The organism is Vicinamibacterales bacterium (assembly GCA_036504215.1).
In the GTDB taxonomy this organism is placed as follows: Bacteria; Acidobacteriota; Vicinamibacteria; order Vicinamibacterales; family Fen-181; genus FEN-299.
Genome location: DASXVO010000076.1, coordinates 57,672 through 115,342 on the forward strand (window position 1 = coordinate 57,672; position 57,671 = coordinate 115,342).

The window sequence follows — 57,671 nt, forward strand, 5'->3', positions numbered from 1 at the left end:
TCCTGCCGGACGGTCGTGTAGGTGACGTTGGTCTGAGTCAACGGCCGCGGCGGCAGAAAGACCGGGACCTGAAACGTGACCGTTTTGGTCAACGTGGCTCGCCCGCCGCCGACGAGCGCCCGAGCGCCCACCCGAACCGCGCTGCCGACGGGAGCCGTCCAAGCGGCGACGAAACCGCCGTAGGCCAGTCCCGGATCGTTCCAGCCCCAACCCGAGCGATCCCAATCGCGGCCATCCCGGTCGTGGTGCCTCGTATCGGCTTCGAAGTAGCCGCCGCCTCCCAGAAGCAGCCCGTTGTTCATCAGCCAGCCGCCGAACGCACCAATCAGCACGCCGTCCCTGCCGTCGATTCGCGTGACCTCGACGTCGGGCGTGACGACGAACCCCTCGTTGATCGGCTCCAGGACCAGCGTCCCCTGGGACTTTGCCGCCTGCTTCGTCCCGGCCACCGGCTGCTGCGCCGTCGCCGCCGTCGCCAGCGCCGCCACCAGGCCGATCGAGAATCCAACGGTCCTTGCCCTCGCCAGTCTGCTCATGTCGTATCCCTCGCCTCGGAACGTCTCCGCACGATACGGAACGGAGCGCCGTCGCCTCCGTTCGCCGCTCGAACGCCGGTGGAGACAGGGCAGAAGCGCAGGGACGCTCAGGCCGTCTCTGCGCTCCTGTCGTAGTCGGTGTTGAAGGTCGGCCTACGCCCCGTGCGGGGAGAGGCTCACGTTCAGTGGCGCGGTCTCGCCACTGCGCACCGTGATCTCCGTGGTGAACGGGGTGAACCCGTCCTTGCGGATCTCAACCTTGTGCGGGCCTTCGGAGACCTGAATGACCAGCCGTTCCGCACCGTCCGGACCCTGCCAGCGGTTGCCGTCCACATAGACCTCGGCGGCAGCCGGCTGCACGCGGATCAAGAGGGTTCCGAAGCCGCGGGCCTCTGCCGCACCAGCCTCCCCGGGTTCCCTGATCTCCCGGGGTTGACGGGGCCTCAGCCCACGCCGCGGCGTCGGCGCACTCGGCGCGTCGGTGTCCGGCTGCTCCGAAGCCACCTTGGCCGGTGGTTGGGGTGGCGGTTCATTGGCGTCGCCCGCGGCCAGCGGCTCGAGTGTGTACCGTATCCTCGAGTCGTCTCCCGCCCGCAGACGGACGGTCTGCCGCACGGTGTGGTAGCCCTTCAGATAGAACACCAGTTCGTGTTCACCGGGCCGCACGCGCAGGCGCTTGAATACTCCGTCGAAATCGTCCACCGTGCCCGTGAAGTAGCCGTCCACGTAAACCTGGGCTTCGCTCGGCTTGACCTGCAAACGAAGCCGCGCGGTGTCCTCGTACCCGTCGTCGTAGTAGCCGACGCCCGGATAGCGATTCCAGTAGTACGGGCCGTAGAAGTACGGATCCCAATACGGGTTCCAGTAGGAGCCCCAGCCCCAGTAGCCCCCGATCACCACGCGGGCCCCGCCGCCACCGTGTCCGTGGCCGCCGCCGTGCCGTTGAGCTTCGGCCGTGGCTGGCAGGAACGCGAGCACCGCAAGGACGAGGGGCGCGAGAAGGGCAATTTGAATGTTCCGTCGCATCGGAAGTTCCTCCCGGCCTAGGTGGAGCAACTCTCGCGCCAGCGCGAAGGACGCAGAAATGGACCCAAAAAGGCCGGCAAAGCCCCACCTCCGCCCGCGAGTGCCATCTGGACAGCCCACCGGCGTCTGCTACAGGGGGCACAAGGGAAAGGATGAAGGATGAAGGATGAAGGAGCAAGGATGAAGGATGAAGGCGGAGGGAGGAAGGCGGACGGGTCATTCCGGCAGCAGGTGGATCGAACTGCGATGGATGGAGAACTCCCAGTGTCGATCCCGCTCGATGCCGAGCAGTTGGAAGACGAACCGCGGCACCTCGATCTCCAGGTCGTACCCTCCCTGGGCGGGTTCGCCTGGCTCGTCCAGCCGAATCAACAGCCTCCGGGTCGCGCCGAAGTCCTCGTCATCGACGACCACACCCGACAAAACGTTGTGGTGATGCTCGGTGGAAGGCGGGGGGCCATCTTTCCTGAGCAATCGCGGGTCTTCGGGCCGGATGAAGAAGGTCACCGGCGTGCCGGCGGCCGGAATCGACGATGCTTCGTCCGAGCGTTGGAGTTCGAGCGTTCGGCCACGCCACTGCACGTGGATGCGCTGCGGCGTGACATCGACGACGACGCCGCGGAGGATGTTGCGGAAGCCGAGGATCCGCGCGACCGGCTCGGACGCCGGCCGCCAGAGGAGGTCGCCGCGCGGTGCCGCCTGCAGCACGCGGCCCCGCTCGTACACGATGATCTGGTCCGCGAGTTGATACGCTTCGGACAACTCGTGCGTCACGATGACACACGGAACGTTCCATCCCTCGAGCAGCGTTCGCAGGTCGTCGCGCAGCGCACGTCGCAGGGGAAGGTCGAGCGCGGACAACGGTTCGTCCAGGAGGAGAAGCGCCGGTTCGGTGGCCAGGGCCCGCCCCAACGCCACGCGCTGCCGCTGGCCGCCCGACAGTTCGTGCGGCAGGCGCCGCTCGAGACCCTGGAGTTCGAGGCGTTCGACGACCTCACCCGTCCGCCGCACGCGCTCGGTGCGCGACCGCTCCCGGAGGCCAAAGGCCACGTTGTCCTCGACCGTGAGGTGCGGGAAGAGCGCATACCCCTGGAAGACGTAGCCAACGCGCCGCGCCCGGGGCGGGACGTGGAGGCCGGCCGCCGCGTCGAACAGCACACGGCCGTCGAGCACGATTCGACCGGCGTCGGGGTGGACGAGTCCGGCAAGACATTGCAACGTCAGTGTCTTGCCGGAACCCGATGGTCCGAACAGGACGTTGACGCCGTCGCCGCCGCTCCAGGCGACGTCGATCGAGAAGCTCCCGATGCGCGTCCGAATTGCGACGTCGAGCCGGACGGTCACGATGTGCGACTCCCGAGTCGTCCGGCGAGATAGATGACCAGGCAGGACACGGTCGTCAGCGCGGAGACGAGGATCAGCACCTCGGACGTCTCGCCCGTCTGGACCGCGGTGTAGATCGCAAGCGGCACCGTGGTGGTGCGGCCCGGGATGTTCCCGGCGAGCATCAGCGTCGCGCCGAACTCGCCGAGCGACCTGGCGAAGGCCAGCACCAGGCCGGCGAGGATGCCGTTGCGCGCGAGCGGCAGCGTCACCTCGATCGCCGTCTGCCATTCGGAGCGTCCCAGCGTCATGGCCGCTCGCTCGAGATCTCGGTCCACCGATTCGATGGCCGCGCGCGCGGTCCGCACGAGCAGCGGCAGCGCCATGATCGCCGACGCGATGACCGCGGCCTGCCAGGTGAACGCGACGGTCCAACCGGTGAGCGCGTACAACGGTCCGCCGAGGAGGCCGCGGCGGCCGAGTACCACGATCAGGTAGTAGCCGGTCACGGTGGGCGGCAGGATCAGTGGCAGCGTCACCGCCAGGTCAACCAGCCATCGTCCGCGAAACGGCTTGCGCGCGAGCAGGTAGGCGAGCGGCACGCCGACCAGCGCGTTGACGACGGTCGCGACGCCGGCAACCTTGAGCGACAGCCACAGGGCCGCCACCGATTCCGCGCTCATCGGACGATGCTCGCGGCTGGCTCGAAGCCGAAACGCGCCAGGACGGCCTGCCCCTCGCGCCCGGCCAGCATCTCGACGAAGGCGGTCGCTTCAGCCAGGTGTGGGGACCCGCCAACGACCGCCGCGGGATAGGTGATGGGCGCGTAGGTTGCCTGCGGCGGACGGAATGCCGCCTTGGCCACGCCGCCTCGGACCGCCACGTCGGTCGCGTAGACGAAGCCGGCGTCCACTTCTCCACGCGCCAGGTAGTCCAGGACCTGCCGGACGTTGCCACCGAACACCAGCCGGGATTGCAGGCGGTCCCACTCGCCGGTCGCGCGGAGGCACTGCTCGGCGTACGCGCCCGCCGGCACCGTCTTGGGACTGCCGATCGCAATCCGCCGAACCTGCGGCTTCTGGAGATCGGAGACCGACGCCAGCCGGATCGGCGAATCGGAGGGAACGGCGACCACGAGGACGTTGCGGGCAATCGTGCGCCGCGTGGCTGCGACGATCAGGCGCTTGGCGTGCAGGGCATCCATGTTCGTCTCGGACGCGGACACGAACAGATCGATCGGCGCACCCGCCTCGATTTGCTGCTGCAGTTCGCCCGACGCGCCGAAGTTGTACTGCACCCTGACGCCGGGCCGGCCGGCCTCGAACCGGCGCCCGACCTCCTCGATGGCCTCCTTCAGGCTCACGGCGGCCGAGACAGTCAGCGTGACGTCCGCCGCCCGGGGGTGGGCGAAGCCGCAGACGGCAAGGGCGCCCGCAAGGGCGACGCGACGGAGAGGGTGGTGATGAGCCGGCATGCGCTACCACAGTCTACCTTCATCGGGCGGGGAAGATCCCGCACGGGCTCGGCGGCGAGGCGGTCGTGCGGCGACGCGTCTCGACCCGGTCTGAGGTAACATCTCTGCTCGATCCGGTTGAAGAGCGCAGCGACGCGGCCACTGATGACCATCGAACTCGCTTACAACCTCTCGATCCTCGTTGCCATCACGGTGGTCTCGGGCTTCATCGACGACCGCTGGCGACGGACCACCCGCGCGGGGATGCTGGCCCAGGGGCTCCTTTTTGGGACCGCCGCCGTGGTCGGGATGCTGCGGCCGTTCGTGCTCACGAGTGGCATCTTCTTCGACGGCCGGTCGATGATGCTGAGCCTGAGCGCGTTGTTCTTCGGTCCGCTCGCGGCCGCCGTCGCCGTGCCCATGACCCTCGCCTGCCGGATGTACCAGGGCGGCAGCGGTACGCTCATGGGCGTCTCGGTGATTCTGACCTCGACAGCCGTCGGTCTCGCCGTTCGCTGGCGGCGGCGCGGCGACATCGCATCGCTGGGGTTGCTCCACCTGCTCCTGTTCGGCCTGATCGTCCACGTCGTGATGGTCGCGTTGATGGCCACGCTGCCGAGCGGCATCGTCCTCGTTGCGATCGTCCGGCTCGGGCCGATCGTGCTCGGCGTCTACCCGTTGGCCACCGTGCTGGCAGGGCGGGTCTTGGCCGATCAGGAGGCTCGCGCGAACCTGGTCGAAGGCCTGCGGCGAAGCGAGGAGCAGTGGCGCGCCCTCGCGGCCAACATTCCGGGCGTCGTCTACCGATGCGAGGCACAGCCTCCGTACCGCCTCCAGTACATCAGCGAAGGCGTTCAGAACCTGATCGGCCGACCGGCCTCGGCCTTCACCTCGGGCCGTTCGAACTGGGACGCGATTACGATCCCGGACGATCGGGACATCGTGAATCGCACCTTGGAAACGGCCGCCTCTGCCGGAACGCCGTTCGAACTCGAGTACCGGGTGCTGCATGCGGACGGGAGCCTCAGGTGGATCCATGAGAAGGGCCAGGCCGGCCGCGGTCCACAGGGGGAGGTGACCTGGCTGGACGGCGTGGTCATCGACGTGACGGGCCGCAAGCGAGCTGAGGAGGCGTGGCGCCAGAGCGAGACCCGCTGGCAGTTTGCGTTGGAGGAAGCTGGCGACGGTGTGTGGGACTGGGACCTCGCCACGAACCGGGTCTTCTACTCGCGCAGCTGGAAAGCGACCCTCGGCTTCGAGGAGCACGAGATCGGCAACGAATTCGCGGAGTGGGACCGGCGGGTCCACCCGGACGATCGCGGCCGGTGCATCGAGGACTTCCAGCGACACCTCCGGGGTGAGACGGCGATCTACCAGAACGAGCACCGGCTCCAATGTCGCGACGGGTCGTACAAGTGGATCCTCGATCGCGGCAAGGTGGTCGAGCGCCAGCCCGACGGCACACCGCTGCGGATGATCGGGACCCACACCGACGTCACCGACCGCCGGCAGGCGGACACCGACCGGCTGGAGATGGAACGGCGCCTCCTCCACGCGCAGAAACTCGAGAGCCTCGGCGTCCTGGCCGGCGGCATCGCCCACGACTTCAACAATCTGTTGACTGCGATCCTGGGGAACCTCGAACTGGGCCTCGACGAGCTGGCGCCGGCCTCACCGGCTCGCGACGCGTTCGCGCAGGCGGTGCAGGCCTCGCGGAGGGCGGCCGACCTGACGCGTCAGATGCTGGCGTACTCCGGTCGGGGCCAGTTCGTGTTCTCGCCCCTGGACCTGAGCGAACTGGTGCGCGAGAACGCCGGCCTGTTCCGAGCGTCGGTCGGCAGGCACGTGACGCTCGATCTCGATCTGGCCGACCGGTTGCCCTTCATCGAGGCCGATCCCGGCCAGGTGCAGCAGGTGGTCATGAACCTGATCACCAATGCCTACGAGGCGATCGGCACCAAGGCCGGTACGGTGACGCTGACCACCTCCGAGCGGACGTGCGACGCCGAATACCTCGCGGCCAGCCGCGTCAGCGAGAAGCCCCCGCCGGGACGCTTCGTCTGCCTGGAGGTCCGGGACACCGGCTGCGGGATGGACGAGGAGACCAGGCAGCGGCTCTTCGACCCGTTCTTCACGACCAAGTTCACCGGGCGGGGCCTGGGCCTCTCGGCGCTGCTCGGAATCATTCGAGGGCACGAGGGAGCGGTCCTCGTGGATAGCGAGGTGGGACGCGGCAGCGTCATACGGGCGCTGTTCCCCGTGGCGTCGCGGACCCTGCGGGTCGTGGGCGGCCAGGACAGCCGCGATCGGGCCGCGATGCCGCGTTCGACGGGTGGGTCGGCGCGGACGATCCTCGTCGTGGACGACGAGGCCGCCGTGCGCCAACTGGCGGAGCGGATGGTGATCAGTTTCGGTTTCCAGGCGGCCGTGGCCGAAGACGGTCACGCGGCGCTCAAGGAGTTGGCCGCACGTCCCGAGGCGTTTTCGTGCGTGCTGCTGGACCTGACCATGCCCGGCCTGGACGGTGTCGCCACGTTCGGGGAGATCAAGCGCATTCGGCCGAATCTGCCGGTGATCCTGTGCAGCGGCTTCTCCGAAGCCGACGCCACGCATCGATTCATCGGGGCCGGGCTGGCGGGGTTCCTCCAGAAGCCCTACGGCCTGAGCGACCTCCGCGCCAAGCTGGAGGCCCTCCTCGGACCGGGTCGGTGAGCCCTCAGGTGGGGAGCGACAGGCTGAATACCGTTCCGCCCGGAGCCGAAGTGGTGAACGACACCCGGCCGCCGAGCACCTTCTCGCCGAACAGCTTCATGGCGTAGGTGCCAAGGCCACGCCCGGACTCACCCTTCGTACTGAAGTGCCGTTCGAAGATCCGCGCGGCGACGGGCGCTGGAATCACCTGCCTGTTCCACACGTGGATGCCGATCGACTCGCTCGACTGGTCCGTCCAGACGCGGATCTCGTCGCCCGGTTCGGAGGCCTCGAGCGCATTCACCACCATGTTCGAGAGGATGCGGAGACTGAGCGACGAGTCGGTCGCGAACGTCGAGTCGGTGGCGGGCGGCGCAATTGTCACAACGCGGCCCCGGGCGGCCGGATGCGATGCGACGGCCATCTCGAGGTCTCGCATCACCGACGACAGCTTCAGCCGTTCGGGACGGATGGTCACCGTCCCGCTGCCCTCGCGCGCCAGCAGCTTCTGAATCTCGACTTCACGCGACAGCCGCTCGACGAGTTGACGGAACTTGCCGGTGCCTTCGAGCACCGTGCTCGCGTCGGCGTTTGCCAGCAGTTCCACCCGCGCCGCCAACGCCATCAGCAGGTTGCTCACGTCGTGAAAGAAGACCCGCTCGATCTCCTCCCAACGCTGCGCCGCGGTGATGTCCTGGAGCAACAACAGGACGAAGCGATATCCGTGCGACTGGAGCAGCGACGATCGCACCCGGAGGCACCAGTCGGTCGTGCCTTCCGGGCCGTGAATGGTCATGAAGCACTTGCGATCGACGACCTTCCCGGTCTCCAGCGTGGCAGCCATGGCGATTGCCGCGCCGCACGTCGCGCAGGCAGCCGTCGTCCCGCATCCGCCGGCCGCCTCGGGCGGGTGCACGCAGCGCAGAGCTTCGCCGGGCCGCAGACCGAGAACGCCCTCCGCGCCGTCGACGCCGAGCGACCGCAGGAACGTGTCGTTGACCGCCACGACCTCGCGGTTCTCGTTGACGACGATCAGGAGACCGCTGGCGGCCGACATCAAGGTCGTGATCACAGGGTCACGACCAATCAACGCCACCTGTGCCTGGATCACATCGAGCGAAGATCGTTCGGCGGAAGCGTTGGGTGCGCTGTCCATCGGCGTCTCCAGACCGTGTGCGATGCTCGAGACAGGATGTCGTGGGGGCTGGCGAGAGAGAGCGTAGCGCGGCGAGAGGTGGCCGTCAACGCCGGCACGGCCGCCTGTCACGGCCCGCGCCTTGGGGCGCCACGCTGCAGCGCGGCGGTCCGGAGGGTCGCGATACGGCCGACCTTGGCGAGGTCCATCCGCTGGCGCTCGCGCGTCACGACGGCCCGTGGCCGAGCGCGTTCCAGTTGAGCAGCGCGTTCCAGAGGAACCGGTAGTCCGAGCGGTTCAGGTCGCGGTGGATCGGGTTGAAGTTGAACGCGATGACGCGGCCGCGGCCGGCGGGCAGGTCGAGGATCGCCGGCCGTCCCTCGAGTTCGTCCTCGCCCTTGGCCGCTCCACTGACGAGCATCTTGACCTCGTCCTTCTTCGGTTGGTCCTTGGCGGATTTCGCCTTCGCGGGTTCCTGCCCCTCTTCGTCCCTGTCTTCCGTTCGCAGCTTCGTGCCCCACTGCAAGACGACGCCGCCGCGGCCCGACATGGCGATGTCGTAGACCGGCAGCCCCGTCCGAAACGCCGATGTGACTTCGCGAAGACCGTAGGCCAACGGGTGCTCCGTCCTGACGAACTTCACCGTCAGCTCCGAACCCGGCGTGAAGAAGGTGCCCGGTTTCCTGTAGACATTCCGAACGAGCCCGCCCTCGAACGGAAGCGTCGATCCGTTGCCCAGCGTGATCAGCAGTCCGCCAGCGTCGAGGTACTTCTCGATGTTGGCCATGCCGGACCAGCCGATGCCGCCGGTGATGTCGTCCGATGCGTCGGGCACGCCGAGGCTGGGGAACTCCTTGGTCCTGGTGTACGCCATCGGACCGAACTTCTTCTCGATACCCTGGATCTGGCCCTGGAGATCGAGATAGTTGTGAGCGAAGAGGATGACGTCGTACCGTTCGCGCAGGCCTCCGGCCCGGACGTCGTCGTCGCGAAGATAGGTGTAGGCGATCTTCTCGCGATCGAGGACATAGCGGACCCAGCCGACGGCCTCGGTGTCGGCCCACGTGTGCCACACGGCCAGGCGCGGCACCTTCGATTCATGGCGCGGCACGTCGGGCAGCGTGGCCACGCTCTCGAAATCGACGGACAGCTCGGTCGACACCCGCTTCAGCGCGTCCGCGAGCCCGCTCTGATCGGACAGCACCCACGACCCGGCCGGATAGGTTGTGTCACCGGACTTGAATGGCTTCTCGGCAATCTCGACGCGGAACGAGGACAGGCGATGGCGGAGCGCGAGCAACGCCTCCTGTCCCGTGTCCTTGAGCAGATAAATGGGGCCCGCTCCCTTCACCGTGCCGGGAACCTGGGCGCCCGGCTGCACGGGCGTCAGGGCCACGTCCATGACCTTGGCGTCGTCGATGCGCTTGGCCTCGAGGCCGTAGTGCACTGGCAGAGACCATGACACGTCGTCGTACGGCTCGTACGCGGCGTCAGTCGGGAAGGTCTGCGGCACCATCAAATCCACGGCGTAGTTCCGATAGGGCTGGTCGAGCCGGACGATGTAGGTGCCGGCAGCGAACTCCCCCTCCTCGACCTTGAAGGGCGCGGAGGCCCGCGACACCTCGATGCGGTGGGTGAGCAGCAATTCGACCAACTCCGCGACGCGGCGCCGGTCGCCCTGATCAGCCGGGATGGCGAACGCGTAGGGGCCGCCCTTGACCCCCTTCTGCCAGGAGTTGTAGCCCTTGCGGTAGAAATCGCGAAGCATCTCCTTCGAGTGCTTGGCCGTGTAGTCGAGGATCGCCAGGCAGCCGCTCTCCATGTAGTTCGTGTTGTCGCGGAGCGACCAGCGGAGCTTGCGCGGCGGCGGCATCGGCCGGTACCACTCTCTGCTCGTCACGGGCTTGCCAACGTAGCGCTCTTCGTTCGGCCGGAGCACACGCTCGACCGTCTCCGCCGTGCCGTTTCCGTACGTTTCGTAGCCGCGGCCCATGCTGTTGTGATTGACGGCGATCGAGTCGAGATAGTGATGTCCCCAGCCCTCGCCGAAGCCCCAGGTCCAGACGCCCGGCATGCCTGCGGAGGTCAGCGCGCTGATCTCCGCGAACGCCATCGCGAAGAACTCGTTGACGATGATCGGGTCGAGGTTGACATTCCACGGGCCCGTGCCGTTCCAGGTATGCAGGAGTGGGATGGACTCGTGAAGATCGTGAATGACGGTCGGATGGTAGTCGAAGAACATCCTGCTCACGGCCTTCGACAACTGGAGCGCCTCCTGGTGCGTGTCGCGGTTGTTGTCGTGGAACACGTACTTCCCCCAGTACGGCGGGGACACGGGCGGGAGGTTGTCGAAGTCCGTCTTGCCCTTGAGATAGCGGTAGAACCAGTCAACCTGTTTGTCACGGCCGTCGGGCTCGGACGCAGGGTTGATGAGGACCACGAGCTCGCTTCGGATCTTCCGGATCATCGGCTGGTCGGACACCGCCAGACGGTAGGCCAGCTCCATGACCATCTCCGGGCTGCCCAGTTCGGTCGAATGGAGGCCGGCGTTGAAGTAGTAGATGGGTCGTGCCGACGCGATCACCGTCTCGGCGGCGTCCGGGGATGTCTTGCGCGGATCGGCCAGGGCGGCGGTTGCCTCCTTGAGCTTCGCGAGATTGCGGATGCCGTCTTCGTCCGCGATGGCCACGAGGAGAATGTCCCTGCCCTCTTCGCTGCGGCCGATGACCTCGACGCGGACGCGCGGTGATGTCTCGGCGAGCTTGCGGAAGTAGCCGTAGATCTTGGCCGTGGACGACAGTTCGCCCGCGGCCCCGACGACGTGGCCGAGGTAGGTGGTTGGTGACGGGACGGTGCTCGAGGCCGGCACGTAGGCCACCCACGGATTCCCGAAGCGGGCTTCGGTGGTGAACTTCGCGATCGCCTCGACCGAGCCCGGCTCGGCGGTATCTGGAGCGTAGGTGTTCCTGGCCGGGTTCTGCTGTGCCCGAAGCCGGACGGCGCCGGCGAAGACGAGCGCCGCGCAGAGCAGCGGCAGAAGTGACAAGGCGGGACGAAGCGGTTTCTTCATGGCTTCACGCAAGTGAGTTGCGGTGAACGGGACGGCCCACTCGATCGAGGGTCGGCCTCGGGACACCGAGGGCCGGTGTCTCCGGGGCGACACGATAGCACAAGGCGGCTGCAGGCTCGTACAGTCTGTCGTGGCCGTTGTCCCCCTCGGGCATAATGCACGCGTACGGTTGCTCGAGGAGGACACGTCATGACGAAGCATGCAGGGTTCGTACTGCTCGTGCTCGGGGCGCTGGCGGCAATCGGGCTGCGGGGGCAAGAGCAGGTGCCGGTGCCGCCGATCGCCACGACGCTCGGCGCACTGCCTGGCGTGAACGACCTTCCGGCGAGCGGCGAGATGCCCGACGTCATGGTGATGAACAACGGGCAGAGGGTCGGCACCGCAGCGCAGTGGGCGACGCGTCGCGAGGAGATGAAACGTCTCCTCTCGTACTACGCGGTCGGCCTGATGCCGCCCGCCCCAGGAAACGTCGCAGCCAAGGTGCTGAAGACACAGGCGCTCGCCAGCGGCGCGGTCACCTATCAACTCGTGCACCTGTCGTTTGGTCCCGGGATGACGCTCGGGTTCGACGTGGCCGTATTCGTGCCAACCGGCCCGAAGGGCCCATTCCCGACGGTGATCTTCCCGTCGTTCGGCCTCACACCCGGTGGCACGCCGCTGCCGACGATGCTCCGTCTGCCCGAGCAGGGCAAAGGCCTCGACGCGCTGACGCTTCCGCTCGGTGATCCCTCCACGAGACTTGCCGCCGCCGCCGCAGCAGGGGCGCCGACCCAGGCTTCCCCGGTGATGCTCGGACAGGCAGGAGATCCGGAACAGGCAGCCAGGACCTACGCCGACCTGTTCCGGCGCGGCTACGCGCTGGTGACCTACCACTACCAGGACGCCGGCGAGGATACGATTCGGCGGAACGACGATGGCAGCTGGGCGTTCCGGAATACGCGCTTCTTTCCTGCATATCCGGCCCACGACTGGGGTCTGCTCGGGGCCTGGGCCTGGGGAATCTCGCGCGTGGCGGACTACCTCGAGGCGCAGCCGTTCGCCGACCGGGCGATGCTCGTCGCCGTCGGCCACTCGCGCGTCGGCAAGGCGGTCCTCGTCGCCGGAGCGTTCGACGAGCGCCTGGCGGTGGTGGCGCCCGCCGGCAGCGGAGCGGGCGGCACGGGCGCGTACCGCTTCAATGGTGCCGCCTATGGCGCGCGCGAAGGCCTCGACGACATGATGCGGAAGTACCCGAACTGGTTCTCGCCGAACCTCCATCAGTTTGCCGGTCACGTCTACCGCCTTCCGTTCGACCAGCACTGGCTGATGGCGCTCTCCGCGCCTCGCGGCTTCATCTCGCTCGAGGGGGCCGAGGATCAGAACTGCCTGCCGAGCGCCGTCGAACAGGCACGTGACGCCGCCATGCCCCCGTACGCCCTCCTGAAATCGTCGGGCCGGTTGGGCGTGCACTACGCATCCCATCGCCACGCGCTCACCCCGGAGGACTGGACGGCCCTTCTGGACTTCGCCGATCAGCAGCTTCGCGGCCTGAAGGTGAACCGCCGGTTCGACCAGTTTCCGCCAGCGCCCGCGCCGGGGTCGGACGTGGCCGGTTCCTCTGCGCCACCCGGACACCGCCTCACGCTGGACGTGCGCGAGGCGGGTGCGAAGGGTGACGGTGCGACCAAGGACACCAAGGCGATTCAGTACGCGCTCGACCGGGTGGCCGCCGCCGGCGGCGGCGAGGTGGTGGTGCCGGCCGGCGCGTACATCACCGGCAGCGTCGTGTTGCAGTCGAACACCACGCTGCGGCTCGAGAAGGGCGCCACGCTACGCGGCAGTCCGGACCTCGAGGACTACCCGCCGGCAACGGTGCGGTGGGAAGGTCGGTGGGTCGATGGCCGGCGCGCGCTCATCTCCGCGCAGAACGCCGCGCACATCGCCATCGTCGGGCCGGGCAACATCAAGGGTCACCCCGTGGTTGGCACGCGGCGCATGCCGAACCGCGCGGTGCTCATCGAAACGGTCAACTGCCGCGATGTGCGCCTCGAGGGTTTCTCCACCGAGCACACGGACATGTGGTCGATCCATCCGGTCTACTGCGACGATGTCGTCGCGCGCGGCCTGACGATTCGCAGTGCCGGCGGTGACGGCATCGACGTGGACTCTTGCAGGCACGTCGTCATCGAATCGTGCGACATCGACACCGGTGACGACGCGATTGCCATCAAGTCGGGGCGGGGGATGGAGGGCTTCCGGCTGGCCAGGCCGACCGAGGACGTGTTGATCTCGAACTGCCGGCTCGGCGACAGCCGGTTCGCGGCGATCGGCATTGGAAGCGAGACGTCGGGCGGGATTCGCAACGTGCGCATCGAGCACGTGAGGTTCACGCACGCGAAGACGTACGCCATCTACATCAAGAGCCGGCCCGGTCGCGGGGCGTTCATCGAGGACATCGTCGGACGCGATCTCGACGTGTCGAATGCCGAGGGCTTCCTGCGGTTCAACCTGACGAACAGCGGTCTGCAGGATCCCGAGCCGGTTCCGGGTGATGAGGGCATTCCACGAACGAGGAACTTCCGATTCGAGGATGTGCGAATCACGGGCGGGACGATCGTGGATGGGGCACCGGTGCCGGCGGAGAGGCCGCTCGATGGCCTGGCGCTGATCCGGATCAGCGGGACGGCGGGCAGGGGCATCACACTGGCCAATGTCACGAATGCGGATCTGCAGGACATCACCGTTACGGGCGTGAGCGGTCCCCTGCTCTCGACCAGCAACGTCGCCGGCAAGGGCCTCGACGGCGCGGTGCCGATCGAGCATCCTCGAAAATGAGGCCCGTCGGTTCCGTGAGGGTGTCGATCCGGCTACTTCTTCTCGACGATCTCCACCGGGATCGTGACCTTGAACCGCAGCAGGCTCCGAGCAGGTATCCGGGCCGGCTGCCCCCTGGTGCCGAGAACCAGCGCGGTCCCCCCGGCCCCGCCCGCTGCCGCGCCGATCGCCGCACCCTTGCCGCCGCCGGCGACCGCCCCGATCGCCGCCCCGATGCCCGCGGTGATGCCGATCGTCTTCGCGTCCTTGCCCTTCGTGGAGCGGGCCACGGTTGCGTCCACGGCGGTCGTGAGCGGGATGCGCTGGCCGTCGGACAGGGTGAGCGCGGTGACAGCCACCTCGAGTTCCGCCCGCCCCTTCACGCGCCCTCCCTTGGTGGACGCGACGACGAGCCCTTCGACCTCGGCACCCGATTTCGCGACAACCCAGTCGCCGTCCACCAGGGGCTCGGCGAGTGAGGCGACGAACTGGTCCCCGGCGGCCTGGCTGTCTGTCGACAGCGTGGAGGTGGTCCGGATGGCCAGCACCGTCCCCGCCGCCAGCGTGAACCTGCGCGGGGGCGGCGCGATGGGCTTGGCGGGTGCCGGACTGTCCGTCGCGGCAGCCGTCGCGGCCGGCGCAGCAGCCGGCGCAGCACCCGGCGCGGCCGCAGGCGCCGCCGTCGCAGCCGGCGTCGCCGCTCTCTCCTGACCGGACTTCGAGCACGCAGCAGTCGCAAGGACTCCAAACGCGAACGGAGTGGCACAGCACGTGAGCATCACGACTCGGCCGAGCGTGTGGCGCATGAGGACCTCCGGATTCGATGCCTGCTCACCGGCAGCTCGAGCGTTCGAGCAATTTCCGGCGAGTCGCTACCTGACAACTGTAGCGCCGGAACGATGGAGACCGCTATCGTGCTGATTCCGAGCGGCTGGCTCGGCGATGGTTGTGCCGCGGCGATCGGCCCCGGCGGCGCCTAGCGCGAGCCTGCGTTCGGCTTGAGATAGTCGGGATAGAGCTTCTCCGCGCAGGACGGACAGAGTCCGTGCGTGAAATCCGCTTCGGAGTGCTGCCGAATGTAGGATTCGATCTGCGTCCAGTAGCCGTGGTCGTCGCGGATCTTCTTGCAACTGGCGCAGATGGGCAGGAGGCCCGATAGCGTCCGTATCTTCGCCAGGGCCTCGGTCAGTTCCGCGATCAGCTTCTGCTGTTCCTCTTCGGCACGCTTCCGCTCGGTGATGTTCTTGGAGATGCAGATCACCGAGGCGACGGTGCCGCGTTCGTCCACCACGGGTTTGACGGACGTGATGAAGAAGAGGTCGCCCGTCGGCAGCGGAACCTTGACGTCGAAGACGATTGTCTCCCTGGTGGCAAACGCCTGCCTGACGACGGTCATCCGCTTGTCCGCTTCCTCCGGCGAGAACACATCGTAGATCTTCCTGCCGATGATCTCGGCTGGGATCTTCCCGAAGGGGTTCGAGAACGCGTTGTTCACGTAACGGTACGTGCCGTCCTCGAGAATGCTGAAGATGGGGTCGGTCGACTCGTCGAGCACAATTTGGAGGATACCAAGCTTGTTGCGGAGGGTCGTGAGCTCTCCCCTCAGGCGGGCGGCGGCTTGGTCGGTCATGTTCTCACGGTCTCCTCTGACTGGACGGCCTCACGGCTGCTGTGCGACGTCGTACATCGCGTGGATCGTGAATCGCGGCGCCGGCCAGTATAGCGGGTTTCTCGGACGCCGTGGTGAGGTCGTCCCGCCGCCGCGGGGTTTGATGTAGACTGACACCGGCCTGTCGTGATCCCCGCGACGCACCCGACTGCCCCGCCACGGAGTTGCCTCATGCACAGCCCGATTCGCCTGCTGGCCGCCGCGGCCACTCTCGCCACCCTCATTGCCGCCACGAGCACGGTGCTCGCGCAGCGCGGCGCCCTCACGCCGGAGCAGACCACGGCTCGCTGGGAGGCCGAGAAGCAGCTGCAGTCGGCCGCCGTCGTCGATCGCAAGGTGATGATTCGGATGCGCGACGGCATCCGGTTGGCGACCGACATCTACCGGCCGAAGGATGCCTCGGGGAAGGTCCCGACGATCTGGGTCAGGACGCCTTACAACTTCAACTACTGGGACGTCCGCAACGGCGTGCCGGCGGACATGACGGCGGCCCTGACCGCGGTGAAGCGCGGCTACGCCTACGTCATTCAGAACGAGCGCGGCCACTTCTTCTCGGAGGGGAACTACGACATCCTCGACTCGGTCCGTACCGACGGCGACGACACGCTCAACTGGATCTCGGCGCAGGCCTGGTCGAACGGCAAGGTGGGCACGACCGGGTGCTCGTCCACCGCCGAGTACCAGATGGGGGTCGCCGCGCTCGGCAACCCGGCGTACGCGGCGATGAACGTCCAGGGGTTTGGAGCCGGCGTCGGGCGGGTCGGGCCGTACTACGAGCAGGGCAACTGGTACCGCGGCGGCGCGGTGCAGACGATGTTCATCGCATGGCTCTACGGCCAGCAGAACCAGGTGCGCCCGATGTTTCCGGCCGGCGCGTCCCAGGAGGATCTCCTCCGCGCCTCGAAGTGGTTCGACCTCGCACCGCAGATGACGCCGGTGGACTGGTCCAAGGCTCTGTGGTACCTGCCGGTCCGGGACATCTACAAGGCGGTGGACGGCCCGCACGGGATCTTCGCCGACACCATGCCGGTGCCGACCGGCGGCCGGATGATCGAGCGCACGCCGAACGACCCGGCCTGGTACAAGGGCGGCCTGTACCACGACGACATGCCGCTCGACGTGCCTGGCCTCTGGTTCATGTCGTGGTACGACGTGTCGGTCGGTCCGAACCTCGCGCTCTACAACCACGTCCGCAAGACGGCGAAGGGCGCCGCTGCCGGCGAGCAGTGGGCGGTGATTGCGCCCGTCACGCACTGCGGCTACACCCGCACCCCCGAGAATCTCATCGTCGGCGAGCGGCCCATGGGCGACGCCCGTCTCGACTACAACGAGATCGTCTACGGGTTCTTCGACCGTTTCCTGAAGGGCGCGGCGAACGACGCCATCGACAAGCTGGCGAAGGTCACCTACTTCACGATGGGCCTCAATAAGTGGCAGACATCGGAGACCTGGCCGCCCAGGGGCGCGCAGCCGCAGACGTTCTTCCTGTCGAGCGGCGGCAAGGCGAACACGATGAGCGGCGATGGCACGCTCGTGGCGGCGCCGCCCGCGGCGGACATGCCGGATGCGTTCACCTACGATCCCGGGAACCCGGTGACCTCGTACGGCGGCAACGTCTGCTGCACCGGCACGGCGATCGAGGCCGGCGCCTTCGATCAGCGCAAGATGGAGACGCGGCCCGACATCCTCGTCTACACGTCGGAGCCGTTCAAGGAGGCGATCGAGGTGAGCGGGCCGATCGTACCGACGCTGTACGTGTCGTCGGACGTGAAGGATACGGACTTCACGGTGAAGGTGATTGACGTCTACCCGGACGGCCGCGCGTACAACCTGGACGAGTCGATCCAGCGCATGCGCTACCGTGACGGTTACGACAAGCCGCTCGTGTGGATGGAGCCCGGCAAAGTGTACAAGGTCACGCTCCAGCCGCTGACGACGAGCAACTATTTCGAGGCGGGGCATCGACTCCGGATCGAGGTGTCGAGCAGCAACTTCCCGCGATTCGACCGCAACCTGAACACCGGCGGCAACAACTACGACGAGGCCAAGGGGGTGGTCGCCCACAGCGCGGTGCACCACTCGAAGCAGTTCCCGTCACAAGTCACCGTCACGATCGTGAAACGCTGACGGAGCGCTGGCCGGCCTCCGCCGGCCAGCTCAGCCCGCCTCGTGCGAGGCGACCATCATTCGGTGACCTTGCCGTGACAGGCCGCCCCGCCTGCGCCTGTCTGGCGGCTTGCCAGTCGCCTGCTACCGGGCGCGGCGCTGCCGCAACCTGGCCACCAGTCCGACAACGCCGGCACCGAGCAGAAGCAGGCTGGCAGGCTCTGGAACCACGGCCAGATTGCTGCCGCTGGCTGGCGCGTTCGCGAGGTCCTCCCAGGAGTCGATGTTGTCGCCAGTGGTCACGAACAGCGAGCCGTCCGGAAGCACCGTGGCCCACGGGTCGGTTGCCGTCGTCGGCACCTCGATCGACAAGCGGTAGTTCCACGTACCGGCCTTGAAGCCTCCCGCCACCGACCACAGGTCGCCGTCGCCCGGGCTATCCGGGTAGTGCGAGTTCAAGCCGATGGCCCAGTATGGATGCGTCACGGTCCCTTGGCGCTGCCTGAGGTAGTCCCACGAGTAGTTCTGGGTGACGTCGGTCTCACGGTACTCCCATGTCGGCTGGTCCAGAATCGATACGCCAGGCGCCCACACCTGCCACCAGAGGCGCGGGAAGTACTTCTGACCGTCCGCCGCCGTGATCATGTCCGTCGCCTCGAGTGACTTGAGGTCCACGCCCGCGCCAACATAGACCTTGTCAGCGGCTGTGAACGTCGTGTTCGGGACTCCGGAACCCAGCCGGGCGTAGGCCTGGAAGAACGGCAGAGGATTTCCATATGGCGTTGGACTGCCCGACCGGTCGTCGTACAAGACAACGGGCACTTTCCCGACATCGCCTGGTCCGCCGTAGAACAGGGGATTGTTCGAGCACGTGATGAGGTCGGCCGTGGCTCGACTGGCGCCGCAGACGATCACCAGGAAGACCAGACAGAACGATGCGAGATGCTTCATATGAGCGCCCCTTCGGTTCCGGGTTGATGTGACGAGCTCGATTCTCGCGGCCCTGCCTGGCCGGTCCGACCCGTCGCTGGCGCCGCGCGCCGCCGGCACTACTCGAACACCGGAATCGTCACCCCTCCGAAAGGCCTGCCTCCAGCCGAGGGCTTGGATCCCGTTTTCCAGAGCGAGATTCGACGGTAGTGATATATGCGCCAGAAGGCGCGGCATCAAGACCGCAGGGGTATCCAGGGTGTGACTAACATCGCTAACACACCAGCTACCAGGTTGTTGCGAGATTCGGCGCGGCGGACGAAAGAAGTCGCGGCCGCCGGCTCAGCGCAGTCGGGCCGGCTCGCGTGCCACGGCACCAGGATTTGAGGCTGGGAAGGGGTTCGAGGCTCGGGTTTCGTGGTTCACTTGGCGGTGCGGAGGTTCGGAAGGCCGATGGTCTCGAGGAGGTGGATGAATCGAGGCTGGGCGCGGAGTTCGTCGAGCGCCGGGTCGACACCCATGTAGGCAACGTCGGCATCGTACCGCTTGACGGCCTTTTCCAGCGCATCGATCGCCCGGTCGTGCTCCCGCAGTCCCGACAGGATGTATGCCACGTGGGCGTAGGAGACCGCCGATTGGTCCGGCGAATCCGTCAGTTCTCTCAGCAGCGCGTTGGCCTCGGCGTGGTTGCCCGAACGCGCGTAGTCGTGCCCGAGATGGCCGATCAGGTAAGAGAACCGCTCGGACATCGAGATGGCCCGCTGGAACTCCGGGATCGACTCGGTCCATCTCCCTCGGGAGGAGTAGCAGCAGCCGAGCAACGCGTGTGCGGGAGAGAAGCTCGGGTCCGCGGTCAGCGCCTGCCGGGCCAGTTCGATGGATTCGTCGCACCTGCCGCCAATGTACAGGATCACGCCGAGGTCGTTGCTGATGCCGACCGACAGCGGGTCGAGTTCGATGGCCGTTCGCGCATGCTGGATCGCCTCGTCGAAACGACCCCTGGAAATCAGCGCCGTGGCGTATCGCTGGCGGGTCTTGTAGTAGCTCGGGTTCAGCCTCAGGGCACGCTGGAACGTCCGGTCGGCGGCGTCCCAGTTCCTGTCGAAGTAGAGTTCAACGGTCGCTTGCGCCACGAGCGCCTCGGCCGACTTGCCGTCGAGTTCGAGGGCCCTGGCCGAAGCGAACTTCGCCCGCCGGATGAAGTCCTCGGGTGCGCTCCCCGACGTCTGGTGGTAGGCCAACATGGCGTTCGTGTCCGCGAGCGCGGCCCATGCGTCGGCGTACTTGGGATCGACCTTCACCGACTCCTCGAATAGCTCCGCGCTTCTGGGCATCGCATCAGGGCGCACCTGACGCCTCATGTAGCGGCCGGTCCAATACAGCCTGATTGCCTCGGGGTTCAGCGGCGCTCGGGATGTCGCGACGGTCGGGGGGCTGACTCTCGACTGAAGCGCCCGGCTGATGTTGAGGGCGATCTCGTCCTGCACCAGGAAGCTGTCTCGAGCCACGCGGTCGTACCGCTCTGACCACAGTTGATAGCCGTTGGCCGAACCCACCAGTTTGGCCGAGATCCGGACGACGCCGCCGGCCCTGGTCACGCTGCCTTCCACGAGCGCATCCACGCGGTACTTTCGGGCCTCGGCCAGCGGATCACGCGCAGCCTTCAGCAGGCGGGACGACGTCCGCGCCATCACGCGAACGCCCTCCAGGTTCGCCAGCCTGATCGTCAACTCGTCCACCAGGCCTTCGGAGAACACGGCGTCGTCGGGCGCCTGGCTCATGCTGTCGAAGGGAAGGACGGCAATGACGAATTCCGCTTGACGTGTTCCGCCCGAGAACCTGACCAGCACGGCCACGAGCGCCGTACAGGCCAGCACGATCGCCGCCGTCACCAGCACACGCCGCCGCGTGATGACCGTGGAAGTGGACACATACGGCGGGCTGGCCCCGCTCCCGGCCGGCACCCTGTGATGGAACACCGGGGCGTAGCCGCCCTTGGGAAGGTCGATCAGGATGGGATCGGCCCGCCCCTGGGTGTCGTAGTAGTCGCGCAGTTTCACACGAAGCGACCGGGCAGCCACGCGCACGACGGAATCGACCCGCGGGTCGAAGGAAGAAGGCCGCTCGAAGACCTCGAGCGCGATCGTGTATTCCTTGAGGAGTCCGGCGCGGCCTTCGACCGATTCCCGCACGAGGAACCGAAGAAACTCGCTGAGGCGTTGCGCTTTCTCGAACGTGTCCGACGCCAGCACCCGCTCGAGTTGTTCCGTGATCGCGGTGTTGGGAGCCACGGCATCCGCCGGGACGGAGTCCTCGGCGGCCGCGCTTCCTGGAGCGTCACTGTCTCCCATTGTCCCGCTTATTATGTCCTCCACGTCGTCGGTGTCAACGGACCGTCTCGCGCCGCTCGACAGGTTCTCGTGCCGACCACGAGCTCCAGACCGCTTGGCGGCCACGCTGGGTTGTACGCGCCTTACTGTATGAGCTTCGTCACCCGCGTGGACCAGTTGCCCAGGCTCGCCCGCGTACCTCCGCAGGTGCCGAACGGGGCAGCCTTGTAGTCCGTGTACGTGCAGGTCTGCGCGATGTACTCGCTTGCAATCCAGAAGTTGTCGCCGTCCGCGACTGCCGCGCCGTAATCGCCCCAGCGCGGGCGGATGCGCGTTCGGCTGTTCTGCGAGAGCGGCGCGTAGCCCGAGAAGCCGTCTTGCGGGCCTGCCCCCTCCGCGGCGACGTGCAGGTCGCCGGCGCCGATTTTGGCGTCGAGGCTCACGTAGCCGGCGCTCGGGTAGTGGTCCGAGCCGACGAGCGTGAACGCCATCACGCCGCGGCCGCTGGAATTGACCGCCACCGCCGGATAGATCGCGTTGTTGTTCTCGAAACCCACGTAGCCCTGCGCGAACACATGCAGAGAATTGGGATTGAGGACGAAGTACGCGATCCCGGCCTGCTGGTCGGTGCCGTTGATCAGAAGCCCGGTGTCGAGCGCCCCCCACAGCTTGCCGTTGGCCAGGAAGACTTGCTGCATCCGCGAATCGTTGCTCGGGATCCGCGACTCGACGTTGGTCTGGGTCGCGGTGGGGGCGACGCCGACCAGGGGAGCGCACGCCGGATCGCCAATGCACTGCGCCAGCGGGATCGACCCGGCCTTCTGCGTCGAACTGCCCGGCACGGCGTACGGTGTCACCGCCGCGACGCGCGCGCTCAGGACCGGCGCCGGCGTGGCCGTGTCGAGCGACGACGTGTTCGTGATCGACCAGACGCGCAGGCGCGAGTCGACGCCGGTGTCCTGGAAGACCGCTTCGGAGCTGAGGAAGAACTCGGTGTCGGACTGGAAATCGGCCGCCGTCGGCGACTGGGCCGGCCAGACCGTGAATCCCGGCGTGCCATCGAGCTGAACGCCGAGTGCCGGGTTCGTGGTGTCGAAGAGCACCGCGTTGACTGCCGGCGCGTTGGCGGCGAGCTGATGCTTCGAGAGCGCGTAGATTTGGGCGCCGTGGAAGAACGGACCGGCGAGATCGAATTCGTTCGTGGTGATGTAGAACCCGTTGGCATCCGCGCCGATGTGCGGGTAGTCACCGAGACATGGCCCATGGACGGTGCTCGTGGGCCCGCCGACGATGCAGTGATGGTCCGGCGTTCCCTGCGTCCCGTCGTTCTGCACCTGGAGCCTGTAGACCACCCACGACCCGGTCGGGTCGGAGGTTGTGCTCACCGCGATGTCCAGGTGGTTCGCTCCCGACAGCGCCTGCGTGGTCGGCCTCGCGCGGTCGAGCGTGAGGACGACGTGGAACCAGCGCTGGGTGTCCGTGTCGAAATAGCAGCTCGGGTCGGTCACCGAGGGGCCGAATTGCAGCGGCGACACCTGACGGTTTATCGCGGGCGCGTACCCGTAGAACGAGTTCAGATCGACCACGCCGGTCAGCGCGCCACCGTTCGCGTCGTGCACGCGGAGGACGTCATTCGCCGACTCCAGCACGAACCCGTTGCCCGCGCAGAGCCCCTGGTCCGGCGGCTCGACCGAGAACTGGTTGCCGTGGTTCGCGAATCGCTGGTTGTTGAAGTTCAGCCCCTCGAAGCTCGCGACGAGTTTCGGGTTGGACTTGGCCCGCGTTCGGCCCGTCGCGCGCGGTCCGGTTCCCCCGGCGGCCGCGATCGTGCGATTGATCCCGGCGAAGCCATCGCCGGCGCCGCCGTCCACGTCGCCTCCGAGCGTGCTGAGGTCCACCTCAGGATCTTGCGTGGCGTCGCCGCCGGTCCCGACCGTCGGAATCGGCGCAGCGCTCGACGCGCTGATCGGAATCACTGTGAAGGTCGGTGCTGCCGCCAGCACCGGTTTGGTACCGATATCGAGCTGAAAGGCGGCCACTGCGAGCGCCGCAGCAACGAGACAGGAGATCGTCACCTTCTTCATCGGATATCTCCCCAAAACGGTCCGCTGGACGCGGAGTTGAACTGTACGGGTGGAAGAATCCACTCTATGAAGGGCGGAGAGGCGCCGTCAAGTAGTTCCGTGCAGCTCAGGTGGGGAGGTCGTCCAGGGGCGCCGGGTGATCGGTGCAACGCACGAGGTTCGCGGCAGACCCGTGCGGTCGCGGCGTGCCGTGCTTCGATGAGCCCCTTGCCCGCACCGCCCGTCGGGCTGATCTCCCTCTCGAGGTTGGCCTCCTCCACGCGCGCGACCTGCTCCGTGCGTGCGCCGGCGATGGCCGAGAACGGCTTCCCGGGCTTCCAGGTTCCAGGCGAATCGGGCAGGGAGCGGGACTGCGACCGCGCAGGTGCGGAGGCGGCGCCCATTGCGAGGCCGAGCAGGGCCACTCCGAGTGACCGTCTGACAGGGGCTGTATGCACGGCGAAGTGTCCTGCGGCGATAGTCTCGGCACCGACGTCTTTCCGAAGTTGAAGATCCTGGCGACGGGTTCATCGACGCTCACCGCCAGCAAGAAGTTCCGCGACAGGTTGACGGGGCGGAAGCGGTCGGTCCACTTGCTGCCTGTCCTGTGGGAGGAACTCCCGGCGTTCGGCGTGACGCTGAACGATCGGCTCTTCCGCGGCGGCCTGCCGCCGGCTGTGTCTGCCCACACGTGATCCCGAGCGAGCGCCCGCAACGACTTGTTTCGCACACATTCGCACACGCTTCAGCGCGGCGTTCCTGTCCATCTCGGCCCGCGGCTCGGCTCCAAGCCCACACCCAGGTCGCTGAGATCCTCGGGATCACGCCGGCGTCACCGTGCGTCGACGCGCGGGCGGGTCGGGCTATAATCCGCGTGTCGCTTGGGTTTGCTCTGTGTTTCCCGAGCATGGCGTTTGTCGGGTGCTTGCCGACGGGAATTGCGCCCTTCTCGGGGATGCACGCTCTCACTGGCTGAACGACTGGCCAGCCAGCGCGTGCGGCAAGAGAGCCCATTATTGACGCGCTGTCCGCGGCATCGAAACCATGTTTACCCGCATTGAAGCCCGGCGATTCCGAAGCCTCCAGGGCGTAGATCAGAGCTTGGGGCCATTCCGCGCGCTTGTTGGGCCGAACGGGAGCGGAAAGACGACGTTCCTCGACGTCATTGCGTTTCTGAGCGACTTGGTCCGCAACCGCGGCGACGTCAGGAAGACCGTTCTTGACCGGAGTTTCACCTTCCAGAAGCTCGTGTGGATGGGTCTGGGAAACAGCTTCCAGTTGGCGGTCGAGGCCGAGGTGCCAGAGGCGGTTCGACAATCGATGGCGGAGGCCAAGAGGCGGTTCTCGCGAGTGCGGTACGAGATTGAGGTCGCCCTCGATCAGTCAAATGAGGTCGGGCTCGAACACGAGACACTGTGGCTGATAGAACCGCCAGATGGCAGTCGGTTGACCCAACCGAGGCTGGAGTTTCCGAAGCCGCCAGGACTTCGCCCGAGTCTGTCGGTCACCTCCGGCCCTTCAAGGCGGGCTGCAATCACGAAGAAGCCTGGTGGCAACGACAACTACTACCCAGAGGGGCGCAAGTCGTACATGCCCTCGTTCAAGCTCGGCCGGACCAAGTCGGCGCTTGCCCACGTACCGGCCGACGTCGATAGTTTTCCGGTCAGCTCGTGGTTTCGCGATCTGCTGGACACGGGTGTCCAGACATTCGCGCTCAACGGACAGGCCATTCGACAACCCAGTGCGCCCGGTGCGGGCCGTCGATTCGTTCCAGATGGCTCGAATCTCCCGTGGGTTGTGGACGGCCTACGGAGCCACAGGCTGCGTTTTCAACAGTGGCTAGGTCACGTGAAGACCGCACTGCCAGATGTCCTCGACATCGACACCGTCGAGCGCCCCGAAGATCGGCACCGTTATCTCGTTCTCTCATACGCCAATGGGGCGAAAGTGCCTTCGTGGTTGGTGTCTGATGGGACACTTCGTCTGCTTGCTCTCACAATTCCGGCATACCTTCCTGACCTCACTGGCACTTTCTTGATTGAAGAACCGGAAAACGGCATCCATCCGCGAGCCATTGAAACCGTTATCCAGTCTCTGTCCTCCATCTACACCGGGCAGGTGTTGTTGGCGACTCACAGCGCCGTCGCCCTGAACATGGTGGAACCGCGAAACCTGCTGTGCTTTGCCAAGGACGCATCCGGTGCAACAGACATCGTTTCTGGCGACGAGCATCCCGCCCTGCGGGACTGGAAGCAAGGACAGCCGGATCTCGGTGTGCTGTTTGCCGCTGGAATCCTGAGCTGACGGCAACTCGCTATGCGTGACCTTGTTGTGCTCGTGCCGGACAAGAACACTGAGTACGTGGTGCTCGGTGTGCTGTCGAGGCCGCAAGCGTTGGGCATTCGGGCGATCGACTTCAAGGTCATCGTGGACCCGGGTCATGATGGTGGCGTGCGTCGGCGGGGTGCTCAGATTTTGCACGTCGAGCGGCACCAGTTCAGTCACGCCGTGCTGATGTTCGATTACGAGGGAAGCGGTGCGACTGAACGACGTTCCGATCTCGAAGCCGGCCTTGACGCAACCCTCTCGCAAGATTGGGGTCGAGACGCAAAAACGATCATCATCGAGCCCGAGGTCGATGTGTGGATGTGGGGCGCTGAGGCCCATCTGAAGTCGGTTGTGCGCTGGAAGTTTCCAGAAGGGATTCGCGATTGGCTCGGTGCCGAATCGTTCTCGTTCACCTCCTCGGGCAAGCCGGTGCGCCCGAAGGAAGCGCTGGAGGCCGTCTTCCGACGGGCACAGGTGTCAAGGTCGTCTGCGAGCTACCAAGCCCTGGCGAAGAGGCTCAGTCTTGCCCGATGCGAAGACCCTGCGTTCCATCGACTGCGGGAGCGGATGGTAGAGTGGTTCGGCAACTGAAGTTGGACATTCGACATTCGCTGCTGACGACGGCCCCACCTGCGCCCGTCGGCCCTCATGTGCGTCCGCCTGCACCGTTCCCACCTGCAGCCTGCTCCATCCCCAACTTCTTCCCTCCAGGCGCACCAGGACGTGAGCGTCTAGACATGAATGAATAGACGTGGAATTTGTAAGCCATTACAAATAAATGGTTTGGCTCCAGTTTCAGCGCGGGGCTAACCTTCGCTGTCAGCGAACGGTCAAATGCGGCCACACCCGAACGTCTGAAAAGCGGCCACTGCGGGTAGGGGTGCTCAGGCAACCTATGCGAACGGCTACAGCTTGCCTTGCGCCTGAGAGAAGACGACTGCCGGAGTGGACGGCCACGTGAGCGGGCCGTGAAATGGGGCTTCTGCAACCATCGCTTCCTCGGCGAGTTGAGCGGGTTCCTCGCTCTATTGCGAGGAGCCCCGCCCTTCGGGGCACTGATGCAGTTTGAGCCTTCGGCGGTGCGGATCTAGAATAGGGACGGTATCGGGCAGAAAGGACGTGGCCATGCCGCAGCGGCTGACGATGGTCTACTGGAAGGGCGAGCAGATGTGGCTTGGCAAGCTGCTCGAATTCCCTGACGTCATGACGCAGGGAGAAACGGTTGAGGAGCTCGAGGAGAACATCAAGGACGCCTATCGCGTGCTCATCCTCGAGGACGTGCCGGCCGATCACCTGACAAAAGAGATCGCTGTGTGAAGCGCGCGGAGCTGATCCGGCAACTCACCGAGGCCGGTTGCGTTCTGCTCCGGCACGGCGGTCGGCACGACGCGTACGTCAACCCCCTCACCGGACAGAAGCAACCGATCCCCAGACACGCGGAGATCGACGAGCATCTCGCGCGGCATATCAGGAAGTACCTCGGCGTGAAGTAGGGGCGAGCCGAACTGGCTCGGCGGTACGCCTACGCGTGTACCTGGCTTGGAGGTCCGCCTTCGCGCCTTCGCGCTTCGGCGGGACAGCCTTCGCATAGCTGGGTGGCTTGCCCGGACGAACCTTGCTGGGACGGAGGTGCGCCCTTCGACTCGCAGGTTCGTGGCCTGCCATGAGCGTGGCCGGCGCGAAGTGGGTGGGAATTGAGGTCCGCCGCCGCAACGCTTCGGGAGGCCGTCGTGCCTCGCGTTGCTTTGGCGGGACAGCCTTCGCATGTCTTGCTGGCTTGCCCAGCCGAAGCTCACCGAGGTGAGCGGCAAGCCGACGGTGAGCGAAGGCTGGTGCGGAAGGGGGGATTCGAACCCCCACGCCCTTGCGGGCGCCAGCCCCTCAAGCTGGTGCGTCTGCCAGTTCCGCCACTTCCGCAAATGAGGGACGAACGCGAGAACCGAAATCGTATCAGACCTGCGGGCCGCTCGACAACCGCCGATCTGCGTCCTTCTCCCGGCCCGAGCGCGAAGCCTGGAGCCGAGAGCCCGGTCTCTACTTCTTCGCTGGCGTCGCGGGCGCGCTCACCGGGAGCGACTTGCCCGTCAGGACCGACGACGACCCACCGCGCTGCCAGGCGATGCCCAGAACAATCGACCCGACGATGAACAACACCGCGGCCACCGTGGTGATCCGGGTGAGCAGCGTCGCGCCAGCCCGGGCACCAAACGCCGTCTGGCTGCCGGCCCCGCCGAAGGCGCTGGCGATGTCACCGCCGCGTCCCTGCTGGAGCAGGATCACCATCAGGAGCACGAGACAGACGAGGACGTAGAGGATGCTGATAGCGTATTGGAAAACCACGGCTGCTGATCCCAACCGGCCGGCCCGATCGACCACGATCGGAATGGCCTCGTTCGCGGATGCGATGTCAGTACGTCACCGCAACGGCTCGGTATTGCCGAGATGCATCGGTCGCAGCATGGCCCCGCACCATGCTCGCAAACCACATATTATATCCTGCCGGGCCGGCTCGCCGCCACGATTTCGCTGAATGCGCGCGGATCGAGACTGGCGCCGCCGACCAGTGCCCCGTCCACGTCCGCCTGGCTGACCAGTTCGCGGGTGTTCGCCGGCTTCACGCTCCCACCGTAGATCACGCGACAGGCGTCCGCGGCTTCCGCGCCGAACCACTCCCGCAGCCGCAGACGGATGTGCGCGTGCGCTTCCTGCGCCTGCGCCGACGTCGCGTTGCGTCCCGTTCCGATGGCCCACACCGGCTCGTACGCCACGGCCAGCGACGCCACCTGTTCGGCCGACAGGCCGTCGAGCCCGCGCTTCACGTGCCGATCGAGGACCGCGAGCGTCTTCCCCTGTTCGCGCTCGTCGAGCGTCTCGCCGATGCAGACGATGGGCGTGAGGCCACCCGCGAGCGCAGCCTTCGTCTTCCTGTTGACCTGCTCGTCGGTCTCGCCGAACTTCGTGCGCCGCTCGGAGTGCCCGACGATCACGTAGCGCGCACCGGCCTCCTTCAGCATGCCAACGCTCACCTCGCCGGTGAAGGCGCCTTCTGCCTCCCAGTAGACGTTCTGACCGGCGATGCCGATGCGCGTGCCCTTCACGGCCTCGGCCGCCGCATGGATGGCCGTGAACGGTGGCGCGAGAACGATCTCGACGTCGTCAATCCCGGCGACGAGCAGGTGAAAGTCGTATCCGTAGGCCGAGGCCTCCCGGATCGACTTGAACATCTTCCAGTTGGCGGCGACGAACGGGATGCGCATGAAAACCTCAGGTGCTAGGGGTGCTGAAGGTGCCAGAGCTGCTTCACGTGCAGTGCCAATCGTGCCACAGGTGCTGGGGGTGGGGGTGCCGAAGGTGCGGTGCTGCGGGTGCTAGCACGTCCAGCACCCGCACCCTCAGCACCAACAGCACTTGTGGCACCTGCAGCACTGGACCTTCAGCACCTGCAGCACCCGTGGCACCTCCAGCACCTGCAGTGTGCTGTCCGGCTACTTTTCTGCGAGCGCCTCGACGCCAGGCAGCGTCCTCCCGCCGAGGAACTCGAGCGAGGCGCCGCCGCCGGTCGAGATGTGGGTGATGCGGCCGGCCACGCCCGCCCTGGTCACGGCAGACACCGAATCGCCGCCGCCCACAATCGTCGTTCCCTTCACGTCGGCGACCGCCCTGGCCACCGCGTTGGTGCCCTCGTCGAACGGCGGCATCTCGAACACGCCCATCGGGCCGTTCCAGATCACGGTGCGCGCCATCGAGACGAGCTGCGTGTAGGCCGCGATTGTCTTCGGCCCGATATCCACGCCCATCCGGTCGCCGATCGCCGGATCGTCCACGTTCAGCGTGGCGTGCGCTGCGCCCGCTTCGAGTTTCTCGACCACGACGTGATCGGACGGGAGGAGCAGGCGGACCTGCCGCTCGGCGGCATGCCCGGTAATGCGACGGGCGGCCTCGAGCTTGTCGTCCTCGACCAGAGACTTACCGACCGGCAACTGCCGGGCCTTCAGGAAGGTGTAGGCCATCGCGCCGCCGATGGCGAGCGCGTTCACGCGGCCGAGGAGGTTCTCGATGACCTCGATCTTGTCGGACACCTTCGCGCCGCCGAGAATCGCGATGAACGGCCGGTCGGGCGATCCGAGCGCATGGCCCAGGTACTGGACCTCCTTCTCCATCAGCAGGCCTGCCGCCGCCTGCGGCAGCACCTTCGTGATGGCCTCCACCGAGGCGTGCGCCCGGTGACTCGAGCCGAACGCATCGTTCACGTACGCATTCGCGGGAGCGGCAAGCTGCTTCGCGAATGCGGCGTCGTTCTTCTCCTCCTCGGGGTGGAACCGCAGGTTCTCGAGCAGGACGACGTGGCTCTGATGCGCCGCGCGGTCCACGGCGGCCTGCGCGACCGGGCCGATGCAGTCGTCGGCGAACTCCACCGGCCGATCGAGCAGTTCCGAGAGCCGCGTCGCGACGGGCTTCAGCGTGAAGTCGAGGTTCACCTTGCCCTTGGGGCGTCCCAGGTGCGAGGCGAGGATGACGACGGCGCCGTGATCGAGCGCGTACCGGATCGTCGGCAGCGACGCCTGGATGCGCGTGTCATCCGTGATGCGGCCGTTCTTGATCGGGACGTTGAAGTCCACGCGCATGAACACGCGCTTGCCGGCAAGCGAGAGATCCGCGATGGAGAGCTTCGCCACGGGAAACCTCCTTGCCCCTACAGCCCCTTCTTCTCGATCAGCCGCAGCAGGTCGATGCAACGGCAGGAGTAACCCCACTCGTTGTCGTACCAGGAGAGGACCTTGACGAAGTCGCCGTCCATCACCTTGGTGTACGCCGAGTCGAGCATCGAGGAGTGAGAATTGCCGCGGAAGTCGATCGAGACGAGTGGCGCTGTGACGTACTCGAGGATCCCCTTCAGCGGCCCGTCGGCCGCAGCCTTGAACGCCGCGTTGATCTCTTCGGCCGTGGACTTCTTCGAGATGATGACGACGAGGTCCACCACCGACACGTTCGGCGTCGGCACGCGCATCGCGAACCCGTCCAGCTTGCCCTTCAGTGACGGAATCACCTCGCCCAGCGCCGAGGCCGCCCCGGTCGTCGTCGGAATCATGGACAGCGCGGCGGCGCGCGCGCGCCGCAGGTCCTTGTGCGGCAGGTCGAGGAGGTTCTGATCGTTCGTGTAGGAATGGATGGTCGTCATCCAGCCCTTCACGATTCCGAACTGCTCGTGCAGCACCTTCGCGACCGGCCCCAGGCAGTTGGTCGTGCAGGACGCATTCGAAATGATGTGGTGTTTCGCGGGGTCGTACTTCTCGTCGTTCACACCGAGCACGAGCGTCACGTCCGGGCCCTTCGCTGGCGCCGTGACGATGACCTTCTTCGCCCCGGCGGCGAGATGCTTGGCCGCATCGTCGCGCTTGGTGAACTTGCCGGTCGATTCGAAGACGATGTCGACGCCGAGGTCCTTCCACGGCAGCTCGGCCGGGTCCTTGATCGAGAGAACCTTGAACTCGTCCCCGTCCACGCTGATCGCGCCCGTCTTGGCTTCGACCTTCGACTGCAGGTTGCCGAGCACGGAGTCGTACTTCAGCAGGTGCGCGAGCGTCTCGGCGCTGGTGATGTCGTTGACCGCCACGAAGTCGATGTCGTGGTGGCCGAGCGCGGCCCGCATGATGTTCCGCCCGATGCGGCCGAAACCGTTGATCCCGACCTTGATGGCCATCGATTGCCCTCCAGCAGGAGAAACGACCGCAGCGCAGCGCATGCTGTCTGCCCGAAACCGCCTTATTGTACCCGATCGACCGGCTTGCGGGCCGTCCAAACCGCACGATATACTGCGGTGTTTCTGGGGCTGATCGCACCAGAGCCACTCGAATCAGCCAGCCCGTTGAAACCCGGCCAGATGTATTTCCTCTACACGTGCGTCAGCGTCGTCGCCCTCCTGCTGCTCGGGCCGTACTTCCTGTATCAGGCGGTGCGGTACCGGAAGTACATCACGAACCTGCGCCAGCGGCTGGGCTACCTTCCGGTGTCGTTCAACGTGGACGGTGAAGAATCGATCTGGATCCACGCCGTGTCGGTTGGCGAGGCGCTCACGGCGCGGGCGCTGGTCGGCGAACTGCGCAAGCGCTACCCGCGCATGCGGCTGTTCGTCTCCACGACGACGATTGCCGGCCAGCAGGTGGCCGCACGCGAGATCAAGGACGCCGACGCGCTCTTCTACTTCCCGATCGACTTCAGCTTCATCGTTCAGCGCACGCTGCGGCTCGTCCGGCCCCGGCTGTTCGTGATGATGGAAACCGAGATCTGGCCGAGCCTGCTTCGCGCCTGCTGTCGCGCGGGGGTGCGCACGGTCGTCGCGAACGGACGGATCTCGGCGCGGTCGTACCCGCGCTACCGCTGGGTCCGCCCGTTCTTCCGTCGGGTCCTGGCGGACGTCGATCGGTTCTGCATGCAGTCGAGCGAATCGGCGGAGCGGTTGATCGACCTCGGCGCCGACCCGGCACGCGTGACCGTGACCGGCAATCTCAAGTTCGACGCGCTGCAGGCGCCCGCGACCGCCGGGCAAGAGCGCGGCGGGCATCGCGTGCTGCGGTTCTTCCGCGTGTCCGAGGGACGGCCGGTCATCGTGGCAGGCTCGACGATGCGGGGTGAGGAGATCCTGGTGCTCCGGGCGTTCGAGCGCGCGCGCGCCAGCGTGCCACGGGCCCTGCTCATCGTGGCACCGCGCCACACCGAGCGGTTCGACGAGGTCGAACGGCTCGCGCGGGAAGAGGGGTTCCGGACCGCGCGCCGGACGATGCTGACGATCGACGAAGAACCCGCGGCGGACGTGGTCGTGCTCGACACGATCGGCGAACTCGCCCACTTGTACCGGCTGGCGACGCTCGTGTTCGTCGGCGGCAGCCTCGTGTCCACGGGTGGCCACAACATCCTCGAGCCGGCGGTCTACGGGCGGCCGATCCTTTTCGGTCCGCACATGCAGAACTTCAAGGAAATCGCGGCGACGTTTCTCGAGGCGGACGCCGCTGTCCAGGTGGGAGACGAGCGGGAACTGGGATCGGTCTTCCGCGACCTGCTGGACGACGAGTCGCGGCGCGCGCGGATGGGTGGCGCGGCACGGGCGATCATCGACGCCAGCCACGGGGCGCGTGAACGGACGCTGTCGGTCATCGCGGAACTGCTGCCGCCGGGCGAAGGGCCGACGGTGCGTTCCTTCCGGCTCGTGAAGTAGGATGGGCCACTGAGGATGACGTGAACCTGGCGAGTACGATCTACGCAGGGGCCGCACGCGCGCGGCGACGGTGGTACGCGCGGCACGCCGAGGCGCGCCGGCGGCTCGCTCGGCCGGTCATCAGCGTCGGCAACATCAGCGCGGGGGGCAGCGGCAAGACGCCGGTGGCCGCCTTCGTGGCGCACCTGCTGCTGGCACTTGGCGAGCGGCCGTCGATCCTCACGCGCGGGTATGCCCGCCGGACACCGTCGGACGGCGTCACGGTGGTGAGCGACGGCCAGCGGGAGCTCGCCGGCGTCGATCGCGCCGGCGACGAGCCGCTGATGCTCGCCAGGCAACTGCCGGGCGTGCCGGTGTTCGTCTCGGCTGATCGCTTCCTGGCAGGGTGTCTCGCCGAACGGCGATTCGGCTGCACGGTCCATGTGTTGGACGACGGGTTCCAGCACTTTCAGCTGGAACGGGATGTCGACCTGGTGCTGATCTCGCCGGACGACATCAGCCACCCCGTCACGCTCCCGTCGGGGCGCCTGCGCGAGCCGCTCGACGCGGCCAGAGCCGCGGACGCCGTGATTGTCTCGGATGCGGACGAAGCGGCCGCCATGTCGGTCGGTCGGACACTGAGCGCGGCGCACGTCTTCCGGCTGACGCGCAGGCTTGGGATCCCGCAGTTCGTGGAGCCCCCCGCAGGAATGGACGGATCGCCCGGGCCTGGCACCCGGGTGTTGGGGGTCGCCGGCCTTGCACGACCGGAGCGGTTCTTCGCGGCACTTGCGGCAGAGCGATGGGTGGTCGCCGACACGATGGCATTTGCGGACCACCACGCGTTCACCGCGACCGACGTTCGGCGGATCGCCGGCGCCATGAGCCAGGCGGGCGCGGCGATCGTGATGACAACCGAGAAGGATCTGATGCGGCTGCTGCCGCTCTGCCCGCTGCCGGTGCCCGTCGCGTGGGTCCCGCTCGAGGTGAGCGTCGAGCCGGCTGCCGAATTCTCGGCCTGGCTGCGCGGGCACGTGGGCCACTGAGCCACCGGGCCGTGTCGTCTCTCTACCCCTGTCCGTCTTTGTGCCTCTGTGGCCAGGTGAGGAAGGTCATTGCGTCATCGTCTCGAATACCTGCTCGTGGCCTTCGTGGCCTTTGTCATCCGGTGGCTGCCGTGGCCCGTTGTCACCGCCATGGGCCGGGGCGTCGGCACGCTGTTCCATGCCTTCGACGTGACGCACCGTCGCGTGGCGCTCGCGAATCTCGCCCGCGCGTTTCCGACGCGGACGCTCGTCGAGCGCCGGGCGATTGCCCGCGCCGTCTTTCGCCATTTCGGCAGCATGCTCTTCGAGCTGCTCAAGTTCGGGGCGCTGCCGCCAGAGGAGATGCTCGATCGGGTGGAGTTCGAAGGCGCGGACCGCGCGCGCCAGGCCTACGCGGCCGGCCATGGCGTGTTCTTCCTGACCGGCCACTTCGGATGCTGGGAGGTCAACGGCCTCGTCCACGCCCTGCACCTCGCGCCGATCGGCCTGATGGCACGCCCGCTCGACAATCCGTTCCTGAACGGCCTGCTCGAGCGTGTCCGGCAGGCGACGGGCAACTGGGTGATCTACCGGCGCGGCGGCATTCGTCGGACCTTGCGGGCGCTCGAGTCGGGGCAGGGCGTGGCGATTCTGATCGACCAGCACGTGCACGGTCCCGACGCGACGCATGTCGATTTCTTCAATCGCCCGGCCTCGACGACCACCGCGCTGGCCGCGCTCGCCCTTCGGACCGGTGCGCCCGTGATCCCGGTGTTCGCGATTCCGGTCGCCGCTGGCCGGTATCGGATGATCTACGAGCATGCGGTGGAATTGCCGAAGCCCGACTCGCCGGACGCCATCCGTGAATTCACGCAGCGCTGCACCGACGTGCTCGAGATGTACGTCCGCAGGTATCCGGAGCAGTGGCTGTGGATGCATCGCCGGTGGCGCGAGCCCGAGAACGCGGCGATGCACGTGAAGGGGATGTTCCCCGCCGCCCGACGCGAGAACGACGTCGACGACAAGGTCCCCGACTGATGCCTGCCCGCATCGTCGTCCTCTCGCCGAACTGGCTGGGCGACGCCGTCATGGCGCTGCCGGCGCTCTGTGCGATCAGAGGTGAGTACCCGGAGGATCGATTGGTCGTGGCGGCGCGCGCCTCCATCGCCGGCATGTTTCGAATGGTCCCGGGCGTGGACGACGTCGTGACGCTCGACGCCGGCGGCGGCTGGCGCGGGGCGGCGGGTTGGGCGAGCGATGCGCGGGCCCTCGCGGCGGCGCGGGCGGATGTGGCGATTCTGCTGCCGAATTCCTTTCGCAGCGCATGGATCGCACGGCGCGCCGGCATCGCGGAGCGATGGGGGTTCTCGGGCGACCTCCGGGGGCGGCTCCTGACTCGGCCCATGGCGCGCCCTCAGGGACCGTTGCACCAGGCCGACTACTACCGGGCGCTGATCTCGGCGCTGGGCATCGCGGCCTCGTCCGACACGGCGCGCGTGAAGGTGCCGGCCGATGCCGGCCAGCGCGCCGATGAACTTCTCGCGCGCCATGGTATCGAGCAGGGGACGGTCATGGTCGGGATGGCTCCGGGTGCCGCGTACGGACGCGCCAAGCAGTGGCCGCCGGATCGCTACGCGCGCCTCGTGGCGCGCCTGTTCGAACGCTACGGGGCCCGGTCCGTGCTCGTCGGCAGTCGAGGCGACCGCCAGGCGGGCGAGGACATCGCGGGGCCGGGACACTCTCTCCGTCTCGCGGGTCGGGGTATCGTCGATCTGATCGGCCAGACCGATCTTCCGCTCCTCGTCGCGGTCATGTCGCGGTGTCGCGCGTTCGTCTCGAACGACTCCGGGGCGATGCACCTGGCTGCGGCCGTCGGTGTGCCGGTGACCGCCATCTTCGGGTCGACCGACGAGCGTGGGACCGCGCCGCTTCCGGCCGCGGCCCCCGCGGTTCCGCCGCATGAGATACTCTCTTGTGCGGTGTGGTGCCGCCCGTGCATGCTGCGCGAATGCCCGATCGACCACCGCTGCATGACCGGAGTCGACCCGGACCACGTCGCCGACGCCGTCGGCCGCCAGATCCGGCGGTAGCGGCCGGTGGTGGCCCGCCCGCAGCCGAGAGCCGAGAGCCTATGAGACCCGCAGTCTTCCTCGACCGTGACGGCACCGTGATCGAGGAGGTGGGATATCTGAACCGCCTCGATCGCGTGGCGTTCTTTCCCTGGACCGTGGACGCGATTCGGGTGCTGAACGAGTCAGGGTTCCTCGTGGTCGTCGTCACGAACCAGGCCGGCGTGGCCCGGGGCTACTTCGAGGACGCGTTCGTCAAGGAGACCCACGCGTTCATCGATGGGCGACTGCGCGGCGGCCGCGCGCGGATCGACGCGTACTATTACTGTCCGCATCATCCGGACGGGCTCGTGCCCGAGTTCACGCGGCCGTGCGAATGTCGCAAGCCGAAACCCGGGCTGATCCATCGAGCGGCCCGCGACCTGGACATCGATCTCGCGCATTCGTTCGTGGTCGGCGATCGCTGGCTGGACGTCGAACTCGGCCGTGCGGCCGGAACGCGCACCGTCCTCGTGCGAACCGGCTACGGCTCGGACGAGGAAGCCCGTCCGCAGGATTCCGCTCCGGCCGATCACGTCGCCGACAACCTGATGGCTGCCGCAGCCTGGATCCTGAGTCAGCCGACCGATACCGAAACCTGATTCTCAATTCCGTATTCTGGCTCCTGGCTCCTATGAAGACCGCCCGCCCCGTTCAATCGCTGTCCGGCGAGCGCGAGCGTCAGACGCGCCTGCTCACGCTCGTCGACGGTTTCGGCCGCCGCCGCGTCGCGGTCGTCGGTGACATCGTTGCCGACGAATTCCTGACGGGGCAGATCTCGCGCGTGTCGCGCGAAGCGCCAGTGCTCATCCTCCGGTACGATGCCACGCGAATCGTGCCGGGCGGGGGAGGCAACGCGGCGAACAACGTGGCCGCGCTCGGCGGCCGAGTGGATCTGTTCGGGCTGCTGGGGAACGACGAGGCAGGGCGCGCGCTGCGGAAGGCCTTTCCGGGCGGTGTGCGCCAGACCGGCGTGATGCGCTCGCCCGGGTACCGGACTCCCACGAAGACCCGCGTCCTCGCCGGTGGGATTCACTCGGCCAAGCAGCAGATCGTGCGGATCGACCGCGAGCCGTCCGGGTCGCCGTCGGCGGACGTGGTGCGCGCGTTCACCGCGAAGGTGCTCGACGCCATCGACGACGCGGACGCGGTGCTGCTGTCCGACTACGGATACGGACTCGTGACGCCGGCCCTGGCCGAGGCGATCGACACGAGGCTGAAGCGGTCCGCCCGTCGTCGGCACGTGCCCGTGCTCGTCGATTCGCGCTACAACCTCGGCGCCTACCGGGGCCTGAGCGCGTGCACGCCGAACGAGCCGGAAGTGGAGCAACTGCTCGGTGTGCGCATCAACGACGATCCGGACACACTCGAGCGCGCAGGCCGCGCGATGCTCCGGCGACAGCGCATGCAGGCGGTGTTGATCACCCGCGGCAGCCGCGGGATGGCGCTGTTCGAGCCGAAGGCGCCGACCGTCCACATCCCGATCTTCGGGAGCGACGAGATCGCCGATGTCACCGGCGCCGGCGACACCGTGATGGCGACGATGGCGCTGGCGCTCGCGACGGGGGCATCGTTCGATGAAGCGGCGCGCCTGGCGAACTACGCGGGCGGGATCGTCGTGATGAAACGCGGCACGGCCACCGTCTCGGCCGACGAGCTGCGGCAGGCCGTCATCTCCGACCTTTCGGCATGAGCCTCATCGTCAGCGAATCGGAGCTCGACACCCTTGTCGCCGCCGACCGCGCGGCCGGGCGCACGCTTGCGTTCGCCAACGGCTGCTTCGACGTGCTGCACGTCGGGCACGTCCGGTACCTGGCCGGTGCCGCGGCCGAGGCCGACCGGCTGATCGTGGCGGTGAACGACGATGCGGCCGTCCGGCGGCTGAAGGGGCCAGGGCGTCCGGTGCTCGCGGCCGGGGCGCGCGCCGAACTCGTGGCGGCGCTGCGCGGCGTGGACTACGTGGTGATCTTCCCCGACCCGACCGTCGCGCGGCTGCTCGAGCGTTTCCGCCCCGATGTCCACTGCAAGGGGACCGACTACACCGTGGACACCGTGCCGGAGCGCGACACCGTGCGCGCGTACGGCGGGCGCATCGCGATCGTCGGCGATTCGAAGCACCACTCGACGACCGGGCTGCTCGAGCGGGTCAGGCGCGGCGATTGATCGGTGGCGGGCCGTCGGGCCCGCGAGGAGGAGGCTCTCATGTGCGGCATCCTGACGATTCTCAACATCGACGGGACGCGCTCCAATCCAGCCGAATTGCGCCGTCAGGCGCTGGTCATGGCCAAGAAGCTCCGCCATCGCGGCCCGGACTGGAGCGGCATCTACAGTGACGAGCACGCCGTGCTGGCCCACGAGCGGCTGTCGATCGTGGACGTCGAACACGGGGCACAACCGCTGATCGATCGCCTCGAAGGCACGGTGCTCTCGGTGAACGGGGAAATCTACAATCACAAGGCCCTGCAGCGGGGCCTGCGGCGCCCCCACGATTTCCAGACGCTGTCGGACTGCGAGGTCATCCTCTACCTCTACGACGAACTGCCGCCGAAGGAGTTCCTGAACCGGATGAACGGGATCTTCGCGTTCGTCATCCACGATCCCAAGCGCAGGACGTTCCTGATTGCGCGCGACCCGATCGGCGTCGTGCCGCTCTACGTCGGGTGGGATCGGCGGGAGAATTTCTACGCCGCGTCCGAGATGAAGGCCCTCGTGGGACACTGCGAGCGGATCCAGGAGTTCCCTCCCGGGCACTACTATCTCGGCCACGAAGCCGAGAAGGGATTCCAGCGCTACTACGAGCCGGCGTGGGCCGAGCCGGGCGTGTATCCGACGACGCCGTACGACCCGGTGATACTCCGCGAGGCGCTGGAAGCCTCGGTCCACCGGCAGTTGATGTGCGATGTGCCGTACGGCGTGCTCATCTCGGGCGGCGTCGATTCGTCGATCATCGCGGCGATCGCGGCGCGGTTCAGCCAGCGGCGGATCGAGGAGGACGACAAGGCGTTGGCGTGGTGGCCCCGCCTGCACTCGTTCGCGGTTGGCCTCGAGGGCGCGCCCGACCTGGCCCCCGCCCGCACCGTCGCCGAGCACATCGGCGCGGTGCACCACGAGATCCAGTTCACCGTGCAGGAGGGCCTCGACGCGTTGTCGGACGTCATCTACCACCTCGAGACGTTCGACATCACGACGATCCGGGCGGCCACGCCGATGTATCTCATGATGCGGAAGATCCGCGCGATGGGCATCAAGATGATCCTGTCGGGCGAGGGGGCCGACGAGGTGTTCGGGGGCTACCTCTACTTTCACAAGGCGCCGAACGGCCACGAGTTGCACGACGAGACGGTGCGCAAGATCCAGAAGCTGCATCTCTACGACTGCCTGCGGGCGAACAAGGCGAGCTGCGCGTGGGGTGTCGAGGCGCGCGTGCCGTATCTCGACCGCGAGTTCCTCGACGTGGCGATGAGTCTCGACCCGGACGTGAAGATTCCGCGCAACGCGCCGCACCCGCGGCCCATCGAGAAGTATCCCCTGCGCAAGGCGTTCGAGGGCTACGTGCCGCACGAGGTGCTGTGGCGGCAGAAGGAGCAGTTCTCCGACGGGGTCGGCTACTCGTGGATCAACTCGCTGAAGGCCACGGCCGAGGGTGAGGTCACCGACGGCATGATGCGGGGCGTGAACGAGCGGTTTCCGACCAAGACGCCGGAGACGAAGGAAGCGTACCTCTATCGGCAGATTTTCGAGCTGCACTTCCCCTCGGCCAGCGCGGTGAACTGCGTGCCGCACGAGCGGAGCGTGGCCTGCAGCACGGCGACGGCGCTGGCATGGGACGCCGCATTCCAGGCGATGGTGGATCCGTCGGGCCGCGCCGTGATGGACGTCCACAACGACAGCCTGAGCCAGGAGCCGGGAGCCCGGGGCCCGAAGCCGTGAAGATTCTCCTCGTCCGCCTCGGCTCGCTTGGCGACATCGTGCACGCGCTGCCCGTGGCGGCGGCACTGCGCGATCGCCACCCCGATGCGCAGATCGACTGGCTGGTCGATGCGCGGTACGCAACCATCCTCGGCCTCGTGCCGGCCATCAGCCGGCGCGTGATCCTGGGACGGTACGAAGGTGGACGCGGTGGCGCGCCGACCGTGCGCGACTGGCTGACGACGATCGCGGCGCTGCGGCGGGAGCGCTACGACGCCGCGGTCGATCTCCAGGGACTGATCAAGTCCGCCCTGTTGGCGCGCCTGTCGGGCGCCCGCCGCGTGATCGGCTTCGGCCGGTCGCACCTGCGTGAGCGGGCCGCCGGCGTCCTCTACTCCGAGACGGTCGATCCGGGAGGCGCGGTTCACGTCGTGGACAAGAACCTGTCCGCGCTTCACGCGTTTGGGATCACGGACGCGCCCCGCCGATTTCCGCTCGTCGTGGGTGATCTGAGTGGCACGGGCGTCTCGCCCGTGCAGGCCCCCGCGGGCGTCCCGCCCGTGGCGTACGCCCTTCTCAATCCCGGGGCCGCGTGGCCGAACAAGCGCTGGCCGGCTGAGCGCTTTGGTGCGATCGCGGTCTGGCTGCACGAGGCGCACGGCCTGCGTTCGCTCGTGCTCTGGGGACCCGGTGAAGAGCGGCTCGCCTCGCGCATCGTCGCCTGTTCGGAGGGGGCGGCCACCCAGTCGCCGCCGACAGGCATCGCCGAAATCCTCGCGCTGGCACGCGGCGCGCGCCTGATGCTCTCCGGCGACACCGGCCCACTTCATCTCGCGGCTGCCGTCGGCACGCCAATCGTCGCGCTCTTCGGTCCGACGATGGCCGAGCGGAACGGGCCATGGGATCCGGGCGACATCTCGCTCTCGCGTTTCGACGAGTGTGTGTGTCACTATCAAAGACGGTGCCGGCGCGACCGGCCCTGTATCGACGACATCACCCTCGAGGACGTGCGTGGAGCGATCGACCGACGCCTTGCCTTCGTCGCCAAACATGCCTGACCTGGCCGCCCGCCTTGCCCGTGTCCGCGTCCCGATCGGGTTCGTGGCGTCGGCTGTCGCCCTGTGGCTGGCACATCCAACGTGGGGATCCATCGCCGTGGGCGGGCCGATCGCCGTGGTGGGCGAGGTCATTCGCGTATGGGCGGCGGGACATCTCGAGAAAGGCCGCGAGGTGACCAAGTCGGGGCCGTACCGCGTGACGGGGCACCCGCTCTATCTCGGGTCGTCGATCATCGGCATCGGCTTCGCGGTGGCGACCTACAGCCTGTGGGTTGTGGCGCTGGCGATCGTCTATCTGGGTGGCACGCTCGGCGCCGCCATCCGGAGCGAAGAAGCGAGCCTGCGCGCGAAGTTCGGGCGCGAATACGTGGAGTACCGACAGGGACGGACGACTGACGCCACGCGTCGATTCAGTCTGGCGCGGGCGATGAGGAATCGGGAGTATCGGGCGATCGTCGGCCTCGCGGCCGCCCTGATTCTGCTCGTGCTCAAAGCGTACCTGATGCTATAATCGGATGCTCTGCTGGCAGCCGGGCGGTTAGCTCAGTGGTAGAGCACCGGCTTTACACGCCGGCTGTCGCAGGTTCGAACCCTGCACCGCCCACCAGGGTCGTGTGCAGGCGCATCCGCCGGTCATCGTGACGTGGACAGACGTCGCGGACTGTTCGATGGCGGATGCCGATTGACGGCCGCGTCAATCGCCTACCCGATGCGGGGTCGTAGTTCAGCTGGTTAGAACGCCGGCCTGTCACGCCGGAGGTCGCGGGTTCGAGTCCCGTCGACCCCGCCATCCTTCGCTCACCTTCGGCTCGCCACTTACCTCGGTGAGCTTCGGCTTGGCAGGCCATCCTTCGCTCACCTTCGGTCCGTCACTTACCTCGGTGAGCTTCGGCTTGGCAGGCCATCCAAGCTCATTCACATCAAGAGGTTTCCTGATCGGCGGGACCCTGCTTGCCGCGGACTCCGAAGCCGCCATATGGGCCCTGTGGAACCGTCTGACCACGATGCGCGTGGGCAATGCGTCGGTCGCCGGCGGGCGAGTACCGCGGCCGCGCGTGATGCGCGACCGTTAGCGAGACGAACACCGGACCGTGAGCTGGACGACTGGAGAACTCGGATGTATACTCAATGTATATCCGGGGAGGCGGTTGTGCAGACAAGGATCCAAAGGTGGGGCAATAGCTTGGGGCTGAGGATTCCGAGAGGACTCGCTGAAGACGCCGGAGTTGGAGCCGGCGCTGAGGTGGACCTGTCGATCCGAAACGGCGAACTGGTCGTGAAGCCGGCGAGGCGCGTGAAGTACCGACTCGAGGACTTGATCCGGAAGATCACCGCGAAGAACCTCCACGGCGAGATTGACACCGGCGCTCCCGCCGGTCGGGAGATCTGGTAGTGGGCGCCGCAGCCGTTCCGGCCCGGGGCGACATCGTGTGGTTGGAATTCAATCCCCAGGCCGGCAGCGAGCAGGCCGGCCATCGTCCCGCGCTCGTGGTATCGCCAGAATCGTACAACCGGAAGGTTGGACTGGCGCTCGTCTGCCCGATCACGTCCCGCGTGAAAGGCTACCCGTTCGAGGTGGTACTCCCCCCGGGCCTCGAGACGAAAGGCGCGATTCTGTGCGATCAGATCAAGAGCCTCGACTGGCGAGCCCGGCGCGCGACACGTCTGGGATCCGTTTCCGGACCCATCATGGAGGAAGTGACGGCCCGGATTCTCGCGCTCGTCGACCCGGAGGCATGAAGCTCGCTGACAGTCGGTGGCAGCGGACGGCGCTCCGCGCCGCCGCTGAACCGGATCGCTAGCAGACCAAAGGCGCTCGGACGTGAGTCGACGATTTCATCAGCTTGGGGAGGAGTGGCTCGTGGAGCCGGGTGGAACCAGTCACGGCGTCAGTGCTCTCTTCCCGCCGCCGCGCAACGAGCTGGTCGGTCGTGTCTCGGTGCCTGCCGGACCCGCAGGGCCAATTCAACTTTGCTACGGAGTTCGCGAGAGTGCCAGCCGGTGCAGAGCAGCAGAAGTTCAAGCACTGTTGGCTCAACGACGCAATGCTCGGAACAGAACTCCGAATGCTCGGCTGGATTTACCGTCAGCTCTTCGGAGTTGCCTATGTTGGTCCAGGGTAAGTGGATGGCCCGTCCCAACCGGGCCATTCCGATCCGGCCACCCTCTTGCCAGGAGCCAATCCGATCGATACACTCATCGTACGACGATATTGCGATCGATAGGAACAATAGATGGAAACCGTCACGATCTCGCCGAAATACCAAGTGGTCATTCCCAAGACCATCCGTACCCGCCTGAAGCTCCGGGCCGGCCAGAAGGTCCATGCGATCGTGTACCAAGATCGGATCGAGCTGGTGCCCGTCAGGCCTGTTCGACAGTTGAGAGGATTCCTCAAGGGGATTGACACAAGCGTTCCCCGTGAACGAGACCGCGTATGAATGTCGTCGATTCATCGGGCTGGCTCGAGTACCTCGCTGACGGGCCGAACGCGGGTTTCTTCGCCAAGGCGATCGAAGCCACCGCGGATCTGGTCGTGCCGACCATCAGTCTGTACGAGGTGTTCACACGCGTGCTGCAGCAGCGCGGTGAGGGAGACGGCCTGCAGGCCGTAGCGCTCATGCACCAAGGGCGCGTCGTCGATCTGTCCGGGGAGTTGGCGCTGGCGGCGGCTCAGCTGTCGGTGCAGCTTGGAATGCCGATGGCTGACAGCGTCGTGCTCGCGACCGCCCGGGCGTGTGAGGCCACGCTGTGGACGCAGGATGCGGATTTCGAAGGGGTGCCGGGTGTGAAGTACGTTGCCACGCAGAAGGCGCTCTGAGAGCCGCATGCAGCCGGCGACGTCCGCTGGCTTCGCCGGCGCCGCAACTGGGTGCTCGCGGCGGTCTACGACTACGACCTAGCTCGAGTGGCTTGGCCATCAGCCCTCGGGTACGTTCGACCGGGATTTGCGCAAGCGTGCGGCCGAGCACCCAGTCAATCAGCGCACGGCGAACCGCCTACCGCCCCGCCACTTTCGTGCGCACGCTGTAGAGCGACGTGCGCGCCGTGATGAACAGTGTCCTGCCGTCCTTCCCGCCGAACACGATCTGTGTCGGCCGCTCCGGCGTCTCGATCGTGTCGATCAGCTTGCCGGCGGGGTCGTACACGTAAATGTGGCCGGCCGCGAGGTAGACGTTGCCCCGAGCGTCCACGGCCACGCCTTCGCCTCCCTGCTGTACGAATGGCTTGACGTCGGTCAGGTTGCCATCGGGCGCGAGCGTGCCTCTCCACGTCACGACCTCGGCCTCGCTCGTCAGGTAGAACGCCTGGCCGGGCCTGCCCGACGCGAGACCGAACGCGCGAAGCAGGTCGGCCCCCTTGACACCCCAACTCGACGCGCCGGTGGCGAAGTCCCTGTCGGCCGCGATGTACGTCGTGCCATCCGGCGACAGGTAGTGGAGCGTCTTCGGTGCCGGGAGGCTAGTAGCCCGGTCCGTGGCGACTCGCCACTCGCCGACCGCGCGCACCGCGGTCAGGCCCGGGCGCGGCGCGCCGTCAACCGCCGTGAGCAGTTGCACCTGGTCAATGGGCGTGCCCGGCTTGAACGCGTAGACGGTCCCGGTGCCCGCGTAGGACACCACCATCAGGTTGCCCGCCTTGTCCACCGCGAGGTTGACGGGATCGAGCGGCGCGTCGCGCTCGGTCGAGACTTGGCCGGTGACGGCATTCCAACGGTAGATCCGCTGCCGGTAGGCGTCGACGAAGTAGAAGTCACCCGAAGGGTGCGTCACGCCCCCCGAGATGTTGAAGAAGCCGCCAGCCAGCTTCCGCACCTTCGAACCAGCCTCGAGCACCACCGGCGACTCCGCGACTCTCGGTACCGGGGCCGCGCCAGAGACGTCCAGCCACGCGAACTCCCGCTGCCGGATCTCGGTGTTGTGGGTCTCGTCGAAGACGGACGCGTCGAACGCCACCTTGCTGTTGCTGTAGGAATGGAAGTTGCGGAACCTGATGTTCCCCGAGGCCGTCATCTTCACCGCCCACGGGAACGGCTGGTAGGAGCTGATGACGCGGTACAGGTGGAAGTTCGCGAAGGTGATGTCGTGCGAGTTGTCAATCTCGAGCGGCAGCGCGAAGCCGCCTTCGCCGCGCTCTTCCTCGGTTTGCATCGCGTAGATCCGCCAGTTCGCGGCGTTCCTGATCTGGATCTCGTGCCGCACATGGTGTTCGCTCGACATCTGGTAGATCCGACCCTCGGTCGCCGTGTCCGAGATCAGCATGCCGGCGCTCGCGAAGCTGCTCGGCGTCCAGATGTCGAAGAACGTCCCACCGCCGCCGTCGGTGACCCACAGGCTCGGATACTGGCTGTCCCAGCGCCGGGTCGGGTCGGCGTCGGCCGTGCGATTGTTGTTGTAAGGGGTCGCCCGGGTTCCGTCGAGATTGTTGGTGCCGTGGCCGCCCAGCAGCCGGACGTCGTTCATCATCGAGTCCTTCCCGGCCATCCACTTCACACCAACCGCGCGCGGGTTGATCCCGTTCGTGTAGATGCCCAGGCCGATCATCACGTTCGTTCCAGCGCGTGGCGCTTCCACCACGGGCTTGGGGCCGCCAACGCCCTGGAAGGCGTCGGTCCGGTCGAGCAGCACGAGTGCCGTCACCAGCGGGTGCAGGCCGATCAGCACCGTGTCCGGCCTCAGCGCCAGCGTGTCGCTGATCACGTAGTAGCCCATCGGCAGGTAGATGGTCTGGTGGGCGGCAATCGCCTTGCGAAAGGCCTCCGTGTCGTCGGTGATGCCATCGCCCTTTGCGCCGAGCGACTGGACGTTCACCCACGTGTCGGCGGGCGGAAGGGGAACCAGGTCGGACTGCTTCGGAGCGGGCACTGCTTTCAGCACGGTCGTCTCGAAGATGTCCGCGATCTCGGGCGTCGCCCCGACGTCGGTAAAGTGCAGGCCGTGAGAGAACACCTTTGCTTCGTAGCTCTCGCCGGGCGCAGCGAACGTTTTCCCGCTGTCACGGAGCCGAGCGAACGTTGGAACGCGCCGGCACACCACGTTCTCGACGTTGATCTCCGTCCGCGCATTGTCCTCGAGGCTGACGATCACCGCCGGACCAGAGATGTCCTCCATGCGCCCGTCCTTGATCCAGAGTTCGTCGTAGGCGTTCGCGTCGATGGAGACGGCCGTCGGCACGTTCTTGAAGTGCGGCCGAACCAGCGTCAGGCCTGCCATCGTCTCGCGGATGGCAGCTTCCGTCTGTCCCTCGAAGTAGACGTCCACCGCCGTGAACTGCCAGCCGGGCGACGGCGTCCGCGTCCAGACGCCGTAGGTGCCGCCGAAGAAGCGAACGTCCTCCATGACGTTCCCCGTGTCGTGCACGCCGGCAATCCCGGGCCCGATGCGGATGTCCATGTGGGCCAGGAAACAGTGCTGGGCGTACGTGCCGCGCACGCCGACCGCGCCGCGGTTCCCCTCGCCAATCTCGATGTCGATGTTGGTCATCGCCGAGTAGAACGTCCCGGGGCCGGCGTCGCCAGGACGGCCGTCTGACGATCCCCCACGGGCGCCAACTCCGGCTGGAAGCGCAGCCATCTGTCCGCCGCGGGCTCCGGTACTCATCGGTGGTGACGGAACCTGGCCGCTCCGGGTGGCTGTCGCGCGTGGCCTCGCGCCGGCGAAGAAGACCATCTGTCGCTCGGCGTTCCGGTCCTGGTAGCCCGGCGAGTTCGGCGCGAGCACGAAGACGGGGCGTGTTGTCCCGTACCCGATCAGCCGGATCGACGGCCACACGTCGATGGTCCTGGTGAGCCGGTACCGGCCCTCCGGCACGAAGAGGACCCCTTGCCCGACGGTTTCCTGGACCCGGTCCACCGCCCTCTGGATCGCGCCTGAGTCGTCTGTGACGCCGTCGCCTTTCGCGCCGAACGCCTCGAGGTGGACCGCCTTCGGATCGCTCAGTCGCGCCGTGTAGTACGACGACCCGGCCCGGGCCGGCCGGTCCCTGACTGCGGCCGGTATCTGGGGCTGACCGCTGGCAACGCCCGCTGAGACCAGGACAATCGTCAGGAGCGCCGTCGAGACGAGTCGGTTCATGTATCCCTCCGGCCCTTGGGGCGTCACTTCGCCAACGGACGCAGGACGACCCTCTCAGCGCAGCGCGAACGACGCCTGTTTCACGTCGCGCGAGTTGCCGCCAACGAAGACCGTGAACTGTCCCGGCTCGGCCTCCCATCGGCCCTGCGCGGTGTAGAACGCGAGGTCGGCCGGCGTGATCGTGAACGTCACGTCGCGCGACGCGCCGGGAGCCAGTTCGACCCGCTCGAAGCCTCTCAGTTCCTTGATCGGCCGGGTGACGCTGCCGACGAGGTCGCGCACGTAAAGCTGCGCGATCTCGGCGCCCGCTCGCCCGCCGGAATTCGTCACGGCGACGGTGATCTGCAGCCGGCCGTCGCGGCCGATCTCGGTCGCGCTCAGCCTCGGGTCTCCATATGTGAACGTCGTGTAGCTGAGACCGAAGCCGAACGGGTACAGAGGCTCATTCGGAACGTCCGTGTAGTGTGACCAGGTGACGCCCGCCTCGGGGCCAGGCCGGCCGGTGTTCTTCTGGCCGTAGTAGAGCGGCTCCTGGCCGACCAGGCGCGGGAACGACACTGGCAGCTTGCCGGTCGGGTTATAGCCGCCGAACAGGACGTCGGCGATCGCGTGCCCGGACTCCGATCCCAAGAGCCAGGTCTCGAGCAGCGCGGGAACGGCGTCCGCGACGGGACCGATCGTCAGCGGCCGGCCGCTCATCAGCACCACGACGACCTTCTTGTTGGCCTCGACCACGGCGCGCAGCAGTTCGTCCTGCAGCCCCTTGAGGCCGATGTCGGCCTGGCTGCGGCCTTCGCCGGACTGAAACGCGTCCTCGCCGATCGCGAGCAGCACGACGTCTGCCGACCGCGCCGCTTCGACCGCTGCGGGGAAGCCAGACCGGTCGGTCGTGTTGTACACGGGAGGCGCCTGGAAGGTGCGCGCGCCGGTGATGAGCCTGGCGCCCTCCGCGTAGAGCACCTTGGTGTCCGGGCCAACCGCGGCCTTGACGCCCTCGAGCAACGAGACCGCCGAGTTGGCGACGCCCTGTCCGCGCCAGTTGCCGAGCGGCGAGTCCTTGTCGTTGGCCAGGGGTCCGATCACCGCGATCGACGGGATACCCTTCGCGAGCGGGAGCAGCCCACCGTCGTTCTTCAGCAGCACAATCGACCTGCGCGCCATGTCGCGCGCCGCCGCGAGGTTGGCCGACGTGAGCGTCGCGGCCTTCTCGCGGTGTGCATCGGAGTAGCGGTAGGGATCGTCGAACAGACCGAGGGCGAACTTCACCCGCAGGACGCGCCGCACCGCGTCGTCCACGAGCTTCACATCGACCTTGCCGGTCTTGACGAGGTCCGACAGGTGACCGATGTAGGCGCGCGACTCCATGTCCATGTCGCTGCCCGCCGTGATCGCCTGGCGGGCGGCCTGCGCGAGGTCCGCGGAGAAGCCGTGCGGGATCATCTCGCGGATCGAGCCCCAGTCGGAGACCACGAAGCCCTTGAAGCCCCACTCGCCCTTCAGGATGTCGCGCTGCAGGTGCACGTTGCCGGTCGACGGGATGCCGCCGATCTCGTTGAACGAGTTCATGAAGGTGGCGGCACCGGCGTCCGCGGCCGCCTTGAACGGCACCAGCACGACGTTGCGCAGCGTCTGCTCGGAGATGTCGACCGTGTTGTAGTCGCGTCCGGCCTCGGCGAAGCCGTATGCGGCGTAGTGCTTGGCGCAGGCCGCGATCGTGTCGAGCGCAGCCAGGTCCGTGCCCTGAAACCCCCGCACACGAGCCGCTGCCATCCGCGCGCCGAGAAAGGCGTCCTCGCCGGAGCCCTCCATGATCCGGCCCCAGCGCCCGTCGCGCGCGATGTCGACCATCGGCGCGAACGTCCAGTGCTGGCCCGCCGCCGCCGCTTCGGTTGCCGCCACGCGGGCAGAGTGCTCAACGGCGGCAGGATCCCAGCTCGCAGCCTCGCCGAGCGGGACCGGGAAGATGGTCTTGTAGCCATGGATGACGTCGTACCCGAAGATCATCGGGATCTTCAGCCGGCTGTTCTCGACGGCCAGTTGCTGGGCCTTGCGCGTCGCCTCGGCACCGTTGACGTTCAGCATCGAGCCGACCAGCCCCTTCCGGATCTGCTCGTAGGCCAGCTTCTGCCCGCCGGCGCTGGGCGGCGGCCCGGTGAGGTCGAAGGGATTGCTGTACTGGTTGAGCTGCCCAACCTTCTCGTCGAGCGTCATCTGGGCGAGGAGCGCGTCGATCTTCTTCTCCGTCCGGGGATCGACGAGCGTCTGTGCGAACGCGCCGGACGGCGCGATCGCCAGCGCCAGGAGCGCTGCGGCGACGAGTCTCTTCGGGCTGTTCATGTGGTGCCTCCGAGTGGCTGTAGAAGTTGTGCGATCCACCCCAACCGCACGTTGCCGCGCGCGGTCCGCCGACGGTCGTCGAGTATACCGCGGGGTCGGCGGCGGCGGAGATGGATGCGCGGTATCATCGAATGAGGGGCGGCCGTGGCCGGCTCGGTGGCCACGCGCGGCGCTTCGTGGCGCGGCCGAGCTCGCGCCAGTCCGATGAGGGGGCCTGGTGTGCCGTGGAGGTGTGGAGTGAGTATCCGGGTGAAGGGCGCGAGCGCGGTGGCGGGGCTGCTCGTGATGTGGGTGTTCCTGACAGGCTGCGGCCAGACGAGCAGTTCCCCCACGGCTCCGTCCGGTTCCACGCCGCCGACTGCCACGAACGCCTGCGGCGCCGTTGGCGGTTCGGCCGTGTCGGCGCTCGCCATCCTGAACGGCACGGACTGCACGGCGAGTGCGTCGCCCGCCGTTCTCGTCACCCTGCGCGACAGCCGGAACGTGCCGATCGCCACGTGCTCGGGGACGATCATCGCGCCGCGCGCCGTGCTCACGGCGGCCCACTGCCTGGCTGGAGCTTCAGCCGTCACTATCTACGTGGGAAGCGGGGATCCCGTGGCGGCCACGTCGTTCCAGGCGTCACCCGGGTACAAGGGCACCAGCGACTCGTCGTCGCTCGACGTCGGAGTCGTGCTCTTTGGGCAAGACCTCGCGCCGACACCCATTCCGATTCTGGTCGGCCGCGACGCGAAGGTCGGCGAACTGGCCGTGATTGCCGGCTGGGGACAGAACGAGCACGATGCGAAAGGGTCGTTGCGGGCGGGCACGACGAACATCAGCAGCGTCGGGCCGATCACCCTCCAGGCGCTCTACTCGCCCAGTTCCGGCGGAAGCGGCACATGCTTCGGCGATTCGGGCGGACCGATCCTGTTGTCGGAAGGAGGGACATGGTCTCTCGCCGGCGTGACATCGTCGTTCACCGGGAACTCGTGCGCGACAGGAACGAACTCCTTCACCAGCGTGCGAAATCCGGACGTCTCGTCGTTCATCCTGAGTCTGGTTCCGAACACCGCACGCAAGTGACGGCCGTTCGCCCCCAGGCCACAGGATGACCCGGTCGTCAGCGCGCCGGCAACGAGGGTCAGTAGAACGCGCCGCGGGCGGCCACCCGCCAGACCGCCTCGACCCGGTCGCCACGGTAGCAGACCAGCCAGTCGTGGAGGTTCACCGTCGGATCGCAGTGGCCGGGAATCAGTCTGAGTTTCTGTCCGAGGACGAGCGTCCCGGGCCCGGCGAGTTCCAGAATGCCGTGTTCGTCCGAGGCTCGCGTGTATCGAGCGCCGGGCACCCCAACCACGAGAGGCATTCCTGAATCGACGCTGTGCGCCTTCAGTCCGGCGTCCACCGCCGCGCGTTCAGGGATCGGGTGGCTCATCACGGTCGTGAGAACGAAGAGACTGTGTTCGAACGACCGAACGGGCCGCCCCTCGCCATCGAGGTTCTGCGCGTAGTCGGCGTCCATGAACACGTAGGACCCTGGCTGAACCTCGTTGTAGACGCCGCTCGACGCGTCGAACTGGAAGGTGCCGGTGCCACCGCCGGTGACCGTCTTCGCCTGCAGCCCGTCCGCTTCGAGCATGTCGAGCGTCAACCGCACCTTTCCGGCCGCGGCGGCCGCCGCCACGCGGCGCTCGTCGAAGCTCCGCACGTGCTGCGCCCGGCCGTGATACGCCTGCAACCCCGCGAACCGAAGGTGCCGCTGTTCTGCCACCCGGCGCGCCAGTGCCAGCACCGGCGGGCCCGGCTCGACGCCGCACCGGTTGAGGCCGACCTCCACCTCGACGAAGACGTCCAGCGTCACCCCCGCCGCGTGCGCCGCCCGCTCGATGTCCTCGATGTTGCCGGCGTCGTCGACCGCGACGCCGATTCGGGCGTCGCGAGCGAGACGGGCCAGGCGCCCGAGCTTCAGCGCGCCGACGACCTCGTTCACCACCACGACGTCCTCGATGCCGCCACGGACCAGCGCCTCGGCCTCGCTGACCTTCTGGCAGCAGACGCCCGCCGCGCCGCGCGCAATCTGTCGCCGCGCAATCTCCGGACACTTGTGCGATTTCGCGTGCGGGCGAATGCGGACCGGCCGGCCCGCCAATGTCGCGTCCATCGTGTCGAGATTGCGCTCGAACGCATCGAGGTTCAGGAGCAAGGCCGGCGTGTCCACGTCCGCCAGGTTCGCGCCTGGTTCGGCGGGTGCGGGAAGCGGTGCGTCGATGTTCATGGTTCGAGGTGTGTTCGCTCTGAGGAAAGGCCATCTCGCCCCGCGGTCCGGCGGGTCGTTCGTGGAGCATAGCATCCGGCAAAATTCGCCGCCATGCCCGGTGCACGCACATGGAGCACATACGACGCGCCGCCGCCGCATGTCTGGTGACGCCTCGATGCGGCTTCGCACTGCCCCCGCGGCCACACTCGTTGTCCTCGTCGTCTCGTTGGGCGATGCCGCGGCCCGCGCGCCGACCTGCCTGCAGTGACAGGCACAGGGCGCCAGGTCTGCGGACCCGCGGTCGTCACCGCTCAGCCGAAGATATTCACCCCGGATGGAACCCGGCCACGGTCCGATGCGTCATCGTCAGACAGAGAACCCCGTGCGCGCCGGATGCGACGCCGTTTTCGTCTGAGGCACAGCCCATGAGAGCCCTGCTGAGCGACCTGCGCTTCGCCCTTCGCCTGCTGGCGAGGGATCGCGCGTTTGCCGTCACCACGATCCTGACGTTGACGCTGTGCGTCGGCGCGAACGCCGCGGTCTTCACCGTGGTGCGATCGGTCCTGCTGCGCCCGCTTCCGTACGCGGAACCGGACCGCCTGGTGTTCTCCTACGACTCGTTCCCGGGCGCGGGCGTGGAGCGGGCGGGGACCTCGGTGCCCAACCACATGGACAGGCTCGCCTTCTCGGACGTGTTCGAGTCGCTGGCGCTCTATCGGGCGCGGGGCGTCGAGGTCGGCCGCGCGGGCAGCGCCGAGCGCGTTCGTGCCATGGCGGTGACGCCGTCGTTGTTTCGGGTGCTGAGAGTGTCGCCGCTTCGCGGGCGCCCGTTCTCGGAGGCTGAAGGAACACCGGGACAGAACCATGCGGCCGTTCTCGACTTCGGGTACGCGCAGGCTGCCTTCGGCAGCGCGGAAGCGGCGATGGGACGCGAGATGACCATCGACGGCGAGCGCTACGCCGTGATCGGCGTCATGCCGAGGTCATTCACGTTCCTCGATCCGGACGTGCGCATCTGGGTGCCGCTCGCTTTCTCCAACGAGCAGCGTTCCGAGAACCGACGGTACAGCCAGAACCACGACGAGGTCGCCCGCCTCGCGCCAGGCGTGACGTTGAAACAGGCGCAACAGAGAGTGGACGCGCTCAACGTGAGAAGCATCGAGCGGGCGGGTGCGTTCAAGCCGATGCTCGAGCGTGCGGGCTACCAGACCCACCTCGTGCCGCTGGCCGAGGACGTCGTTCGCACGGTGCGACGCCCGCTCCAGTTGCTGTGGGCCGGCGTGCTGTTCGTGCTGCTCATCGCGGCGGTCAACATCACGAACCTCGTGCTCGTTCGGGCCAGCGGCCGCATGAAGGAACTGGCAATGCGCCACGCGCTCGGCGCCGGCCGCAGCCGCGTCGCGCGCCAGTTGCTGACGGAAACCACGCTGATCACCGCGATCGGTGCCTGCCTCGGAATCGCGGTTGCGGCGGCCAGCCTCGGGTGGTTGACGTCGCTCGGCCGGGCCGACCTCCCGAGGGGGGAAGAGATCCGCATGGACTGGGCCGTCGTGGCCTTCACGGCCGGCCTCGCGATGCTCCTGGGGCTGTCAACAGGTGCGGTCCCCATCGCGCAGCTTGCCGGCATGAACGTGAGTCTCGTCCTTCGGGAGGACGGGCGCAGCGGGACGGCGAGCCGCGGCGCGCGAGCGTTCCGTCGGTCGCTGGTCGTGGCGCAGGTGGCGCTCGCCTTCGTGCTGCTCATTGGCGCAGGCCTGTTGTTTGCGAGTTTTCGCCAGCTGCTGGGTGTCGATCCTGGATTCCAGCCGGCACAGGTGCTGACGGCGAGACTGAACCTGCCGCAGACCCGGTATCCTGACGATGCGGCTCTGCGGACGTTTGCCGGCCGCACCCTCGAGGCGATCAGGCAGTTGCCAGGCGTCCGAGCGGCGGGATTCACCAGCGGATTGCCCTTCGTGGGCGACAACTCCAGTTCGGTGATCATCGCCGAAGGCTACGTGATGGCACCCGGCGAATCCCTCATCTCGCCGTCCCAGATTTGTGTGACGCCAGGCTACTTCGAGGCGATGCGGATTCCGCTCGAGCGGGGCCGTTTCTTCGGCGAGCAGGACAGCTTCGGCGCGCCGGCAGCCATCATCGTGGACGAGCGTCTCGCGCGAAAGTTCTGGCCGAACGCCGATCCGATCGGCCGTCGCATGTACCAGCCGCAGGGCCCGGAGGATATCATCCAGCCCGGGCCCAAGACGCACTTCATGCGAGTCGTCGGCGTGGTAGGCACGGTGAGGCAGCAGGCCCTGGCGGACACCGGGGACGAACGGGTGGGTGCCTACTACCTGCCCTTTGCCCAAGGTCCGGAGTCGGGGATCGCCATGGCCGTGCGTACGGGTGGTGACCCCGTGAAGCTGGCCGCGGCGATCCGGACGGTTCTGGCGAAGATCGATCCGAGCTTGCCACTCTACGACGTACGCGCGATGCCCGAGCGCGTCGAGCGATCGCTCGACCGGCGGCGCACGCCGATGTTGCTGTCGGTGGCGTTCGGCTTCGTCGCATTGCTGCTGGCCTCTATTGGCATCTACGGTGTTCTGGCGTATCAGGTCGGCCTGCGCTCGCGCGAGATTGGGATACGCATGGCCCTCGGCAGCGACCCGTCCCGGATCCTGCGGCTGATCCTCCGCGAGGGGATTGCGCTCGTCGCGGTTGGACTACTGCTGGGTGCGGCAGGTGTCGTGGCGATACGGCCGGCGATTGCGTCCCAGTTGTTCGGCGTCACCGTCCTCGATCCGGTGGTCGTTCTCTCGGTCACGCTCGTGCTGGGCGGCGCCGCGGCGGTCGCCTGCCTCGCACCGGCCTGGAAGGCATCGCGCGTCGATCCTGTGAGCGCCCTCAGCCGGCAGTGAGAGTCGCCGGCGGGCGGGCCGGCGGCCACTCGGATCCTGTTCGTGAGCAGGTGAGTGCACACCCTGCAAAACAGGTCTCTGAACCACCGCATCCGGCAGCAGGCGCCACTGCGATCACGCAACATTCCGCGCGGATCCCAGGCTTGGTTGCAGCCGCCCGTTGCCGCACCCAGGCGCGCCAGGACGCTCAGGACGGCATGGGGGACGGGGTGGGCCGTGCCGGCAGGCGACGCTGTGATCGCTCGCGGGTCGACCCTAGTCGTGTCGCGGAGCGACGCCATCGGCGCGGCGAGTTTGTCGCGACGCGCGTCGTACCGCACGCCGGTCTGGGTATCACACACCGTTCCGCACGATGCGGCCGGGAACACGCGAGGAGCCGAGGCCGTTCAAGGCTGGAGACGCTCGAGTCTCACGGCTTCACGAACGACTGCGCGGTGGCGCGGATGCCGTCTCCGTACGCCGTCGGCACGAACCCGAATCGGCGCTCGAACTTCGACGAGTCGAAAACGTAGTCGTGGTCGTACTGGTAGAGCATCTCCGCCAGTTCGCGCATCATCCGCACGACGAGGCCGGCTGTCTTCATCGTCCACGCAGGGAGCGGCGACACTCGAGGCGCGACCCCGAGCGCCTTCGCCGCCAACTCGACGAACTCCCGGCCGGTGAGCGCCGGGTGCGCCGTCGGCAGGTGCCAGACCTGGCCGAACGAATCGTCGGCATCTGCCAGCAGGCACAGCGCCTTCGCACAGTCGAGCGTGTAGGTGAACGAGTGCCTCGTATCCGCGCTGACGAAGACCTGCGCCGACTTGCCGGCGGCAAGCCTCGGGAAGATCAGGATGGACGGGATGCTGGTCTTCTCCGAGTCGGGCCCGTAGAAGTCGGCCGCGCGCGCGATCGACGCGGTGATACGCCCCGCAGCCATCTCGGTCTGAAGGTAGCCGGCGATCTCGGCCCGTATCTTCCCCTTATGACTGGTCGGGTGGACCGGCGTGTCCTCGGTCATCGGTCCATCGACGCGGCCGTACGGGTAGACGTTGTCGAAGAAGATCAGCCGCGCGCCTTTCGACTCGCAGGCGCCGACGACGTTTCGCATAATCCGGGGCCATTGCTCCTGCCAGACACGCCTGTCGTATGGCAGGCCGGCCAGCAGGTACACCGTCGCTCCTTCCTCCACGGCCCGCATCACCGCATCCGGTTCGGTCAGGTCGGCGCGCACGGCTCCGGCTCCGGCTGGTCCCGCGCCGCTGCGCGAGACGGTGCGGAGCCTGCGATTCTTCGCGAGCAACTCGAGGGCGAGCGGCGTGCCAATGGCTCCGCCGGCACCGAGAATGATATGGAGAGTCCGGTCGAGAGGCATAAGAGGCTCCATGTCAGGACGCGTACGGTCTCACAGGCGACGGTGTCAGAGCGACGCGGGCGGCGCTACCGGCTCGATGTCGTGGAGGCGAGAGAGGTCAATCGCGACCCGATCGGCATCCGCGATGTACATGTCGCGGAAGCGCGCGCCCCAGACGATGTCGGTCTTGTCGTAGCTCGTCTTGGCGTGCACGGTTTGCGCGAAGGTCTCATCGTCGGCGTTGATGAGGCAGACGACCTCCGGATCCGCGCCGGCCAGGGACTCGGGCGTCAGGCCCCGCAGGGGGCTGGCATCGGTGATCGGGTGGACGATGACCCAGTGCAGGGGCATGAAGATGATGAAGTCGCGCTCGAGGCCGAGTTGGTCGAAGCGCCGGCGGCGCCTCCCGTTCTCGTCGGCCCAGCGTGCGAGCGACACGACGGCGTGGACATCCGTCAGGTTGTGGTTTCGCAGGTTGACGAGGCGGAACATCAGGGCCCACCCGTGCTCGTAGGGCGCGATGATCGCGTGGCGGCTGAAGCTGATCTTGGCACTGGGACGGGTGAACCGGGCAAACAACAGGCCGCTGAGGATCGCGAAACCGAGGAGGCCGACGAGAGCCTCGACGGCCACCAGAGAGTTTGCCGCCCGCGTGACCGGGACGAGCTTGCCGTAGCCAATCGTCGCGAGCGTCTGGACGCTGAAGAAGAAGCAGTCCTCGAGGCGCGCGAGCGGGGAGAGCGCTGCGCCGGCGATCGCATCCGGCCCTGCCAGCCAGTATAAGGAGGCAAACACGAAGTTGGTGGCCAGGTAGCCCGCGGCCATCAGCACGAGCAGGCGAGGGATGGGAAGCGAGAGGAGCGTGTTATAGGCGTTGAAGGGATGGAACGCGCTCAGGTTGTTGCGGCGGACGTTGAAGGTGCCGTCGCGGTTGACGAGGCGCACGGGGCTCCGCTCCGAGAGCCTGCCGCCGAGCCCGAGGTCCTGATTGAGCCGTTGCTGCGGCGACAGTTCGGACACGAGCGACCTCCTCGTCTTGTATCCCCCATTCTACATTCCGCGTGGCCAACGCCGCTGCTCCTGAGATTCATCGCTCGACCTCGCCGCCGCGGCCGTACAATCCAGAGCCGGAGATCCGGGAGGATCGATATACACCGTGTGCCTGTCCATGTCGTCGCGGCGGTGCTGGTGCCCGTCCTCGCGATCGCGGTTATTCCGGTCTCGGCTGGCCGCCGGGCTGTTCGCGGACGGGTCCGACGCGCTCGTTGTCACAGCCTTCCCGGACGACAACAAGAAGTACCTGAGTACGGAGAACACGACGATGGTGAAGAAACTCCTGCTGTCCCTGCTCCTCACAGCCTTCGTGGCCGTCCCCGCCTCGGTGATCGCCCAGGCCGGGGCGACCAGGGTGCCGACGGTTGACGATCTCCTGAACATCAAGACGGTCGGCAGTCCACAACTCTCGCCGGACGGAACCTGGGTGGCCTATACCGTCACGGCGACCGACTGGAAGCAGGATGCCTCCATCACGCAGGTCTGGCTGGCTCACGTGCCCTCGGGCCGGAGCTTCCAGGCGACGCGCGGCGAGAAGTCCTGTTCGAATCCGTCCTGGTCACCCGACGGTCCGTGGCTGACCTTTACGAGTTCGCGGGCTGGGGACAAGAACCAGCTCTTCGCCATCCGTCCGGACGGCGGCGAGGCGATCCAGTTGACGAATGCCGAGAACGGCGTCGGTGGGTACGCCTGGTCCCACGACGGCAAGCAGATGGCCTTCACCACCAGCGACCTGAAGGAGAAGGACGTCAAGGCGCGCAAGGACTACGTGGGCGACTTCGAGGTGGTGCGGCGCGAGTACACCCACCAGCACCTGCGGACCTTCGACGTGGCCGAGGCCCTGACCGCGCCGGTCGCCGGCACCGAGCGGACGCACGGCAAGGACTACACGGTGTCGTCCTTCTCGTGGTCGCCGGACAACAAGCTGATTGCATTCAGCGCCACGATCAATCCCGATCTGATTCAGGGCGGTACGTCAGATGTCTATGTCCT

The 57,671-nt window shown here is 67.2% G+C and carries 45 protein-coding genes and 3 tRNA genes (2 of these 48 cut by a window edge); 26 read left to right on the forward strand and 22 right to left on the reverse strand.

Annotation, left to right across the window (positions count from 1 at the left end):
• The 5 genes from VGK32_20575 to modA all read right to left on the reverse strand — a co-directional run.
• Positions 1 to 536, reverse strand: partial view of a hypothetical protein gene (locus tag VGK32_20575; protein HEY3384162.1) — the 5' portion only. It extends 184 nt beyond the left edge of the window; 536 of the gene's 720 nt are visible here — the first part of the coding sequence; the start codon lies at positions 534 to 536; its stop codon lies off the left edge, out of view.
• 153 nt (positions 537 to 689) lie between these two features.
• Positions 690 to 1,562, reverse strand: a complete 873-nt coding sequence (locus VGK32_20580; GenBank protein HEY3384163.1) for a PEGA domain-containing protein — start codon at positions 1,560 to 1,562, stop codon at positions 690 to 692.
• A 216-nt stretch (positions 1,563 to 1,778) separates the two neighbouring features.
• Positions 1,779 to 2,906 (reverse strand): ABC transporter ATP-binding protein, encoded by a 1,128-nt coding sequence (locus VGK32_20585; GenBank protein ID HEY3384164.1) that lies wholly within the window; start codon positions 2,904 to 2,906, stop codon positions 1,779 to 1,781.
• Positions 2,903 to 3,568 carry a molybdate ABC transporter permease subunit gene (gene modB, locus VGK32_20590; protein ID HEY3384165.1) on the reverse strand — a complete coding sequence of 222 codons (666 nt, stop codon included), beginning with the start codon at positions 3,566 to 3,568 and terminating at the stop codon, positions 2,903 to 2,905. The genes VGK32_20585 and modB overlap by 4 nt, the downstream gene beginning before the upstream one ends.
• Positions 3,565 to 4,359 carry a molybdate ABC transporter substrate-binding protein gene (gene modA / locus VGK32_20595; protein HEY3384166.1) on the reverse strand — a complete coding sequence of 265 codons (795 nt, stop codon included), beginning with the start codon at positions 4,357 to 4,359 and terminating at the stop codon, positions 3,565 to 3,567. Before modA ends, modB begins: the two co-directional genes overlap by 4 nt.
• Positions 4,360 to 4,503: 144 nt before the next feature.
• Between modA and VGK32_20600 the strand changes: the two genes are divergently transcribed.
• Positions 4,504 to 7,050, forward strand: a complete 2,547-nt coding sequence (locus VGK32_20600) for a PAS domain-containing protein (GenBank protein ID HEY3384167.1) — start codon at positions 4,504 to 4,506, stop codon at positions 7,048 to 7,050.
• Between the two features lie 4 nt (positions 7,051 to 7,054).
• On the opposite strand, the gene VGK32_20605 is transcribed toward VGK32_20600, so the two are convergent.
• Together VGK32_20605 and VGK32_20610 are read right to left on the reverse strand one after the other, a co-directional pair.
• Entirely contained in the window at positions 7,055 to 8,185 is a 1,131-nt protein-coding gene (locus VGK32_20605) for an ATP-binding protein (protein ID HEY3384168.1), read from the reverse strand.
• A 205-nt stretch (positions 8,186 to 8,390) separates the two neighbouring features.
• Positions 8,391 to 11,234 carry a M14 family zinc carboxypeptidase gene (locus tag VGK32_20610; protein ID HEY3384169.1) on the reverse strand — a complete coding sequence of 948 codons (2,844 nt, stop codon included), beginning with the start codon at positions 11,232 to 11,234 and terminating at the stop codon, positions 8,391 to 8,393.
• Between the two features lie 189 nt (positions 11,235 to 11,423).
• Here VGK32_20610 and VGK32_20615 point away from each other — a divergent pair, with 189 nt between their 5' ends.
• Positions 11,424 to 14,048, forward strand: a complete 2,625-nt coding sequence (locus VGK32_20615; GenBank protein ID HEY3384170.1) for a glycoside hydrolase family 28 protein — start codon at positions 11,424 to 11,426, stop codon at positions 14,046 to 14,048.
• 32 nt (positions 14,049 to 14,080) lie between these two features.
• Here VGK32_20615 and VGK32_20620 read toward each other — a convergent pair whose 3' ends face one another.
• The gene (locus tag VGK32_20620) at positions 14,081 to 14,833 is read right to left on the reverse strand and encodes a hypothetical protein (protein HEY3384171.1); all 753 of its coding nucleotides are present in this window, start codon (positions 14,831 to 14,833) and stop codon (positions 14,081 to 14,083) included.
• Positions 14,834 to 15,003: 170 nt separating this feature from the next.
• On the reverse strand, positions 15,004 to 15,657 hold the full coding sequence (locus VGK32_20625; protein HEY3384172.1) for a PAS domain-containing protein: 654 nt from the start codon (positions 15,655 to 15,657) through the stop codon (positions 15,004 to 15,006).
• A 210-nt stretch (positions 15,658 to 15,867) separates the two neighbouring features.
• Between VGK32_20625 and VGK32_20630 the strand changes: the two genes are divergently transcribed.
• Positions 15,868 to 17,823, forward strand: a complete 1,956-nt coding sequence (locus VGK32_20630; GenBank protein ID HEY3384173.1) for a CocE/NonD family hydrolase — start codon at positions 15,868 to 15,870, stop codon at positions 17,821 to 17,823.
• Between the two features lie 123 nt (positions 17,824 to 17,946).
• On the opposite strand, the gene VGK32_20635 is transcribed toward VGK32_20630, so the two are convergent.
• The 3 genes from VGK32_20635 to VGK32_20645 form a co-directional block, all read right to left on the reverse strand.
• Positions 17,947 to 18,753, reverse strand: a complete 807-nt coding sequence (locus VGK32_20635; GenBank protein ID HEY3384174.1) for a PEP-CTERM sorting domain-containing protein — start codon at positions 18,751 to 18,753, stop codon at positions 17,947 to 17,949.
• 401 nt (positions 18,754 to 19,154) lie between these two features.
• Positions 19,155 to 21,023: a tetratricopeptide repeat protein gene (locus tag VGK32_20640; protein HEY3384175.1), complete on the reverse strand. Its 1,869-nt coding sequence runs from the start codon at positions 21,021 to 21,023 to the stop codon at positions 19,155 to 19,157.
• Between the two features lie 182 nt (positions 21,024 to 21,205).
• Positions 21,206 to 23,146 (reverse strand): hypothetical protein, encoded by a 1,941-nt coding sequence (locus VGK32_20645; protein ID HEY3384176.1) that lies wholly within the window; start codon positions 23,144 to 23,146, stop codon positions 21,206 to 21,208.
• Positions 23,147 to 23,577: 431 nt separating this feature from the next.
• On the opposite strand from VGK32_20645, the gene VGK32_20650 reads away from it, so the two are divergent.
• The 5 genes from VGK32_20650 to VGK32_20670 all read left to right on the forward strand — a co-directional run bounded on the left by VGK32_20650 (position 23,578) and on the right by VGK32_20670 (position 26,946).
• The gene (locus VGK32_20650; GenBank protein ID HEY3384177.1) at positions 23,578 to 23,820 is read left to right on the forward strand and encodes a hypothetical protein; all 243 of its coding nucleotides are present in this window, start codon (positions 23,578 to 23,580) and stop codon (positions 23,818 to 23,820) included.
• 349 nt (positions 23,821 to 24,169) lie between these two features.
• Entirely contained in the window at positions 24,170 to 25,429 is a 1,260-nt protein-coding gene (locus VGK32_20655; GenBank protein ID HEY3384178.1) for an AAA family ATPase, read from the forward strand.
• 33 nt (positions 25,430 to 25,462) lie between these two features.
• The gene (locus VGK32_20660) at positions 25,463 to 26,044 is read left to right on the forward strand and encodes a hypothetical protein (protein HEY3384179.1); all 582 of its coding nucleotides are present in this window, start codon (positions 25,463 to 25,465) and stop codon (positions 26,042 to 26,044) included.
• Between the two features lie 534 nt (positions 26,045 to 26,578).
• The gene (locus VGK32_20665; GenBank protein ID HEY3384180.1) at positions 26,579 to 26,770 is read left to right on the forward strand and encodes a type II toxin-antitoxin system HicB family antitoxin; all 192 of its coding nucleotides are present in this window, start codon (positions 26,579 to 26,581) and stop codon (positions 26,768 to 26,770) included.
• Positions 26,767 to 26,946, forward strand: coding sequence for a type II toxin-antitoxin system HicA family toxin (locus VGK32_20670; GenBank protein HEY3384181.1), 180 nt, complete (start codon positions 26,767 to 26,769; stop codon positions 26,944 to 26,946). The genes VGK32_20665 and VGK32_20670 overlap by 4 nt, the downstream gene beginning before the upstream one ends.
• Before the next feature lie 337 nt (positions 26,947 to 27,283).
• Here the strand turns inward: VGK32_20670 and VGK32_20675 are convergent.
• From VGK32_20675 to gap, 5 genes are all read right to left on the reverse strand, one after another.
• Positions 27,284 to 27,370, reverse strand: a tRNA-Leu gene (locus VGK32_20675).
• 117 nt (positions 27,371 to 27,487) lie between these two features.
• Positions 27,488 to 27,793 (reverse strand): preprotein translocase subunit SecG, encoded by a 306-nt coding sequence (gene secG, locus VGK32_20680; protein HEY3384182.1) that lies wholly within the window; start codon positions 27,791 to 27,793, stop codon positions 27,488 to 27,490.
• Between the two features lie 149 nt (positions 27,794 to 27,942).
• Positions 27,943 to 28,710, reverse strand: a complete 768-nt coding sequence (tpiA, locus tag VGK32_20685) for a triose-phosphate isomerase (protein ID HEY3384183.1) — start codon at positions 28,708 to 28,710, stop codon at positions 27,943 to 27,945.
• A 228-nt stretch (positions 28,711 to 28,938) separates the two neighbouring features.
• Positions 28,939 to 30,129, reverse strand: coding sequence for a phosphoglycerate kinase (locus VGK32_20690; GenBank protein HEY3384184.1), 1,191 nt, complete (start codon positions 30,127 to 30,129; stop codon positions 28,939 to 28,941).
• Positions 30,130 to 30,146: 17 nt separating this feature from the next.
• Positions 30,147 to 31,154 (reverse strand): type I glyceraldehyde-3-phosphate dehydrogenase, encoded by a 1,008-nt coding sequence (gene gap / locus VGK32_20695; GenBank protein HEY3384185.1) that lies wholly within the window; start codon positions 31,152 to 31,154, stop codon positions 30,147 to 30,149.
• A 117-nt stretch (positions 31,155 to 31,271) separates the two neighbouring features.
• On the opposite strand from gap, the gene VGK32_20700 reads away from it, so the two are divergent.
• The 15 genes from VGK32_20700 (at position 31,272) to VGK32_20770 (ending at position 43,566) form a co-directional block, all read left to right on the forward strand.
• Positions 31,272 to 32,666: a 3-deoxy-D-manno-octulosonic acid transferase gene (locus tag VGK32_20700; protein HEY3384186.1), complete on the forward strand. Its 1,395-nt coding sequence runs from the start codon at positions 31,272 to 31,274 to the stop codon at positions 32,664 to 32,666.
• Positions 32,667 to 32,686: 20 nt separating this feature from the next.
• Complete coding sequence (gene lpxK / locus VGK32_20705; GenBank protein ID HEY3384187.1) at positions 32,687 to 33,691, forward strand: tetraacyldisaccharide 4'-kinase; 1,005 nt, start codon at positions 32,687 to 32,689, stop codon at positions 33,689 to 33,691.
• A 69-nt stretch (positions 33,692 to 33,760) separates the two neighbouring features.
• On the forward strand, positions 33,761 to 34,708 hold the full coding sequence (locus VGK32_20710; GenBank protein HEY3384188.1) for a lysophospholipid acyltransferase family protein: 948 nt from the start codon (positions 33,761 to 33,763) through the stop codon (positions 34,706 to 34,708).
• Positions 34,708 to 35,760: a lipopolysaccharide heptosyltransferase II gene (gene waaF / locus VGK32_20715; GenBank protein ID HEY3384189.1), complete on the forward strand. Its 1,053-nt coding sequence runs from the start codon at positions 34,708 to 34,710 to the stop codon at positions 35,758 to 35,760. Before VGK32_20710 ends, waaF begins: the two co-directional genes overlap by 1 nt.
• 41 nt (positions 35,761 to 35,801) lie before the next feature.
• Complete coding sequence (locus VGK32_20720) at positions 35,802 to 36,380, forward strand: HAD family hydrolase (GenBank protein HEY3384190.1); 579 nt, start codon at positions 35,802 to 35,804, stop codon at positions 36,378 to 36,380.
• Between the two features lie 32 nt (positions 36,381 to 36,412).
• Entirely contained in the window at positions 36,413 to 37,471 is a 1,059-nt protein-coding gene (locus VGK32_20725) for a PfkB family carbohydrate kinase (GenBank protein HEY3384191.1), read from the forward strand.
• Positions 37,468 to 37,941 carry an adenylyltransferase/cytidyltransferase family protein gene (locus tag VGK32_20730; protein ID HEY3384192.1) on the forward strand — a complete coding sequence of 158 codons (474 nt, stop codon included), beginning with the start codon at positions 37,468 to 37,470 and terminating at the stop codon, positions 37,939 to 37,941. The genes VGK32_20725 and VGK32_20730 overlap by 4 nt, the downstream gene beginning before the upstream one ends.
• Before the next feature lie 39 nt (positions 37,942 to 37,980).
• A complete protein-coding gene (gene asnB, locus VGK32_20735; protein ID HEY3384193.1) occupies positions 37,981 to 39,708 on the forward strand; it encodes an asparagine synthase B in 1,728 nt (575 codons plus the stop codon).
• The gene (locus VGK32_20740; GenBank protein ID HEY3384194.1) at positions 39,705 to 40,745 is read left to right on the forward strand and encodes a glycosyltransferase family 9 protein; all 1,041 of its coding nucleotides are present in this window, start codon (positions 39,705 to 39,707) and stop codon (positions 40,743 to 40,745) included. The genes asnB and VGK32_20740 overlap by 4 nt, the downstream gene beginning before the upstream one ends.
• Entirely contained in the window at positions 40,738 to 41,256 is a 519-nt protein-coding gene (locus tag VGK32_20745; GenBank protein HEY3384195.1) for an isoprenylcysteine carboxylmethyltransferase family protein, read from the forward strand. The genes VGK32_20740 and VGK32_20745 overlap by 8 nt, the downstream gene beginning before the upstream one ends.
• Positions 41,257 to 41,277: 21 nt before the next feature.
• Positions 41,278 to 41,352: transfer RNA gene (locus VGK32_20750), tRNA-Val, on the forward strand.
• Positions 41,353 to 41,458: 106 nt separating this feature from the next.
• Positions 41,459 to 41,535, forward strand: a tRNA-Asp gene (locus tag VGK32_20755).
• A gap of 327 nt (positions 41,536 to 41,862) precedes the next feature.
• A complete protein-coding gene (locus VGK32_20760) occupies positions 41,863 to 42,138 on the forward strand; it encodes an AbrB/MazE/SpoVT family DNA-binding domain-containing protein (GenBank protein HEY3384196.1) in 276 nt (91 codons plus the stop codon).
• The gene (mazF, locus tag VGK32_20765; GenBank protein HEY3384197.1) at positions 42,138 to 42,485 is read left to right on the forward strand and encodes an endoribonuclease MazF; all 348 of its coding nucleotides are present in this window, start codon (positions 42,138 to 42,140) and stop codon (positions 42,483 to 42,485) included. Before VGK32_20760 ends, mazF begins: the two co-directional genes overlap by 1 nt.
• A 697-nt stretch (positions 42,486 to 43,182) precedes the next feature.
• A complete protein-coding gene (locus tag VGK32_20770) occupies positions 43,183 to 43,566 on the forward strand; it encodes a type II toxin-antitoxin system VapC family toxin (GenBank protein HEY3384198.1) in 384 nt (127 codons plus the stop codon).
• Between the two features lie 178 nt (positions 43,567 to 43,744).
• Here VGK32_20770 and VGK32_20775 read toward each other — a convergent pair whose 3' ends face one another.
• Together VGK32_20775 and bglX are read right to left on the reverse strand one after the other, a co-directional pair.
• The gene (locus tag VGK32_20775) at positions 43,745 to 46,819 is read right to left on the reverse strand and encodes a glycosyl hydrolase family 28-related protein (GenBank protein ID HEY3384199.1); all 3,075 of its coding nucleotides are present in this window, start codon (positions 46,817 to 46,819) and stop codon (positions 43,745 to 43,747) included.
• 54 nt (positions 46,820 to 46,873) lie between these two features.
• Positions 46,874 to 49,156 carry a beta-glucosidase BglX gene (gene bglX, locus VGK32_20780; protein HEY3384200.1) on the reverse strand — a complete coding sequence of 761 codons (2,283 nt, stop codon included), beginning with the start codon at positions 49,154 to 49,156 and terminating at the stop codon, positions 46,874 to 46,876.
• A gap of 237 nt (positions 49,157 to 49,393) precedes the next feature.
• Here bglX and VGK32_20785 point away from each other — a divergent pair, with 237 nt between their 5' ends.
• Positions 49,394 to 50,221, forward strand: a complete 828-nt coding sequence (locus VGK32_20785) for a trypsin-like serine protease (GenBank protein ID HEY3384201.1) — start codon at positions 49,394 to 49,396, stop codon at positions 50,219 to 50,221.
• A 58-nt stretch (positions 50,222 to 50,279) separates the two neighbouring features.
• On the opposite strand, the gene VGK32_20790 is transcribed toward VGK32_20785, so the two are convergent.
• The gene (locus VGK32_20790) at positions 50,280 to 51,413 is read right to left on the reverse strand and encodes a DSD1 family PLP-dependent enzyme (GenBank protein HEY3384202.1); all 1,134 of its coding nucleotides are present in this window, start codon (positions 51,411 to 51,413) and stop codon (positions 50,280 to 50,282) included.
• Positions 51,414 to 51,820: 407 nt separating this feature from the next.
• Between VGK32_20790 and VGK32_20795 the strand changes: the two genes are divergently transcribed.
• The gene (locus tag VGK32_20795; GenBank protein HEY3384203.1) at positions 51,821 to 54,292 is read left to right on the forward strand and encodes an ABC transporter permease; all 2,472 of its coding nucleotides are present in this window, start codon (positions 51,821 to 51,823) and stop codon (positions 54,290 to 54,292) included.
• 409 nt (positions 54,293 to 54,701) lie between these two features.
• Here the strand turns inward: VGK32_20795 and VGK32_20800 are convergent, their stop codons facing one another.
• Together VGK32_20800 and VGK32_20805 are read right to left on the reverse strand one after the other, a co-directional pair.
• Positions 54,702 to 55,646, reverse strand: a complete 945-nt coding sequence (locus tag VGK32_20800) for an NAD-dependent epimerase/dehydratase family protein (protein ID HEY3384204.1) — start codon at positions 55,644 to 55,646, stop codon at positions 54,702 to 54,704.
• 45 nt (positions 55,647 to 55,691) lie between these two features.
• Complete coding sequence (locus VGK32_20805) at positions 55,692 to 56,645, reverse strand: ion channel (GenBank protein HEY3384205.1); 954 nt, start codon at positions 56,643 to 56,645, stop codon at positions 55,692 to 55,694.
• Between the two features lie 301 nt (positions 56,646 to 56,946).
• On the opposite strand from VGK32_20805, the gene VGK32_20810 reads away from it, so the two are divergent.
• Positions 56,947 to 57,671, forward strand: the 5' portion of a protein-coding gene (locus VGK32_20810) for a S9 family peptidase (GenBank protein HEY3384206.1). It continues 1,321 nt past the right edge of the window; only the first 725 of its 2,046 coding nucleotides appear in the window; it begins with the start codon at positions 56,947 to 56,949; its stop codon lies beyond the right edge, outside the window.

Excerpts from the sequence above, each read along its gene's own strand:
- gap (HEY3384185.1), bottom strand. The coding sequence starts at position 31,154 with ATGGCCATCAAGGTCGGGATCAACGGTTTCGGCCGCATCGGGCGGAAC.
- VGK32_20635 (HEY3384174.1), bottom strand. The coding sequence starts at position 18,753 with ATGAAGCATCTCGCATCGTTCTGTCTGGTCTTCCTGGTGATCGTCTGC.
- VGK32_20655 (HEY3384178.1), top strand. The coding sequence starts at position 24,170 with ATGTTTACCCGCATTGAAGCCCGGCGATTCCGAAGCCTCCAGGGCGTA.
- VGK32_20650 (HEY3384177.1), top strand. The coding sequence starts at position 23,578 with ATGCACGGCGAAGTGTCCTGCGGCGATAGTCTCGGCACCGACGTCTTT.
- bglX (HEY3384200.1), bottom strand. The coding sequence starts at position 49,156 with ATGAACAGCCCGAAGAGACTCGTCGCCGCAGCGCTCCTGGCGCTGGCG.
- VGK32_20645 (HEY3384176.1), bottom strand. The coding sequence starts at position 23,146 with ATGAAGAAGGTGACGATCTCCTGTCTCGTTGCTGCGGCGCTCGCAGTG.
- asnB (HEY3384193.1), top strand. The coding sequence starts at position 37,981 with ATGTGCGGCATCCTGACGATTCTCAACATCGACGGGACGCGCTCCAAT.
- modA (HEY3384166.1), bottom strand. The coding sequence starts at position 4,359 with ATGCCGGCTCATCACCACCCTCTCCGTCGCGTCGCCCTTGCGGGCGCC.
- VGK32_20605 (HEY3384168.1), bottom strand. The coding sequence starts at position 8,185 with ATGGACAGCGCACCCAACGCTTCCGCCGAACGATCTTCGCTCGATGTG.
- modB (HEY3384165.1), bottom strand. The coding sequence starts at position 3,568 with ATGAGCGCGGAATCGGTGGCGGCCCTGTGGCTGTCGCTCAAGGTTGCC.
- VGK32_20800 (HEY3384204.1), bottom strand. The coding sequence starts at position 55,646 with ATGCCTCTCGACCGGACTCTCCATATCATTCTCGGTGCCGGCGGAGCC.
- tpiA (HEY3384183.1), bottom strand. The coding sequence starts at position 28,710 with ATGCGCATCCCGTTCGTCGCCGCCAACTGGAAGATGTTCAAGTCGATC.
- VGK32_20795 (HEY3384203.1), top strand. The coding sequence starts at position 51,821 with ATGAGAGCCCTGCTGAGCGACCTGCGCTTCGCCCTTCGCCTGCTGGCG.
- VGK32_20745 (HEY3384195.1), top strand. The coding sequence starts at position 40,738 with ATGCCTGACCTGGCCGCCCGCCTTGCCCGTGTCCGCGTCCCGATCGGG.
- VGK32_20610 (HEY3384169.1), bottom strand. The coding sequence starts at position 11,234 with ATGAAGAAACCGCTTCGTCCCGCCTTGTCACTTCTGCCGCTGCTCTGC.
- VGK32_20760 (HEY3384196.1), top strand. The coding sequence starts at position 41,863 with ATGTATACTCAATGTATATCCGGGGAGGCGGTTGTGCAGACAAGGATC.
- VGK32_20720 (HEY3384190.1), top strand. The coding sequence starts at position 35,802 with ATGAGACCCGCAGTCTTCCTCGACCGTGACGGCACCGTGATCGAGGAG.
- VGK32_20775 (HEY3384199.1), bottom strand. The coding sequence starts at position 46,819 with ATGAACCGACTCGTCTCGACGGCGCTCCTGACGATTGTCCTGGTCTCA.
- VGK32_20620 (HEY3384171.1), bottom strand. The coding sequence starts at position 14,833 with ATGCGCCACACGCTCGGCCGAGTCGTGATGCTCACGTGCTGTGCCACT.
- VGK32_20725 (HEY3384191.1), top strand. The coding sequence starts at position 36,413 with ATGAAGACCGCCCGCCCCGTTCAATCGCTGTCCGGCGAGCGCGAGCGT.
- VGK32_20600 (HEY3384167.1), top strand. The coding sequence starts at position 4,504 with ATGACCATCGAACTCGCTTACAACCTCTCGATCCTCGTTGCCATCACG.
- VGK32_20630 (HEY3384173.1), top strand. The coding sequence starts at position 15,868 with ATGCACAGCCCGATTCGCCTGCTGGCCGCCGCGGCCACTCTCGCCACC.
- waaF (HEY3384189.1), top strand. The coding sequence starts at position 34,708 with ATGCCTGCCCGCATCGTCGTCCTCTCGCCGAACTGGCTGGGCGACGCC.
- VGK32_20615 (HEY3384170.1), top strand. The coding sequence starts at position 11,424 with ATGACGAAGCATGCAGGGTTCGTACTGCTCGTGCTCGGGGCGCTGGCG.
- VGK32_20665 (HEY3384180.1), top strand. The coding sequence starts at position 26,579 with ATGCCGCAGCGGCTGACGATGGTCTACTGGAAGGGCGAGCAGATGTGG.
- VGK32_20770 (HEY3384198.1), top strand. The coding sequence starts at position 43,183 with ATGAATGTCGTCGATTCATCGGGCTGGCTCGAGTACCTCGCTGACGGG.
- VGK32_20730 (HEY3384192.1), top strand. The coding sequence starts at position 37,468 with ATGAGCCTCATCGTCAGCGAATCGGAGCTCGACACCCTTGTCGCCGCC.
- VGK32_20790 (HEY3384202.1), bottom strand. The coding sequence starts at position 51,413 with ATGAACATCGACGCACCGCTTCCCGCACCCGCCGAACCAGGCGCGAAC.
- VGK32_20580 (HEY3384163.1), bottom strand. The coding sequence starts at position 1,562 with ATGCGACGGAACATTCAAATTGCCCTTCTCGCGCCCCTCGTCCTTGCG.
- VGK32_20625 (HEY3384172.1), bottom strand. The coding sequence starts at position 15,657 with ATGACCGACCAAGCCGCCGCCCGCCTGAGGGGAGAGCTCACGACCCTC.